At 63.4% G+C, this 57,314-nt stretch carries 52 protein-coding genes (1 of these 52 running past the window's edge); 28 read left to right on the top strand and 24 right to left on the bottom strand.

Annotation, left to right across the window (positions count from 1 at the left end):
• Positions 1–724 (top strand): alpha/beta fold hydrolase (locus tag PQR32_RS32805; protein ID WP_408237068.1); only part of this gene is annotated, 724 nt, incomplete at its 5' end.
• On the opposite strand, the gene PQR32_RS32810 is transcribed toward PQR32_RS32805, so the two are convergent.
• On the bottom strand, positions 699–1,253 hold the full coding sequence (locus PQR32_RS32810; protein WP_408237071.1) for a putative glycolipid-binding domain-containing protein: 555 nt from the start codon (positions 1,251–1,253) through the stop codon (positions 699–701). The genes PQR32_RS32805 and PQR32_RS32810 overlap by 26 nt on opposite strands.
• A gap of 256 nt (positions 1,254–1,509) precedes the next feature.
• Here PQR32_RS32810 and PQR32_RS32815 point away from each other — a divergent pair, with 256 nt between their 5' ends.
• The 4 genes from PQR32_RS32815 to PQR32_RS32830 all read left to right on the top strand — a co-directional run bounded on the left by PQR32_RS32815 (position 1,510) and on the right by PQR32_RS32830 (position 3,917).
• A complete protein-coding gene (locus PQR32_RS32815; RefSeq protein ID WP_408237074.1) occupies positions 1,510–2,460 on the top strand; it encodes an urea transporter in 951 nt (316 codons plus the stop codon).
• Between the two features lie 76 nt (positions 2,461–2,536).
• Positions 2,537–3,313: a class II aldolase/adducin family protein gene (locus PQR32_RS32820; protein ID WP_408237077.1), complete on the top strand. Its 777-nt coding sequence runs from the start codon at positions 2,537–2,539 to the stop codon at positions 3,311–3,313.
• A complete protein-coding gene (locus PQR32_RS32825; protein WP_408237080.1) occupies positions 3,231–3,551 on the top strand; it encodes a 4-oxalocrotonate tautomerase in 321 nt (106 codons plus the stop codon). The genes PQR32_RS32820 and PQR32_RS32825 overlap by 83 nt, the downstream gene beginning before the upstream one ends.
• Positions 3,552–3,602: 51 nt before the next feature.
• A complete protein-coding gene (locus PQR32_RS32830) occupies positions 3,603–3,917 on the top strand; it encodes a hypothetical protein (protein WP_408237083.1) in 315 nt (104 codons plus the stop codon).
• Here the strand turns inward: PQR32_RS32830 and PQR32_RS32835 are convergent.
• From PQR32_RS32835 to garD, 7 genes are all read right to left on the bottom strand, one after another.
• A complete protein-coding gene (locus PQR32_RS32835) occupies positions 3,901–5,100 on the bottom strand; it encodes a porin (RefSeq protein WP_408237086.1) in 1,200 nt (399 codons plus the stop codon). The two genes, PQR32_RS32830 and PQR32_RS32835, sit on opposite strands and share 17 nt — an antisense overlap.
• A gap of 98 nt (positions 5,101–5,198) precedes the next feature.
• Positions 5,199–6,551 (bottom strand): TRAP transporter large permease, encoded by a 1,353-nt coding sequence (locus tag PQR32_RS32840; protein ID WP_095420608.1) that lies wholly within the window; start codon positions 6,549–6,551, stop codon positions 5,199–5,201.
• 7 nt (positions 6,552–6,558) lie between these two features.
• A complete protein-coding gene (locus tag PQR32_RS32845) occupies positions 6,559–7,038 on the bottom strand; it encodes a TRAP transporter small permease (RefSeq protein WP_408237089.1) in 480 nt (159 codons plus the stop codon).
• Positions 7,039–7,185: 147 nt separating this feature from the next.
• A complete protein-coding gene (locus tag PQR32_RS32850) occupies positions 7,186–8,178 on the bottom strand; it encodes a TRAP transporter substrate-binding protein (protein ID WP_408237092.1) in 993 nt (330 codons plus the stop codon).
• A 627-nt stretch (positions 8,179–8,805) separates the two neighbouring features.
• The gene (locus tag PQR32_RS32855) at positions 8,806–9,735 is read right to left on the bottom strand and encodes an SMP-30/gluconolactonase/LRE family protein (RefSeq protein WP_408237095.1); all 930 of its coding nucleotides are present in this window, start codon (positions 9,733–9,735) and stop codon (positions 8,806–8,808) included.
• A complete protein-coding gene (locus PQR32_RS32860; protein ID WP_408237098.1) occupies positions 9,732–10,574 on the bottom strand; it encodes an NAD-dependent epimerase/dehydratase family protein in 843 nt (280 codons plus the stop codon). Before PQR32_RS32860 ends, PQR32_RS32855 begins: the two co-directional genes overlap by 4 nt.
• Positions 10,575–10,624: 50 nt before the next feature.
• Complete coding sequence (garD, locus tag PQR32_RS32865; protein ID WP_408237100.1) at positions 10,625–12,214, bottom strand: galactarate dehydratase; 1,590 nt, start codon at positions 12,212–12,214, stop codon at positions 10,625–10,627.
• 225 nt (positions 12,215–12,439) lie between these two features.
• Between garD and kdgD the strand changes: the two genes are divergently transcribed.
• The 3 genes from kdgD to PQR32_RS32880 all read left to right on the top strand — a co-directional run bounded on the left by kdgD (position 12,440) and on the right by PQR32_RS32880 (position 15,860).
• On the top strand, positions 12,440–13,357 hold the full coding sequence (kdgD, locus tag PQR32_RS32870; protein ID WP_132382848.1) for a 5-dehydro-4-deoxyglucarate dehydratase: 918 nt from the start codon (positions 12,440–12,442) through the stop codon (positions 13,355–13,357).
• 205 nt (positions 13,358–13,562) lie between these two features.
• The gene (locus PQR32_RS32875; protein WP_408237103.1) at positions 13,563–14,915 is read left to right on the top strand and encodes an MFS transporter; all 1,353 of its coding nucleotides are present in this window, start codon (positions 13,563–13,565) and stop codon (positions 14,913–14,915) included.
• A 201-nt stretch (positions 14,916–15,116) separates the two neighbouring features.
• Entirely contained in the window at positions 15,117–15,860 is a 744-nt protein-coding gene (locus PQR32_RS32880) for a FadR/GntR family transcriptional regulator (protein WP_408237106.1), read from the top strand.
• Positions 15,861–15,957: 97 nt separating this feature from the next.
• Here the strand turns inward: PQR32_RS32880 and PQR32_RS32885 are convergent, their stop codons facing one another.
• Positions 15,958–17,541 (bottom strand): aldehyde dehydrogenase (NADP(+)), encoded by a 1,584-nt coding sequence (locus PQR32_RS32885; protein WP_408237109.1) that lies wholly within the window; start codon positions 17,539–17,541, stop codon positions 15,958–15,960.
• 222 nt (positions 17,542–17,763) lie between these two features.
• Here PQR32_RS32885 and garL point away from each other — a divergent pair, with 222 nt between their 5' ends.
• The 3 genes from garL to PQR32_RS32900 all read left to right on the top strand — a co-directional run bounded on the left by garL (position 17,764) and on the right by PQR32_RS32900 (position 21,743).
• The gene (garL, locus tag PQR32_RS32890; RefSeq protein WP_408237112.1) at positions 17,764–18,564 is read left to right on the top strand and encodes a 2-dehydro-3-deoxyglucarate aldolase; all 801 of its coding nucleotides are present in this window, start codon (positions 17,764–17,766) and stop codon (positions 18,562–18,564) included.
• Positions 18,565–18,595: 31 nt separating this feature from the next.
• On the top strand, positions 18,596–19,489 hold the full coding sequence (locus tag PQR32_RS32895) for a 2-hydroxy-3-oxopropionate reductase (RefSeq protein WP_408237115.1): 894 nt from the start codon (positions 18,596–18,598) through the stop codon (positions 19,487–19,489).
• Between the two features lie 283 nt (positions 19,490–19,772).
• The gene (locus tag PQR32_RS32900) at positions 19,773–21,743 is read left to right on the top strand and encodes a glycoside hydrolase family 28 protein (RefSeq protein WP_408237284.1); all 1,971 of its coding nucleotides are present in this window, start codon (positions 19,773–19,775) and stop codon (positions 21,741–21,743) included.
• Between the two features lie 166 nt (positions 21,744–21,909).
• On the opposite strand, the gene PQR32_RS32905 is transcribed toward PQR32_RS32900, so the two are convergent.
• Positions 21,910–23,202: an MFS transporter gene (locus PQR32_RS32905; RefSeq protein WP_408237118.1), complete on the bottom strand. Its 1,293-nt coding sequence runs from the start codon at positions 23,200–23,202 to the stop codon at positions 21,910–21,912.
• 29 nt (positions 23,203–23,231) lie between these two features.
• Positions 23,232–24,068 (bottom strand): NAD-dependent epimerase/dehydratase family protein, encoded by an 837-nt coding sequence (locus PQR32_RS32910; protein WP_408237121.1) that lies wholly within the window; start codon positions 24,066–24,068, stop codon positions 23,232–23,234.
• Positions 24,069–24,460: 392 nt separating this feature from the next.
• Between PQR32_RS32910 and PQR32_RS32915 the strand changes: the two genes are divergently transcribed.
• Positions 24,461–25,003, top strand: a complete 543-nt coding sequence (locus PQR32_RS32915) for a DUF2867 domain-containing protein (RefSeq protein WP_408237124.1) — start codon at positions 24,461–24,463, stop codon at positions 25,001–25,003.
• 148 nt (positions 25,004–25,151) lie between these two features.
• Here the strand turns inward: PQR32_RS32915 and PQR32_RS32920 are convergent, their stop codons facing one another.
• The gene (locus PQR32_RS32920) at positions 25,152–25,973 is read right to left on the bottom strand and encodes an alpha/beta fold hydrolase (protein WP_408237127.1); all 822 of its coding nucleotides are present in this window, start codon (positions 25,971–25,973) and stop codon (positions 25,152–25,154) included.
• A 378-nt stretch (positions 25,974–26,351) separates the two neighbouring features.
• Here PQR32_RS32920 and PQR32_RS32925 point away from each other — a divergent pair, with 378 nt between their 5' ends.
• The 5 genes from PQR32_RS32925 (at position 26,352) to PQR32_RS32945 (ending at position 30,487) form a co-directional block, all read left to right on the top strand.
• A complete protein-coding gene (locus tag PQR32_RS32925) occupies positions 26,352–26,546 on the top strand; it encodes a hypothetical protein (RefSeq protein ID WP_408237130.1) in 195 nt (64 codons plus the stop codon).
• A 197-nt stretch (positions 26,547–26,743) separates the two neighbouring features.
• A complete protein-coding gene (locus tag PQR32_RS32930) occupies positions 26,744–28,168 on the top strand; it encodes a cytochrome ubiquinol oxidase subunit I (protein WP_408237133.1) in 1,425 nt (474 codons plus the stop codon).
• A 41-nt stretch (positions 28,169–28,209) separates the two neighbouring features.
• Complete coding sequence (gene cydB, locus PQR32_RS32935; RefSeq protein WP_408237136.1) at positions 28,210–29,214, top strand: cytochrome d ubiquinol oxidase subunit II; 1,005 nt, start codon at positions 28,210–28,212, stop codon at positions 29,212–29,214.
• The gene (locus PQR32_RS32940; protein WP_408237138.1) at positions 29,189–29,380 is read left to right on the top strand and encodes a hypothetical protein; all 192 of its coding nucleotides are present in this window, start codon (positions 29,189–29,191) and stop codon (positions 29,378–29,380) included. Before cydB ends, PQR32_RS32940 begins: the two co-directional genes overlap by 26 nt.
• A 330-nt stretch (positions 29,381–29,710) precedes the next feature.
• Positions 29,711–30,487: a response regulator gene (locus PQR32_RS32945; RefSeq protein ID WP_408237141.1), complete on the top strand. Its 777-nt coding sequence runs from the start codon at positions 29,711–29,713 to the stop codon at positions 30,485–30,487.
• A gap of 204 nt (positions 30,488–30,691) precedes the next feature.
• On the opposite strand, the gene PQR32_RS32950 is transcribed toward PQR32_RS32945, so the two are convergent.
• The gene (locus PQR32_RS32950) at positions 30,692–32,659 is read right to left on the bottom strand and encodes an ATP-binding response regulator (protein ID WP_408237144.1); all 1,968 of its coding nucleotides are present in this window, start codon (positions 32,657–32,659) and stop codon (positions 30,692–30,694) included.
• A 613-nt stretch (positions 32,660–33,272) separates the two neighbouring features.
• On the opposite strand from PQR32_RS32950, the gene PQR32_RS32955 reads away from it, so the two are divergent.
• From PQR32_RS32955 to PQR32_RS32965, 3 genes are all read left to right on the top strand, one after another.
• On the top strand, positions 33,273–34,064 hold the full coding sequence (locus PQR32_RS32955; protein ID WP_408237147.1) for a hypothetical protein: 792 nt from the start codon (positions 33,273–33,275) through the stop codon (positions 34,062–34,064).
• A gap of 205 nt (positions 34,065–34,269) precedes the next feature.
• The gene (locus PQR32_RS32960) at positions 34,270–37,728 is read left to right on the top strand and encodes an alpha/beta fold hydrolase (RefSeq protein WP_408237150.1); all 3,459 of its coding nucleotides are present in this window, start codon (positions 34,270–34,272) and stop codon (positions 37,726–37,728) included.
• A gap of 179 nt (positions 37,729–37,907) precedes the next feature.
• On the top strand, positions 37,908–38,690 hold the full coding sequence (locus PQR32_RS32965; RefSeq protein WP_408237153.1) for a substrate-binding domain-containing protein: 783 nt from the start codon (positions 37,908–37,910) through the stop codon (positions 38,688–38,690).
• A gap of 22 nt (positions 38,691–38,712) precedes the next feature.
• On the opposite strand, the gene PQR32_RS32970 is transcribed toward PQR32_RS32965, so the two are convergent.
• Together PQR32_RS32970 and PQR32_RS32975 are read right to left on the bottom strand one after the other, a co-directional pair.
• Positions 38,713–40,125 (bottom strand): FAD-binding oxidoreductase, encoded by a 1,413-nt coding sequence (locus tag PQR32_RS32970; RefSeq protein ID WP_408237155.1) that lies wholly within the window; start codon positions 40,123–40,125, stop codon positions 38,713–38,715.
• Positions 40,122–41,111, bottom strand: a complete 990-nt coding sequence (locus PQR32_RS32975) for an isopenicillin N synthase family dioxygenase (protein ID WP_408237158.1) — start codon at positions 41,109–41,111, stop codon at positions 40,122–40,124. The genes PQR32_RS32970 and PQR32_RS32975 overlap by 4 nt, the downstream gene beginning before the upstream one ends.
• Before the next feature lie 288 nt (positions 41,112–41,399).
• Between PQR32_RS32975 and PQR32_RS32980 the strand changes: the two genes are divergently transcribed.
• From PQR32_RS32980 to hutC (PQR32_RS33000), 5 genes are all read left to right on the top strand, one after another.
• Positions 41,400–42,227 carry a transporter substrate-binding domain-containing protein gene (locus tag PQR32_RS32980; protein WP_408237161.1) on the top strand — a complete coding sequence of 276 codons (828 nt, stop codon included), beginning with the start codon at positions 41,400–41,402 and terminating at the stop codon, positions 42,225–42,227.
• Positions 42,228–42,316: 89 nt separating this feature from the next.
• A complete protein-coding gene (locus PQR32_RS32985; protein WP_106280544.1) occupies positions 42,317–42,967 on the top strand; it encodes an amino acid ABC transporter permease in 651 nt (216 codons plus the stop codon).
• Between the two features lie 21 nt (positions 42,968–42,988).
• Positions 42,989–43,651 (top strand): amino acid ABC transporter permease, encoded by a 663-nt coding sequence (locus PQR32_RS32990; protein WP_408237164.1) that lies wholly within the window; start codon positions 42,989–42,991, stop codon positions 43,649–43,651.
• A 20-nt stretch (positions 43,652–43,671) separates the two neighbouring features.
• Positions 43,672–44,541, top strand: coding sequence for an amino acid ABC transporter ATP-binding protein (locus PQR32_RS32995; RefSeq protein ID WP_408237167.1), 870 nt, complete (start codon positions 43,672–43,674; stop codon positions 44,539–44,541).
• A gap of 52 nt (positions 44,542–44,593) precedes the next feature.
• Positions 44,594–45,397, top strand: a complete 804-nt coding sequence (gene hutC / locus PQR32_RS33000; RefSeq protein ID WP_408237170.1) for a histidine utilization transcriptional repressor HutC — start codon at positions 44,594–44,596, stop codon at positions 45,395–45,397.
• Between the two features lie 23 nt (positions 45,398–45,420).
• Here the strand turns inward: hutC (PQR32_RS33000) and hutC (PQR32_RS33005) are convergent, their stop codons facing one another.
• From hutC (PQR32_RS33005) to PQR32_RS33045, 9 genes are all read right to left on the bottom strand, one after another.
• Positions 45,421–46,182 (bottom strand): histidine utilization transcriptional repressor HutC, encoded by a 762-nt coding sequence (hutC, locus tag PQR32_RS33005; RefSeq protein WP_408237173.1) that lies wholly within the window; start codon positions 46,180–46,182, stop codon positions 45,421–45,423.
• Between the two features lie 92 nt (positions 46,183–46,274).
• Complete coding sequence (locus tag PQR32_RS33010) at positions 46,275–47,924, bottom strand: HAL/PAL/TAL family ammonia-lyase (protein WP_408237176.1); 1,650 nt, start codon at positions 47,922–47,924, stop codon at positions 46,275–46,277.
• A gap of 38 nt (positions 47,925–47,962) precedes the next feature.
• Positions 47,963–48,754 carry an ABC transporter ATP-binding protein gene (locus PQR32_RS33015; protein ID WP_012426714.1) on the bottom strand — a complete coding sequence of 264 codons (792 nt, stop codon included), beginning with the start codon at positions 48,752–48,754 and terminating at the stop codon, positions 47,963–47,965.
• Positions 48,755–48,789: 35 nt separating this feature from the next.
• Entirely contained in the window at positions 48,790–49,545 is a 756-nt protein-coding gene (locus PQR32_RS33020; protein ID WP_408237179.1) for an ABC transporter permease, read from the bottom strand.
• A gap of 14 nt (positions 49,546–49,559) precedes the next feature.
• A complete protein-coding gene (locus PQR32_RS33025) occupies positions 49,560–50,282 on the bottom strand; it encodes an ABC transporter permease (protein ID WP_106280532.1) in 723 nt (240 codons plus the stop codon).
• 95 nt (positions 50,283–50,377) lie between these two features.
• Positions 50,378–51,238 carry a transporter substrate-binding domain-containing protein gene (locus PQR32_RS33030; protein WP_408237182.1) on the bottom strand — a complete coding sequence of 287 codons (861 nt, stop codon included), beginning with the start codon at positions 51,236–51,238 and terminating at the stop codon, positions 50,378–50,380.
• Positions 51,239–51,531: 293 nt separating this feature from the next.
• Positions 51,532–52,212, bottom strand: a complete 681-nt coding sequence (locus PQR32_RS33035; RefSeq protein WP_408237185.1) for a methyltransferase family protein — start codon at positions 52,210–52,212, stop codon at positions 51,532–51,534.
• 12 nt (positions 52,213–52,224) lie between these two features.
• Positions 52,225–53,061, bottom strand: coding sequence for an arylamine N-acetyltransferase family protein (locus PQR32_RS33040; protein ID WP_408237188.1), 837 nt, complete (start codon positions 53,059–53,061; stop codon positions 52,225–52,227).
• A gap of 181 nt (positions 53,062–53,242) precedes the next feature.
• Positions 53,243–53,926, bottom strand: a complete 684-nt coding sequence (locus PQR32_RS33045) for a hypothetical protein (RefSeq protein ID WP_408237191.1) — start codon at positions 53,924–53,926, stop codon at positions 53,243–53,245.
• Between the two features lie 336 nt (positions 53,927–54,262).
• Between PQR32_RS33045 and PQR32_RS33050 the strand changes: the two genes are divergently transcribed.
• The 3 genes from PQR32_RS33050 to efeB all read left to right on the top strand — a co-directional run.
• On the top strand, positions 54,263–55,786 hold the full coding sequence (locus PQR32_RS33050) for a carbohydrate porin (protein WP_408237194.1): 1,524 nt from the start codon (positions 54,263–54,265) through the stop codon (positions 55,784–55,786).
• A 101-nt stretch (positions 55,787–55,887) separates the two neighbouring features.
• Entirely contained in the window at positions 55,888–57,039 is a 1,152-nt protein-coding gene (locus tag PQR32_RS33055; protein ID WP_408237197.1) for an NHL repeat-containing protein, read from the top strand.
• Positions 57,040–57,076: 37 nt separating this feature from the next.
• A protein-coding gene (gene efeB, locus PQR32_RS33060; RefSeq protein ID WP_408237200.1) for an iron uptake transporter deferrochelatase/peroxidase subunit crosses the window boundary here: on the top strand, positions 57,077–57,314 show its beginning. Its footprint extends 1,070 nt past the window's final position; the window shows 238 of its 1,308 coding nt (coding positions 1–238); it begins with the start codon at positions 57,077–57,079; the stop codon falls past the right edge of the window.

Here is a 57,314-nt window from a genome sequence, read left to right on the forward strand (position 1 = left end):
CGCCGATCTCGCCGCGGTCGCCGACGCGACCTGCGGCGCGCGGCCGTTTCATCTGGTCGGGCACGACTGGGGCTCGATTCAAAGCTGGGAAGCGGTGACCGACCCGGCGTTCAAAGGCCGCATTGCTTCGTACACGTCGATCTCGGGCCCGTGTCTCGATCACGCGTCTTTCGGCTTGCGCGACGGCGAGAAGACCGAGGGCGACGGCGACGCTCAAACCGCGCACCCAACAACGAAACGCCCCTTCGGCAGCAGCATCCGGCAAACGCTGAAGTCCTGGTACATCTTCTTCTTTCATTTGCCGTGGCTGCCGGAGCTGGTGTGGCGCGCAGGCGGCGCACGCCTGTGGCCGCTGTGGCTGCGCCTGACGGAACGCGTGCGTCCCGCGCCCGATCCGGCGCAGATGCGCAACGCGATCAACGGCCTGAATCTCTACCGCGCCAATTTCATCGACAAGCTGCTGCGCCCGCGCGCGCGTCATGCGCACACGCCGGTGCAATTCATCGTGCCGCTGCGTGACCGCTACGTCGGGCCGGCGCTCTCGCTCGGACTGGAGTGCTGGCTCGGCGCGTATGAGTGCACCGAGATCGATGCGGGCCACTGGGTCGTGTTGCGCGAACCCGAACGGATCGCGGCGAGCATCGAACGCTTCGTGGAACGGCACCGCGCGGACCAGGGCGGCTCGGCGGCGCCGACGCTCAACGCTCGCGAGGCAGGCGTGTAAACAGTGTCGGATAGTCGATCACGAGACCGTCGTCGTCCACCTTCATGTCCGCGGTGAAGTTGCGGAAGATGCCCTCATAGCGATACTCGCGATGCAACTCGATGCACGAGTACGCCTGCTCGACGCGCGTGACCTGTAAATCAGGCGTCGAAATATACGCGACTGAAATCGGCTGACGCTCGCCTTCGGCCAGTTGCAGGCGACGGATCGGCAGCGTGTTGGTGAACGGCGTAGCGGCGATATCGATGTCGATGCAGCCTTCGATCGCGCTCAGCGCGAGACCGTGCCCATCGTGCCAATGGCCGGCGCCGTCGCCCTGCAACTCCAACTCGCCGCCGCCGACGATCTTCAGCCACGCATAGCGCGTGCGCCATTGCGCGTCGCAGCGCACCTTGTAATGCAGCCCGTACGGCTTGCCGTAACGCTGGCCGACCACGACGCTTTCCACCGCGAAGCCGTCTTCATGCGCGTCGAACGCCAGATGTTCGATGCCGTCACCTTCTTCCGATGCCCACCGTAATTCACGCATCTGCCTGCCTCCTCTTGGGACGGCGCAGCCGGTTCTGCCTGGCTTCGCCGGGCTCACATCGTAGCGCGAAAGCTTTCGACTCGCCGGCGCGTTGGGCATTTCGGGGATGTGTCGCAAATAGCCACTATCAATGCACGGCGATGCCCGGCGCGGCCTGGCTGGCCTATGCTCGCGGTTCGCAGTCATCCGATCCAGCGCGCGCCCGACGCTCGCGCGGCGGAATTGCGCATCATCGAAATCACGCCGCCTTCCCATCATGCACGCCGCCGCGACCGAAGCTCGATCCGCCGCCTTGCGCACGCTGCTGCGCAGTCTCGGCCAGATCGTGCTGCAACCGAATGCCTTCACCGGCGCGTGCCTGCTCGCCGCCTGGCTGCTCTCCGACCCGCGCTTCGCCTGCGCGGCGCTAATGGGCGCGGTCGCGGCCAACGTGAGCGCGGTACTGGCCGGCTATGGCGAGGACGATACGCGTGCCGGGTTGCACGGTTTCAACGGCGCGTTGGCGGGGCTCGCCGCCTTCCACTTCATTGCCGACAATGCGACAGCGGGCGCGGTGGCGATTCTCGCCGCCACGTGCACGGCGTGGTTTGTGGAGCCGTGGTCGCGCTGGCTGCGGGCGCGCGGACTTGGCTTTTTCTCGAGCCCGTGCCTGATCGTCACGTGGCTTTGGCTGCCGATGGTCACGGTCAACGCGCCACCCGCTGGCGCGGCCCCGGCGCATGCGCTGAGCGCGACGCAAGTGGGCAGCGGCCTGCTCGCCGGCTTCGCCCAAACCGGCTTTGCATCGGACGCGTTGCCCGGTGTGCTGGTGCTGGTCGGGATTGCGGCGGCGTCGCGCAGGCATGCGCTGTGGGCGTTGATCGGCGCAGCGGTCGCAAGCGCTGCGCATCTGCTGCTCGGCGCAACGGCAAGCTCGTTTGACGCCGGCCTGTTAGGATTCAACGGCGCGCTGACCGCGCTCGCGTTGGCCGACTGCGGCCTCGTCATGATGCTCGGCGGCGTGGCCGTATCGGTCGTGCTGCAAGCGTCGGCGGCACACTTTGGCTGGCCGGCCATGACGGCGCCCTTCGTCCTCGCGACGTGGAGCGTGCAGTGGCTCAAGCAGCGCTCGGCCCACGGCGTGAGCGCGGCCACCGCCGAACCGGCGCAACCTGTCGACGCCGCACGCGCCGCGAGGTCGCCGGTTCACGCCAGACGCGCGAGCTAGTTACGCCGCTTGGTTTCGCGACACGTCCACGCCGCACGCACGCGCTTCGGCGATCAGGCAACTTCAGGAGACAGACATGTCGTTTACTCACACCCCTGCCGGCCGCATCGCCGAGGCGGGGCCATTGTCCGACGCTGAGCGGCAGACCCGCGTAGACCTGGCTGCGGCCTACCGGCTCGCGGCGCTCAACGGCTGGGACGATCTGATCTACACGCATATCTCGGCGAGTGTTCCGGACGAACCCGGCCACTTCCTGATCAACCCATTCGGCCTCGCCTTCGATGAAGTGCGCGCGTCGAATCTCGTGAAGATCGATATCGAGGGCAACATCGTCGGCACGAGCGAACATGCGGTAAATGCGACCGGCTTCGCACTGCACGCGGCGGTCCACGCGGCGCGCACCGATGCCTTCTGCGTGATGCATCTGCACAATACGGCGGGCGTGGCGGTCTCCGCGCAACCGGCCGGCTTGCTGCCCGCCTCGCAACACGCGTTGCGTTTCTACGGCCAACTCGCGTACCACGATTACGAAGGCCTCGCGTTCACGCCGGCGGAAGGCGAGCGCCTCGTCGCGCATCTCGCCGACAAGCCCGCCATGCTGTTGCGCAATCACGGCACACTGACTACCGGCCGCACGGTCGCCGAAGCCTATGTGCTGATGGCAACGCTGCTCAAGGCATGCGAGATCCAGTTGCACTCGCAAGCATGCGGCGCGGAACTCGTCGTGCCAAGCGATGCGGTCGCCGCGCGCACGGCGGAACAACTGTACGATGGCGGCGCCATTGAAGGCGCGCTCGAATGGCCTGCCCTGCTGCGCAAACTCGACCGGCTCGACGCCAGCTATCGCGATTGAATTCGCGCCACGTTCACTTCAATCCCAATCTCAACCCTATCGGAGTTACAGCATGCCCACGTTTCATATCGAACTCTTCGAAGGCCGCTCAGTGGAACAGAAACGCCAGTTCGTCGAAGCCATCACCAAGGCAACCTGCGAATCGCTCGGCGTCGAACCGAACTCGGTGGATATCATTCTCACCGACGTGAAACGCGAAAACTGGGCAACGGCTGGGCGTTTGTGGTCCGACGCCTGAGCGCGTGCAGCGCGCGGCTTGCCTGCCTGCCGCTGCTGCTCGACTGGCCTTTTGTATGCGATCGCGGCCGAACTGAACACGACGGAATTGGTGCGGGAAGCGTCGGAACGCATGCGCCCGGCCACCATTGCGATGCTCGAAACGGCTGCTGACGCGAAGTTCGCCGATTTGCCGATGGTGACGTTTATCTGGCTGAACGCGCTGGTCGGGCCGACACCTGCCATGCTGGAAGGCCGCGCACCGTCGAAGATGCTGCGCGCGTTGCGCGCGCAGCTTGTGATGCTCAGCGAAGCGTATTTAAACGCGTCGCCGTGGCGGCGTAACAACACACCGCCACGAACTTACGCCATCAGAACTTGTGGATGATGCCCACGCCGGCAGCAAACTGGCTGCGTGACGAGGACGGCGCGCCGTTCTGGCCGTCGCCGATATCGGCCGTCGCGTTGATGATGCTCACGCCGTTCGTGCCCAGGGTCTGACCGCCTGCGCGTTGATACGCCTCGAGCGCATACAGCCCGGTGCGCTTGGAGAGGCTGTAGTACTGCGAGAGGTTGAACTGCTGGTAGCTAGCCGAACTCGTGATGCCGTTCGCTTTGGTAGCACGCGTATAGCTGTAGCCCGCAGCCAGGTCCAGTGCCGTCAAAGGCTTGAAGTGCAGCACGGCACCGCCCGTGTTGAAGATCGCCGTGGTGTGGAACGGCGAATTGATACCCGGAATGTATTGCACGTTCGAGTACGAGAACGACACGTCCCATGCCGGGCTGAACGCATAGCCACCCGTCACCGCCACGCGCTGCTGAGCCTGCGCACGCTGATAGCCGTTGTTGATGCCCGACACACCCGCCTGAGCGCCCGCATTCGACGTCGTGGAGTCAGGGCCCCATGCGCCGCCGCCAGGCGTCGAGTTGTTGATGCGCTGGAAGCCCGCCGCGATGCCGAACGGACCGTTCAGGTACTGCAAGGCCGCGCTCCACGTCGAACCGGCGTTGAAGCTGCCCGGCACGCCGCCGAGCGAATACGAGCCGCTAGCCGTCAGGCCATACAGGTTCGGCGACGTGTACACCAGCGAGTTGTTGGCGCGGTAGAGCGTGTCCAGAGAATCGATATCGCCCGGGTGCGCGCCGTACGCGCCCGTCAGCCACGTGGTCGGGCTGTACGGCGAGAGCAGCGTGTAGTACGACGTATATTGGCGGCCTGCCGTGAACGTACCGTAGCTGGCATTCGTCACGCCGACATAAGCCTGGCGGTTGAACGCGAGGCCGGAGACTGACTGCGCGCCGGTTGCGCTGTTAAAGCCCTCTTCCAACTGGAAGATCGCCTTCGTGCCGCCGCCCAGATCCTCGGCGCCCTTCAGGCCGAAGCGGCTGCCGGCCCAGATGCCGTTGATCATCTTCACGACCGAGCGGCCGCCGCTGGTCGAACCGAGCGACGTCTGGCTGCTCTGATAGCCAATCCCGGTATCGACGATCCCGTACAGCGTCACGCTGCTCTGAGCGTGCGCGCCGAGGGCGACCAAGCCAAGCGCCGAAGTTGCCAATGCCTTTTTCATTTCTGCTCCTCTTTAAAAAATTATTCTTTGCGCGCGGCATTGTTCGAATGCCGCTGAGTGTGGAGAGTGTTCGAACGCCGAGGCGTTAATTAAGGACTTCAAAATACGGGGTGACCATTGATCAGGCTAGGCAACCATGTCGAAAACATCGGTACGTAAGTGACGATGTTGATCGCGCTGAAGATAGCCAGGTAATACGGCCACGCCACCTTGGTAGTTTCACCAATCGACACATTGCCAATCGCGCACCCGATAAACTGCACCGAGCCGATCGGCGGGTGGACGAGACCCAATGCGCAATTCAGCAGGATCATGATCCCGAACTGCACCGGACCCACGCCTGCGTGCATCGCCATCGGCAGGAACAGCGGCGTGGTGATCAGGATGTGCGCCGCCATGTCGACGAACGTGCCGAGGAAAATCTGGATCAGGTTGATGTACAGCAGCATCAGCCACGGCAGGCTGGTTGCGCCATCGAGCATGTGTTCGATCGCATCCGGAATCTCCAGATAGGCCATCTGGTAGCGCAGCATGTTCGACACGCCGATCAGCAGCAGCACCACGCCGGTGGTTTTGGCGGCCTTGGACAGTGCGTGGAACAGCTTTTTCATCGTCATCGAGCGATACACGACGATCGTCAGCACCAGCGAATAAAACACGGCAATAGCGGCGGCTTCCGTCGCCGTAGCAATGCCTTTTGCCACGCAAACCAGAATGATCGCAATCACCATCAAGCCGGGCAATGCGCCGAGGAATGTGCGGGCCACTGCGTACCAGCCGGGGAATTTCTGCAGTTCCGTCGAACCGTCGGCACGACGCGGATAGCCGTATTTGACCGCTTGCCAGTACGCGGCGATCAGCACGAAACCCATCACCCACAACACCGGCAGCAGACCGGAAAACAACAGATCGCCGATCGATACACCGCTCATCGGGTGCCCATTCAACGTGCCGGTGATGCCCTGGGCCGCGAATGCATAGATGATCATGTTGGTCGACGTCGGCATCAGCGCGCCGGCCAGCGACGAGTGCGTCGTCACGTTGACCGCGTAGGCCGCGCTATAACCTTCACGCTTCATCAGCGGAATGACCACGCCGCCCATGGCCGACGTATCCGCCGAGGGCGAACCGGAGACCCCGCCGAACAGCGTGCATGCGACCACGTTGGCCATGCCGAGGCCGCCGCGGAAATGCCCGACCGTGGCTTGCGCGAAACGCAGGATGCGGTCCGCGATGCCACCGTGCAACATCAGCTCACCGGACAGAATGAAGAACGGCACCGCGAGGAACGAGAAGCCGTTGATGCCCGAAATCATCGACTGCATGGCGGTGGCCGCCGGCAAGCCTTCGTACAGATAAGTCAGGACACACGAGAGCCCGAGCCCGAAGGACACAGGAACGCCGAGAAGGAGAAAAACAAGAAAACTAACGGAGAGGATGGCAAGTTCCATGATTGCTCTATTTTTGTTTCTGTGCGAAAAGCGCGAGCAGGTTCTCGATCGAGAACATTGCAATGCAGACGCTGGCAATAACCGGGATGCAGTAACGCAACGATTCAGGCAAACCGATAATTGGAATCCGGTCGTCCGTGGTGGCCTCCACCATCTGCAGACAGCCGAAGAAAACCGCCGCTGCAAACACGATCAGGCAAATATGCTGAAACGCCGTGGCGACGAGCTGCCCTTTGGGCGGCAATTTCTTCACAAGCGAATCGAGACCGATATGGCCGCCTTCGCGCACCTTGAGCGCGGCGCCGAACATGGCGATCACGATCACCAGCAGAAGCGCGATGGGCTCGACGAAATCCGGTGCATCGCTGAAGACGTAGCGCATCACGACGCTGTAGATCACCAGCAGGCTCAGCACGGCGAGACTTACCGACGCCACGATAACCAGCGCGCGGAACAGAAAATCATTTGGGCGCTTCATGAATCTCATTGAACCCATCCTTGCATACGACCGACCTGTCCTTAATAGTCAGCAATCCTGTTCGACTTCTCTGATTCAGGAAGCGTGCAGCGGCAGAGCCCGCGAATCTTCTCGCAGGCTCTTTGCGCCGCTGCCGTGCCTCCGCTCAGGCGAACCTTATTTGACTGCCTGAATCTCGTCGACGAGCTGCTTCATTTGCGGGGTCTTTTCGTACTTCGCCCAGACCGGCTGCATGGCCTTGACGAACGCGGCACGATCGATCTGCGTCGAGGCGACGATGGTCGCGCCGCCCTTCGTGACCGTCTTGCTCGCGTCGGCTTCGCGCGCCGTCCACAGCTTCTGGTAGTACGGCACCGAGTCGGCGGCAGCCTTCTTGATGATGTCCTGTTCTTGCGGCGTCAGCGTGTCCCATACTTTCTTCGAGAACACCAGCACTTCCGGCGTCATCGAATGCTGGGTTTCGGAATAGATCGGCGCGACTTCGAAGTGCTTGGTTTCTTCGTACGACGGCAGGTTGTTTTCAGCGGCATCCACCAGGCCCGTCTTCAGACCCGTATAGACTTCGGCGAACGGCATCGGCGTGGGCGTGCCGCCCATTGCGCGGATTTCGTCGACCATCAGATCGGACGGCTGCACGCGAACCTTGAGGCCCTTCATGTCAGCCGGCGTGTGAATCGGCTTCTTGGTGTAGATGGAACGCGCGCCGCTCTCGTAGAACGTCAGCGCAATCATGCCCTTCGCCTTGAAGGCGTCGAGAATCTTCTGGCCTTCCGGGCCGTACATCACTTTGCGGAAATGGTCGATGTCGCGAAACAGGAACGGCAGCGACGGAATCATCGATTCGGGCACGATCTCGTTGAACGCGGCGCCGTTGGCGCGCGCCATGTCCAGTGCGCCAATGCGCACCTGATCGATCGTGTCGTTTTCGGAACCCAGCGCGCTATTGCCAAAGACCTTCACCGAATCCTTGCCGCCGGTTGCCTGTTTGATCTGTTCCCCCATGTATTTCACGGCCATGTTGGTCGGGTAAGTGTCGCCGTGCACGTCGGACACGCGGAATACACGCGCTTGTGCCGACACGGTGCTGAAGGCCAGCACCGAGGCCGCGACGATCATCGAAACACGGGAAGAGGCAAACTTCTTATTCATCGTGAAATTCCTTGAAAAATTGACCATCCAATCGATTGCGGAGGGCCCGCTTGCGGTGGCCGCCCGCGGATGCGACATGGTTTGCTGCGTCTCCCGGCTCGACGCTCGCCACCGTTTGTGGTCACGAACGTTCTGCCGTGCTGGTCTGTGCAACGTCCCCGGCGCAGATGCTCAGCACTCCTGTCAGACAACTCGACTCTTTTACTTTTGCTTCAACTGCTTCGGCTTGCCCTTCGCAGGCGAGTGGTTGCCCACGTGGGAGGCTGCCTTGTTCATACTGAAATCTTGAAATTCGCAGAAAGGAATTTGTTTGGGCTTATATGTTGTACGACGACATATGAAGTCTATAAAACGCAGTTTGAGTTGTACAGACGGTATTTACCCGCACCACGCAGGCCGCCGGCACGTATGGCCGATGTATCACGCAGCGAGCCTTCACGCCAGTTGGCGCGGCGCTGCCGGCAAAAAGCCGCATAGCGCAGGCACCGTTTTTTTCGTCGCAAAATTGTGACGAGACCGTCGCCTTTACGCCACAATGTTGTACGACGACCTATGAATATCGACCAGATAAACAAAGGGCGCCGGACATGCAAGACATGCCCGGCGCCCTTCTCACGCAAACTCCGCTTACAGTTCGCCCGCGAACTCCGGCTCAGGCAGCCCGGTGACGCCAGGACGCACGGCGAACAGATGGCCGTCGTGCTCGCTCGCGTTCGCGGCGGGACGAATCGACGTGACGAACAGCGTATCCAGATCGCGCCCACCGAAGGCGCACATGGCCGGCTTGATGGCCGGCACGGCAATCTGCCGGTCCAGCTTGCCTTCGGGCGTGAAGCGCAGCAACAGGCCCGCGTCGTTCGCGCAGATCCAGTAGCAGCCGTCGGCATCCACCGCGGCGCCGTCGGGACGGCCCGCATGGTCGTTCAGATCGGCGAACACGCGACGGTTGCGCGGCTCGCCGGTCCCGAGGTCGTAATCGAATGCCCAGATCTGCCTGCGCAAGGGATGCGAATCCGAGAGATACATGGTCGTGCCGTCCGGCGACCACGCGAGGCCGTTCTGGGTGATGAGCGCGTCGACGATCGGCCCGGACAACACGCCGCGCTCATCGAAGCGATAAAGCGCACCGGCCGGCTTGGCCGCCGCCATGTCCTGCACCATCGTGCCGGCCCAGAAACGTCCTTGCCGGTCGCAACGGCCGTCGTTGAAACGCATGTCTTCGCATGCGAAATCCGGCGCGGCGAGCTTGCTTCCTGTCACTTGCACGGGTTCGCCGTTCGCCGAGGACTCAGTCAGCGTGACCGCAAATAGCCCGGTCTCGCAGCCGGCCAGCACCGTGCCGCGATGATCGAACGCGATGCACGCGACTCTCTCCGGCAACAGCCATTCAGAGCGTTCGCCCGAATCGACCCGCAGCCGCACGATCTTCTGTGCCGGAATATCCACCCAGTAGAGCGCCTGTTCGGCAACGCGCCATACCGGACTTTCGCCGACCGAAGCCGGCGCCTGCCCCGCTGCCTCGACCCGCTCCACGCGCGGGTTCGCCGCGGCGCTCACCGTTTCGGCTCCATCGGGCCGGCGAGCACAAACGGGCCGCCCTGGAATCGCTGCGTCGGATCGTCGAGCTCGGCAGTCGGCGCCGTGACCGGAAAGAGATGCTCGAATTCAACCGAGCTGTCTTGCGGACGAAAACCGAGGAACGCGGCCTTGGTGTTATCCACCCACTTGGTCCGGTTATCCGACACGCCGTAGACGATTGCGTGGCCGACGCGGTTAGTAAACAGCGAGCAGCGCACCAGCTCGATGAAGTCGCGAAAGCTCAGATAGGTCACGAGCATGCGCGGATTCTTCGGCTGCTCGAACGATGAGCCGATCCGCAGGCACACCGTCTCCAGACCAAAGCGATCGAAGTAGTAACGCGACAACGATTCGCCGAAGCACTTCGTCACGCCGTACAGGCTATCGGGACGCAGCGGCGCGTCGATATCCACCACCTCCGTCACCGGATGAAAACCGACCGCGTGATTCGAGCTCGCATACACGACGCGCTTCACGCCCTGCTTCTGCGCAGCCGAATAGAGGTTGTACAGGCCGCGGATATTCGCTTCGAGCAGATCTTCGAACGGCGCCTCGACGGAAATACCGCCGAGATGAATCACCGCGTCCACGCCTTCGAGCAGCGCGTGAACCGCGGCTTCGTCCGCGAGATCGACCGTCGAGGCTTCTTCATGTGCCGCCACGTCGCCAAGCGGAGCGATATCCGTGACGCGCACGATATCGGCCCACGCGGCGAGCGCGCCGCGCAATTGTTTGCCGAGGTTGCCCGCCGCGCCGGTGAGCAGCAGGCGGCGGAAGGGTTTCTGTGCCGCGCTGCGGTCAAGGTTCGAGTCAGTCATGTTTCTATGTTGGTGTGAGTGCGATCAGATCGAGCAGGGCAGCCGACCAATCAGGTCACCGGCGCCGGATTGAACAGCGTCAACGCATTGTGAAGCTTGAGCTTTTCAGCGCAGGTTTCCTTGCGGCCGCTGGCGACGTCGAGCATCAGGCGAAACAGTTCCCAGCCCACGTCTTCGATAGTCGCCGCGCCGGTCGCGATCGTGCCGGCGTTGATGTCCATCAGGTCATGCCAGCGGCGCGCCAGATCCGAGCGTGTCGCGACCTTGATGACGGGCACTTCGGCGAGGCTATACGGCGTGCCGCGGCCAGTGGTGAAAACGTGCAGGTTGATACCCGCCGCGACTTGCAGCGTACCGCAGATGAAATCGCTCGCCGGCGTGGCCGCGTAAATCAGGCCTTTCTGGCGAACTTTTTCGCCGGGCGACAACACGCCGGAAATCGCCGAGTTACCCGACTTGATGATCGACCCCATCGCCTTCTCGACGATGTTCGACAAGCCGCCCTTCTTGTTGCCCGGCGTGGTGTTGGCGCTGCGATCCGCGCCGCCACGCTTCAGATAATCGTCGTACCACTGCATCTCGCGGATGATCGCCGCGGCGACCTCCGGGTTGGCCGCGCGCGCCGTCAGTTGATCGACGCCGTCGCGCACTTCGGTGACTTCGGAGAACATGACCGTGGCGCCGGCACGCACCAGCAGATCGGTCGCGTAGCCCACTGCGGGATTCGCGGTCAAGCCGGAGAATGCATCGCTGCCGCCGCATTGCACACCGATCACCAGATCGGACGCGGGACAGGTCTCGCGGCGGCGATTGTTCAAACGCTTCAGATGACCGTCGGCCATTCGCATGATCGACTCGATCATCGACTGGAAGCCGACGTGCGATTCGTCCTGCAGCACGACCACGTCGCCATTCAGATCCGCCTCGATATCACCGATGTCCGCGACCTCGGCCACATTCGCGGCCGCGGCGATCGGAATCGTGCCGGGCGGCATGAGGCGCTCGGGTTGCAGTTTCTCGCAACCGAGGCTGACCATCATCACCTCGCCGCCGAAATTCGGATTCAGGCTGATGTTGCGCACGGTGCGGATCGGCACCATCGCGTCGGGCGCGTCGATCGCGACGCCGCAACCGTAGGTGTGGCCGAGGCTCACCACGTCGTCGACATTCGGGTAGTTCGGCAGCAGTTCGGCCTTGATACGGGTGACCGCGTGCTGGACGACATCGGCCACGCATTGCACCGTGGTCGTGATGGCGAGAATGTTGCGCGAGCCGACCGAGCCGTCCGCGTTACGGTAGCCCTCGAACGTGTAGCCCTCGAGCGGTGGCATCTCCGGCGCCTTGATCGTGGCGATCGGCAGATCTTCCAGTCCGGGCGGGCTCGGCATGCGGATCACGTGTTCGTTGATCCAGCTGCCCTTGGGCAACGCCTTGAGCGCATAGCCGATCACCACGTTATAGCGGATGACCTCGTCGCCTTCTGCCAGATCGGCCAACGCGACCTTGTGGCCTTGCGGCACACGCTCGCGCAGCGCCAGACCATCGGGAAATACCGCGCCCTCACCCAGACCGCCGTCGTTGACGACGATCGCGACATTGTCATTGGGGTGAACGCGAATGTAGAGCGGAGATTGTTCCATTGCATCGATCCTTATGGCGTTGTACGCCTGCTGCGCCAGCTATTCATACGTCATCCTACAACATGAAAGATTGCGCAGACGTTCCGTATTTACCCTAGGGCAAGCATTATGCCGTGAAATGACCGTTGAGTTAGCCGATTTGTTGTTGTACGATGACGTATAAGAAATATCAATTTCTACTGAATCGAACCTCCGCGAACCATTCCGACGCTCTGGATACTCATCATGACAACACCGCAGGAACTGAAGCAGATCGTTTCCGAAGGCCTCCTGTCCTTCCCGGTCACCGACTTCGACGAACAAGGCGATTTCCGCGCCGATACCTATGCTGAGCGCCTCGAATGGCTCGCTCCTTATGGCGCTTCGGCGCTGTTCGTCGCCGGCGGCACGGGCGAGTTCTTCTCGCTCACGCACAACGACTATTCGAACGTCGTGAAAACGGCTGCCGAAGTCTGCAAAGGCAAGGTGCCGATTCTCGCCGGCGCGGGCGGCCCGACGCGCGTCGCGATCGCCTACGCCCAGGAAGCCGAGCGCCACGGCGCGAACGGCATTCTGCTGATGCCGCACTACCTGACGGAAGCTTGCCAGGAAGGCATCGCCGCGCACGCAGAAGAAGTGTGCAAGTCCGTGCCGAACATGGGCGTGATCATCTACAACCGCGCGAACTCCAAGCTTAACGCCGATATGCTCGAAGGTCTGGCCGAGCGCTGCCCGAACCTGATCGGCTTCAAGGACGGCGTGGGCGAGATCGAGAACATGGTGTCGATCCGCCGCCGTCTCGGCGACCGCTTCTCGTATCTCGGCGGCCTGCCGACCGCGGAAGTGTATGCGGCGGCGTACAAGGCACTGGGCGTGCCGGTGTATTCGTCGGCGGTGTTCAACTTCATTCCGAAGACCGCGATGGACTTTTACCGCGCCATTGCCGCGGACGACCACGCCACCGTCGGCAAGCTGATCGACGAATTCTTCCTGCCGTATCTGGCGATCCGCAACCGTCGCGCGGGCTACGCGGTCAGCATCGTCAAGGCGGGCGCGAAGCTGGTCGGCCACAGCGCCGGTCCGGTGCGCGCGCCGTTGACCGATCTGACGGAAGAAGAAATGAGCAAGCTGGACGCGCTCATCAAGACGCTCGGCCCGCAGTAATCGCGCTGGCTGTACCAGAAGCAGTCAACACCCGGCGGCCACGCGAACGATGGCCGCGTAGACGGCACCACCAAGAGCGCCCGGGACGGCAACGTCGCCGGGCGTTTTTGTGCCGCGCGAATGTATCGAAAAGGCTCGTGGCGTGTGTTGCGCCATACGTCTGGGGCAGCCCCGCTCCCCTGTATAAAAGATTCAGGAGATGACCATGGAAATGAGCCGCACGGCGAGTGCCGCCCACGTCGCAAAGCGCACCCGAGTCCGCTACGGAATCCTGCTGCTGATCTTTCTGATCACGACCTTCAACTATGCGGACCGCGCCACGCTCTCAGTGACCGGCTCGGCCATGCGCGCCGAGTTCGGCTTCGACGCGATCCGCATGGGCTACATTTTCTCCGCGTTCAGTTGGGCCTACGTGCTGTCGCAACTGCCGGCCGGCTGGCTGCTGGACCGCTTCGGCGCGCGGCGCGTCTACGCGGCGAGCATTTTCTTCTGGTCGCTCTTCACGCTGCTGCAAAGCTCCATCGGCCTGCTGGGCAGCGCGGCGACCGCCGTCACCGCGCTGTTCGTGCTGCGCTTCGCGATGGGTGCGGCCGAATCGCCTGCCTTTCCGGCCAATGCGAAGGTCGTGGCGAGCTGGTTCCCGACCAACGAACGCGGCACGGCGTCGGCTATTTTCAATTCGGCGCAATACTTCGCGGCGGTCGTGTTCACGCCGCTGATGGCGTGGCTCACCCACGCGTTCGGCTGGCACATGGTCTATGTCGTGATGGGCGTGATGGGGCTTCTGCTCGCGCTCACGTGGCTGAAGGTGATGAAGAATCCCGCCGACCATCCGCGTGTTTCGCGCGCTGAGTTGGAGTACATCGAACAGGGCGGCGGCGTGGTCAACGGGCAGAAGAAAGCCCGATCCACCGACAAGATCGAACATACCGGCGGCTGGTCCCTGGTTCGCCAACTGCTCAGCAATCGCATGCTGGTCGGCGTCTATCTCGCGCAGTACTGCATCAACGTGCTGACCTACTTCTTCCTGACGTGGTTTCCGATCTACCTGGTGCAGGCGCGCGGCATGACGATTCTGCAAGCGGGTCTGGTCGCCTCGCTGCCGGCGATCTGCGGATTCTCCGGCGGCGTGCTCGGCGGCATTCTCTCCGATGGGCTGATCCGTCGCGGCCATTCGCTGACGATCGCGCGCAAGGTGCCGATTGTCGGCGGCATGCTGCTGTCGGTGTGCATCATCGGCTGCAACTATGTGTCGACCGACTGGGTCGTCGTCGCGCTCATGTCGCTTGCGTTCTTCGGCAAAGGCATCGGCGCGCTCGGCTGGGCTGTCGTCGCCGATACATCGCCGAAAGAAGCGCTCGGCCTGTCGGGTGCGATCTTCAATATGTTCGGCAACGTCGCCGGTATCGTGACGCCGATCGTGATCGGCTATCTCGTGGCGAAGACCGGATCGTTCAACGGCGCACTGGTGTTCGTGGGCATCAACGCCCTGCTCACGGTGTTCAGCTATCTCGTGATCGTGAAAGACATCAAGCGGGTCGAGTTGCGCCCGCGCTGATCACGCGGCGGTTATCGTACTTCCCTGCGGACGGCGAAATGAGCACCGTCGCAGCGTGAAATGCAGGCTAGAAAGGGACTTCGGCGTCACATCAGACGCCGGCCCGCAAAATGATATGGCGTGGTTATAATCAGTTGTCAGACGACGGTATAATGAAACGCATGAAGTGTCTGCAACTATCTGATTCAAGGGGCGTTTTCGATGGCTACACCACTGGCATCCGCGGCACCGCCACGACGCGCGCGTAATCTTGCCGAGTTCGTCGTCAGCTACGTCACCGAGCAAATTGCGTCCGGCGCGTTGAAGCCCGGCGACAAACTGCCGACCGAATCGCAACTCATGGTCACGCTGAGCGTGAGCCGCACCGTGATTCGCGAGGCGATTTCGCGTTTGCAGGCGGGCAAGATCATCGAGACGCGGCACGGCATCGGCAGCTTCGTGCTCGAGCCGCAGCGCGAAAAGCTGGGCATCGACATGGTTCCCGCCACCACCCTGCGCGACGTGTTGTCGATCCTGGAACTGCGCATCAGTCTGGAAACGGAATGCGCGGGTCTCGCGGCCCAGCGCGCCAAGCCGGACGACCTCGCGCGCATGCGCGCCGCGCTCGACGCGATCGAAGCCACGCGCCATAACGGGCTGGACAGCGTCGACGCCGATCTGCAGTTTCATATCTCGGTGGCGCGCGCCACCGGCAACCGCTATTTCGTCGACATCCTCACGCAGATGGGCAGCGCGCTGATTCCGCGCAACCGGCTCGACTCGGCGGGCATTGCGCGTGCGGAACCGGACGCGTATCTGTCGCTCGTCAATCTCGAACACGAAAGCATTCTTGAAGCGATTACGCGGCACGACGCTGAAGGCGCGCGCGCGGCGATGCGCATGCATCTGTCCAACAGTCGCGAGCGCTTGCGGCGGGCCAACGAAGCCGCTGAGGCGAATAGCTAAGTCGGCTCGCTTCTGATTCGATTCGCCAAGGTGGGCGCAATAGAAAAATGGCCGGGATATCCCGGCCATTCTTTTATCTCACTCGAGCACCCGCCACTTAGCCGCGCGTGATCTCGCCATCGCGACGGCGCCACAGGTCCAGCGGGTTACCGTCGGTCAGCGCTTGCGGCAGCAGATCGGCCGGGAAATCCTGATAGCACACCGGACGCAGGAAACGCTCGATCGACGTCGTACCGACCGAAGTCGCGCGGCTATCGGACGTCGCCGGGAACGGGCCACCATGCACCATCGCGTGCGACACCTCGACGCCCGTCGGAAAACCGTTCACCAGAATCCGACCGGCCTTGCGCTCGAGAATCGGCACCAGCTTCTTCGCCGTCGGCAGATCGGCGCTGTCCATCTGCACCGTGGCGGTCAACTGGCCGGCAAAGTGCTCGGCAACCGCGAGCAGTTCCTGCTCGTCCTTGCAACGGACGATGGTCGACGCCGGGCCGAACACCTCGTCTTCCAGCGCCGGCGTGGCGAGGAACGTCTGCGCATCGGTCACGAACAACGCCGCACGCGCCTGGGTCGGGCCGTTTGTCTCGACACCGCGAGCCACGGCCTCGACGCCCTTCGTCGCCGCCAGCTTGCCCTCGCCTTCTTCGTAAGCGGCGCAGATGCCGGACGTCAGCATGGTTTGCGCGGGCTTGCCACTCAGCGCGTCCGACGCCGTGGCGACAAAACGCTTGAGCGCGTCGCTGTCGACGGCAATCGCGAGGCCCGGATTGGTACAGAACTGACCAGCGCCGAGCACCAGCGAATCGACGAAACCACGCGCGATGCCCTCGCCGCGCTCAGCCAGCGCATCTGACAACAGGAACACGGGATTGATGCTGCTCATTTCCGCGTAGACCGGAATCGGCTCAGCACGCGCCGCCGCCACGCGCATCAGCGACGTGCCGCCCGCGCGCGAACCGGTGAAGCCGACCGCCTTGATCGCCGGATGCGCGACCAGCGCCTCGCCGACGGAATTCCCCGCGCCGACGATCATCGAGAACACGCCTTCAGGCAAGTCCATTTCCTGCGCGACCCGCTGGATCACGCGGCCGACCATCTCGGACGTGCCGAGGTGAGCGCGGTGCGCCTTCACCACGACCGGGCAGCCGGCCGCGAGCGCCGCCGCCGTGTCGCCACCCGCCACCGAAAACGCGAGCGGGAAATTGCTGGCGCCGAATACCGCGACCGGGCCGAGTGGAATCTTTTGCATGCGCAGGTCGGAGCGCGGCAGCGGCTTGCGCTCCGGCAGCGGCGAATCGAGCGTGGCGGCGAGCCACTGGCCGGCGCGCACGACTTGCGCGAACAGCTTGAGCTGGCCGGTCGTGCGGCCGCGTTCACCTTCGAGACGCGCCTTCGGCAGACCCGATTCCTGATGCGCCCGCTCGATCAGTGCATCGCCCAACGCCGTAATGCCGTCGGCGATACGTTCGAGGAACTCGGCGCGCACAGTCAGCGGCAGATGGCGGTACGGATCGAACGCCTGCTGCGCCAGTTCACACGCCTGCCCGACGAGGGCCACCGAGCCGCTGCCGAAAACCGGCTCCGCGATATCGGATCCCGTGGCAGGATTGAACGCATGCAATGGTTTTTCCTCGCCGCGTACCGCTTTGCGGCCGATCAGCATTTCGCCGGTAATAGACATTTGCTTTCCTTGAGTGAAGGCCTGAGATATAAGTCATCCTACAACATTGTGAGGCATGCGCGCAACCTGAAACGCTTGCCTGGCGAGGAGTCCGGGTTAACGTGACCATTACAACCGGTGAGACCGGTGCTAATCTGCAATCAAGACATACGACGACCTATAACTCGTGTTAAGCCGTCGTCGGAGCTTGCCCGATCCATTGCCGTTCGAGGAAAACAGCCCATGCCAGCCGCCACGCCTTACCAGCCCTTACCCAATAGTTTCCGCCGAGCAGTGTGCGGCGGTGAAACCCTGATCGGCTGCTGGGCGTCGCTCGCCAGCCCGATCGTCACTGAACTGCTCGGCATTGTCGGCTTCGACTGGATGCTGCTGGACGCCGAGCACGCGCCGAACGACGTCCTCACGCTGATCCCGCAGTTGATGGCACTCAAGGATAGCGCCAGCGCGCCGGTCGTGCGGCCGCCCGCTAACGACAGCGTGTTCATCAAGCGGCTCCTCGACAGCGGCTTTTCGAATTTCCTGGTGCCGTTCGTGGAAAGCGCTGACGACGCGGCCCGCGCCGTCGCCGCCACGCGTTACCCGCCGCAGGGCATTCGCGGCGTCTCGGTGAGCCACCGCGGCAATCGTTACGCGACGGTGCCCGACTACTTCGACGTCGCCAACGACAACGTCTGCGTCATCGTGCAGATCGAGAGCCGCAAGGCCGTCGACGCGATCGACGACATTCTCGTTGTTGACGGCGTGGACGCCGTGTTCGTCGGACCGTCCGACCTCGCGGCCGCGTACGGCCATCTCGGCAACCCGAATCATCCCGACGTGCAGGCGGCGATCGCGCGCGTGTTTGAACGCGCACAGGCCGCGGGCAAGCCGAGCGGCATCCTTGCCCCGGTGCAGGCCGACGCGGAGCGCTACATCTCCATGGGCTGCCGCGTCGTCGCGGTCTGCGCGGATATGGGGCTGCTGAAAGCCGCCGCGCAAACGGTTCAAAAACACTTCATGCAGAAACAGGCTGGCCAGCAATAACCCCGCCGCCATGACATCTTCGGAGCATTCCATGCAAAAAGCAGGCTTTATCGGACTCGGCATCATGGGCAAGCCCATGGCCGCCAACCTTCTCAAGAACGGCGTCGCGCTGGCAGCGTTCACGCGCAGCGGCGTGCCCGGCGATCTCATCCGGGCGGGCGCCGTCGCGTGCGACAGCCCGGCCGCCGTGGCCGCGCAGGCCGACGTGATTTTCATCATGGTGCCGGACACGCCCGACGTCGAGCGCGTGCTGTTCGGCGAGCAGGGTCTTGCGAGCGTATTGCGCGCGGGACAAACCGTGGTCGACATGAGCTCGATTTCGCCGATGGCCACCCGCGAGTTCGCCGCCCGCGTGCGCGAGAGCGGCGCGGAGTATCTGGATGCGCCGGTTTCCGGCGGCGAAGTCGGCGCCAAGGCGGGCTCGCTGACCATCATGGTGGGCGGCGAAACCGCGACGTTCGATGCCGTCAAGCCGCTCTTCGACATGATGGGCAAGAACGTCACGCTGATTGGTGGCGTCGGCGCCGGCCAGGTGTGCAAGGTGGCCAACCAGGTGATCGTCGCTGCGACGATCGAGGCTGTGGGCGAAGCGCTGCTACTCGCGTCCAAGGCCGGCGTCGATCCGGCGCGCGTGCGTGAAGCGCTGATGGGCGGCTTCGCGTCGTCGCGCATTCTCGAAGTGCACGGCGAACGCATGACCAAACGCACCTTCGATCCGGGCTTCCGCATCGAACTGCACCAGAAGGATCTGAACCTCGCGCTCTCGACCGCGCAATCGCTCGGTGTATCCCTGCCGAATACGGCCACCTGCCAGGCACTGTTCAACGCCTGCGTCGCGCACGGCGGCAAAGCGTGGGATCACTCGGCGATGGTGCGTGCGCTCGAATTCCTCGCCGATCACGAGATCGGCCAGAAGACCGCTTAAGCCGCACGCCGCTTGTCGATGCGCCGCCCGCTTGCCTGATGCAGATAGGCAGGACGGAGCGGCGCATACGTGCGTTCGCGGGCTTCGCAGCGAGTTAACTGAAGTTGCGCCACTTCCATCGGCAAAGTTTTTTACAAACATTAAGGATACCTTACGTTAAGGAAACAGATTCGACGAGCTGCATTTCCCCAAGTAGCAACGATTATTGACAACGCCCGCAAAGGGCAAGGAGACATCCGTGGCAACCATAGATAAAACCAACGGCAAGCGGGTAGCATCGAAAATGCCCGGCCAGGCTGAACCGAATTCACCCGCTCGCCGCGCCTTTATCGTGCTGGCGGGTACGTCGGCGGGCGCGACCCTGCTTGGCGGCTTGTCCGCCTGCGGCGGCTCCGTCAATGGCGGTACCCCCACCCCGCCCGTGGTACAGGACCCGATCTGGGGCACCTCGGGCGCCGCGACGCAGATCATCGCGTCCTTGCAAGGCATCACCCAGTCGATGTTCGCCGCACGCGACTTCGTGGTCACGCAGTACGGTGCCGCGCCGTGCACCGTCGTTGCCGCGGCCAATCCGTACACGGGCTCGGCATCGGTCGCGAGTCCCGGTTCGAACCTGACCAACGCCGCCGCCTCGTTCGACTCTCGCCCCGCGTTCCTCGCCGCCATCCAGGCCTGCAACGCCGCGGGCGGCGGCCGCGTGGTCGTGCCGGCCGGCACGTGGTACTGCGCCGGGCCGATCGTCCTGCTGAGCAACGTGAACTTCCACCTCAGCGCGAATTGCACGATCTATTTCAGCCCGAACCCCGCCGACTATGCGAAGGACGGTCCGGTCGCCTGCGGCGCCAACGGCAATCTGTTCTATAGCCGCTGGCAGGCGAACGATTGCCTGAACTACGGCTCGCCGGTCTATGCACGCAACCAGACCAACATCGCCCTGACCGGCGAAGACGCGACCTCGGTGCTCAACGGGCAAGCCATGACGCCGTTCGCCGGCAGCGGCAACACCGCGACGTGCTGGTGGACCTTCAAGGGATCGAATGGCGCATACGGCTGCGTAAATTCGTCCACGCCGTCGCAGGCGTACCTCAATCCGAAGAACGTCGATCTGAAAATCGCCGCTCCCGGCATTTCCGACGCGCTCTACGCGCAACTGACCAGTCCCACGACTCCGTGGCAGGAGGATCAGAACTACCTGCCCGCTCTCTCCGAAGCAGGCGTGCCGATTGCGCAGCGCGTCTTCGGCGTCGGCCACTATCTGCGCCCGTGCATGGTCGAGTTCATCGGCTGCACGAATGTGTTGATGGAGGACTACAGCACCAACAACACGCCGTTCTGGCAGCATCATCCGACCGATTGCAAGAACGTCGTGATTCGTGGCGTCACGACCAACAGCATCGGCCCGAATAACGACGGCTTCGATCCGGACGCGTGCGACAACGTGCTCTGTGACGGCGTGACGTTCAACACGGGCGACGACTGCATCGCGATCAAGTCGGGCAAGGATCTGGATACGCAATACGGCCCCGCGCAGAATCACGTGATCCAGAACTGCACGATGAATAGCGGCCACGGCGGCATCACGCTCGGCAGCGAAATGGGCGGCGGCGTGCAGAACATCTACGCCCGCAAGCTGCAGATGCTGAATCAGAACTGGGCGACCAATCCGCTGAACATCGCGATTCGCATCAAGACGAATATGAATCGCGGCGGCTTCGTGAAGAACTTCTACGTCGATACCGTCACGCTGCCCAACGGCGTCGCCCTGAAAGGCGGGGGTTACGGTAGCGCGTTGCTGAGCGGCAGCCCGATCAACGCCACGGTGCCGCTCGGCGTCGTGACGGCGACGGCGGCCAATCCATCGGCAGCACAAGGCGGCCTGATCACGTTCGACTGCGACTATCAACCGGCGAACGACGCGATTCGAATCCGGCCAGCAGTCGTGCAGAACGTGAACATTTCGAACGTGACGGCGAGCAACGTGACGCTCAACGGCGTGACCGGCTCGTGCTTTCAGGCAATCGTCGCCCAAGGGCCCGTCGCGTTCGACTACAACGGCGCGGCCCCGACGCCGACCATTCCGCCGATCAGCGGCGTGACGATCTCGAACTGCAATCTGGGCACGGCGGTTTCGGCCGGACCCGCGAGCGCGACCACGCCTGGACCGATCTACGCGTACAACGTCAACGGTATTACGTTGAACAATGTGGTAATCGGCGCGACGACTTACAACACGACGGTCGTCGACAAGCGTTAAGCAGTTAGCGGTTGAACGGCTGGGCGAAGTGCGAGCTTCGTCCCAGCCGTGAAGTTGGAAGCAACGCAGTGAACAAGGCAAAAAAATGGCGGCGCCCGAAAGCGCCGCCATGTCCATTTCCGGCTCGACTGATCAGCGTCCGGAATTCATCATGACCTGGCCAGACTCACTTGGCCACGACACTCGCCGGCGTCCAGCGCGGCTCGGGCGTCTTGTCGGCGCTCTTCGCCAGCAGACACACCACAGCAGCCGCAATGATGTCGAACACCGCCAGCACCACGAACAGTGGGCTGTAGCCGATCTGCGTAACCAGCACGCCGAACAGCGCCGTGAATGCAGCAGCGCCCAGATAACCCGCCATGCCGCCCATGCCAGTCGCGGTAGCGACTTCGTTCTTGCCGAACATATCGGACGTGATCGCGTACAACGCACCCGACAAGGTCTGATGCGCAAAACCGCCGACGCACAGCAGCGCCACCGCCACGTAAGGACTCGCCACCAGGCCGACGCAGGCCGGTCCGATCATGAACAGCGCGCCGACCACGAACACCATCTTGCGCGACGTGAACAGCGACACCTTGGCGTACTTGTGAAACAGCGGACTGAGATAACCGCCCAGCACGCAGCCGATGTCGGCGGCCAGAAACGGCATCCATGCATACAACGCGACTTCCTTCAGGTTCATGTGACGCTCGGTCATCATGTACAACGGAATCCACGCGTTGAAGGTCTGCCAGGCCGGCTCGGACAGCATGCGCGGAATCCCGATCGCCCAGAAGTCGCGGCTGCCGAGCATGGCGATCCAACTGCGCTTGGCGGCGCCGGCGTCGCTGTGCTTCGCTTCCTGGCCGCTGAGAATGTAGTCGCGTTCAGCGTCGCCCAACAGCTTCTGGTTGCGCGGATGTTTGTAGAGCACCATCCATAGCAGACTCCAGACAATCCCGGCCACGCCGACGATCACGAAGGCCAACTGCCACTCGCCGCGCAACAGCGCCCACACCACCAGCGGCGGCGCCAGCAACGCGCCGATCGACGAGCCAATGTTGAACCAGCCGATCGCCACCGAGCGCTCCTTGGCGGGGAACCACTCGCTCGTCGCCTTGACGCCGGCCGGAATGCCGGCCGCTTCCGCAATGCCGAGCAGGCCGCGGAAGAACGCGAGGCTGCGCCAGCCCATCGACCACGCCGCCGCGGCGCACGCCAGCGACCATGCCAGCGCGAACGCCGCAAAGCCGATCTTGGTGCCGACGGTGTCGAGCAGATAGCCGGCAACCGGCTGCATGAATGCATAGCAAAGCTGCCACGCCACGACCACGTGCGAATACTGCTCCGTGGTGATGTGGAGGTCTTTCATCAGCGTCGGCGCCGCGACTGACAGCGTATTGCGCGCGAGGTAATTGATAATGAGCCCGGCCGCGACCAGACTGACCATCCACCAGCGGATGCCCTTGATTTTCATTGCTGCGTCTCCTCGTAATCCTGAACGGCTCAAACAGGCCGCGTGGCGGAAGCGGCCGAGCCGTCCGGAGCGGCATCATCGCGCGAATAATCGATACCTACAAAGCCGCCGCCCTGGAAGCGCTGGCCCAGCGCGTCGAGCGGATTCGGTCGCGCGAGAATTTCTTCGGCGTAGACCTCGGCGTCCTGCGTCGGCTGATAGCCCAGACGTTCGGCGCCGCTGTTGTCCCACCAGCTACGTGTGTTAGCCGACACGCCCCAGATGGTCAGGAAGCCCACGTTCTCCGCTTCGACGCAGCGGTCGAGAAAATGCAGCAGATCGCGATGACCGAACCAGGTGCTCAGGTGCCGGGGCTCGGTCGGCCGCTCGAGGCAACTGCCGATGCGCACGCACACGCTCTCGATGCCGTGCTTGTCCCAGTACATTCTTGCGAGCGCTTCGCCCCACACTTTGCTCAGGCCGTAGAAACCGTCCGGGCGCAGTTCGCAGTCGAGGCTGAGATGCTCGGTGACCGGATACATGCCGATCGCGTGATTGGAGCTGGCGAACACGATGCGCTTCACGCCTTGCCGACGCGCGCCTTCGTACACTTCGACCAGCCCGCGCAGATTGTTTTCGATGATCTCCGGCAGCGGACGCTCCACGCTCGTACCCGCGAAATGGATCAGGACGTCGACGCCTTCCAGCAGACGATCCACGATCGCGGGATCGCGCAAGTCGCCGTGCATCACGTCCTCGCCTTCCACGAGCGGCACGAGGGCCTTCGAGCCCGCGGCCGAACGCAACGGCGTGCCGCGTGCGATCAACGCCGCGCGTACCACCGAGCCAAGCTGGCCACCGGCTCCACTCAGAGCAATCTTTTTCATAAGGTTCCTTTCCTGCGCCGCGCGCAATCGAACTTGGGTACAGCCGTCGCTTCTGTCGTGACGGCAGTCTCTGCTGATTTGGCTATAGTTGTACGATAACGTACTATCAGCGATGCCAGACCGGATTTCAATTAGGCACTTACCCTTATCTCAGCGATGCGTCGATCAAATTTCCCTTAATAAACAAACTAATACGCTAGTTGTATTTATGTGACATCGTATAACTAGAACCGAGTTTTTTACCCTGAATCTGTGCTGAAGAACCGCGTCGGCCAGCTCCGCGCAGACGCCCACAAGCGCGTAGACTTGATGCGCTCACGCGCAAGCCGAACTGCCGCCATCTCCCGGCGCAGCGCCTCTCTTCGATTCATTTTTTCGCGCCGCACGCCACCATGCTCACTGCCCACTGTTCCGTGCAATCCGTCGCCCTGCCGGCTGAGTCGGGCGTCGCCCGTTTGTATGACGCGCCGGACCTCGCCGACGCGTACGCGGTCCGCCTGCCCGAGAACGCCATCGACGATCCGGAGTTGCTGGCGCGCTTCGTGTTTGCGCATCAGGCAGGATGGGTCGCCACGCTGATGAGCTTGCGCGATGCGATCGTCGCCCGTTTTGGCCTGAAGACCGCGACGCAGTTGCGCAGCACCAGGGATCCCGCCGCCGCAAGGGAGCGCATCGACATCTTCAGGATCTACACGCGTAGCGCGCACGAGATCATCCTCGGCGAAAACGACCGCCATCTCGACTTCCGGGTTTCAGTGCTGCAGCAAACCCACGGCACGCGCGAAAGCCGCTCGCGCTATCTGATCCTGTCCACTGTCGTGCACTGCCACAATCGACTCGGCCGTTTCTATATTCTCGCGATCGCGCCGTTCCACCGGATGGTGGTCCGCTCGTCATTGCGGCGAGCGGCGCGCGTCGGCTGGCCGACCGCCTGAGTGGTTTGAAACGCGGGCGCGTGAACGATCACGGCCCGCGGTTCGGGTCGAGTGCAACTGGGGCACGCTTGCTTACCCGCAGCGCGCCGCACTCGCGACATCAACGCATCAACGCATCAACGCGTCACCGCGTCACCGCGTCACCGCGTTACGACCCGATGAACTCCAGCAGATCACCGTTCACCTTGGCGGCCTCGACGGTGCACATGCCGTGCTGGCCGCCGGGATAGACCTTCAGCGTGGCGTCCTTCACTATTTTCGCGGTCAGACGGCCGGCCGCATCGATCGGCACGATCTGGTCGTCGTCGCCGTGCAGCACCAGGGTCGGCACGTCGATCTTCTTCAGATCTTCCGTGTAGTCGACTTCGGAAAACTGTTTGATGCAGTCGTACAGCCCCTTGATCGAGCCGGCCATGCCCTGGACCCAGAACGAATCGATCACGCCTTGCGACACCTTCGCGCCCGGGCGGTTGTAGCCGTAGAACGGCAGCGCGAGATCCTTGAAAAACTGCGAGCGGTCGTCTTCCACACCTTTGCGGATGCCGTCGAACACATCGATCGGCGTGCCGTTCGGATTGCTCTCAGTCTTCAGCATCAACGGCGGCACCGCGCCGATCAGCACGGCCTTCGCGACGCGTTGCGTGCCATGCCGGCCGATGTAATGCGCGACCTCCCCGCCGCCCGTCGAATGACCGACGAGCGTGGCGTCCTTCAGGTCGAGTTGTTCGATTAGCGCGGCGAGATCGTCGGCGTAGGTATCCATGTCATTGCCGTCCCACGTCTGCTCTGACCGGCCATGCCCGCGCCGGTCATGCGCGATCACGCGAAAGCCTTTGCTGCCGAGGAACAGCATCTGCGCGTCCCAGGCGTCCGCGCTCAATGGCCAGCCGTGCGAGAAGACGACCGGGCGACCGTTGCCCCAGTCCTTGTAGAAAATCTGCGTGCCGTCTTTCGTCTTGATCGTGCTCATCTTCTGACTCCTTGTGGATGAAGTCTGCCGTCGCCGGCAGGTGGATGAAGCGTGCCCTCTCGAACCATTCGCGCAGCACGCGACACGACGCCCGTTCAGGCACGGCATGCCTCGCGCACCCCACGTTGATGACGGATTCGCGACGCACCCGGGCCGTTCGGCCGGCGCGTCGGCTATGACTATTCGAAGCGAATAACGGGAAAAAAGTACTGGAATGCCTACACGGCGTGCACGCGTAAGTAGCATGCGCTCATTTGAAAAACGCTGCCGTTTGGCTGCCTGCATGGTATGAGCAATCGAGCTCGTTGGCTAGCCGCCGGGCGCATGGAAAGTCGGATTGAATGGAGAGATTGTCGGTTGATGACAAGCCGATCCCAATTGCCGAACATCGGCTCGCGGATCAAATCCGCGGGCGGCGACCTGAGCTTGCCCCAGGGAGATGCCGAGAGCAGATCAAACGCGTTCGAACTCGCCCATGCGACGATGCTGCAGCGCGGTCGATTGCCGCAGTCGCGCCGTCGGCGCACCGAAACCGTGCCCGACGCGCGCACCGAGGCGATCAGGAAAACTTGATATCCATCAACGACTTGTCGTCTAAAAATAAAAAAACGCCGCAAAACAACGCGGTTTTTTGACGCACGTCGCGTCGCAGCAAAAAAATCGACCATCCCCTACTCTTGCGCCATCTGCCCAGCGCAGTGCGCACCGACAACGGTCGACGCGCGTAGTCCGCCCTCGCGGACCCAACGCACTTCAAGCACTTCACGCTCATGAACTCCGCTCTATCGGCATTCGATCTCGCGCGCATCCAGTTTGCGTTCACCGTCTCGTTCCACATCGTTTTTCCGGCGCTCAGCATCGGCCTCGCCAGCTTCATCGCCGTCCTCGAATGGCGCTGGCTGAAAACCCGCAAGGCGTACTACAAAGACCTTTGCCTGTTCTGGTCGAAGATCTTCGCAGTGGCCTTCGGGATGGGCGTGGTCTCCGGCGTGGTGATGAGCTATCAGTTCGGCACCAACTGGTCGGGTTTCTCCAGTTTCGCCGGCCCTGTGACCGGCCCTCTGTTGATGTACGAAGTGATGACCGCGTTCTTCCTCGAAGCGGGCTTCCTCGGCATCATGCTGTTCGGCTGGCAGCGCGTGAGTCCGCGCGCGCACTTCGGCGCCACGCTGATGGTGGCGATCGGCACGCTGATCTCGACCTTCTGGATTCTCGCCTCCAATAGCTGGATGCAAACGCCGCAAGGCTTCGAAGTCGTCAACGGCCGCGTCGTGCCGCTCGACTGGTTCAAGATCGTGTTCAATCCGTCGTTCCCGTACCGGCTCGCGCATATGGCGCTCGCGGCGTTCATCGTCGCGGCGCTGGTGGTGTCGGCGGTGGGCGCGTGGCATCTGTTGCGCGGACGGCGCGATCCGGCCGTCAAGAAGATGTTCTCGATGGCGCTCTGGCTCCTGCTGATCCTCACGCCGATCCAGGCGTTCGTCGGTGATCAGCATGGTTTGAACACGCGCAAATATCAGCCCGCCAAGATCGCGGCGATCGAAGGTCTGTGGGACACCGAGAAAGGCGGCACCGCGCTGAACCTGTTCGGCATTCCCGACATGCAGGCGGAAACCACGCGCTACGCCGTGTCGATTCCGCACTTGGGCAGCCTGATCCTCACGCATAGTTGGGACGGCGAAATTCGCGGCCTCAAGGAATTTCCGCCGCAAGACCGGCCGAACTCGACGGTGGTGTTCTGGAGCTTTCGCGTCATGGCCGGCCTCGGCGTGCTGATGATCGTGATGTCGGTGGCCGCCTGGGTGCTGCGCCGCCGTGGACGCCTGTTCGAATCGAAGTGGTTCCAGCGCGTCGCCGTGGCGATGGGGCCGACGGGTTTCATCACGCTGCTGGCCGGCTGGGTCACCACCGAAGCGGGTCGTCAGCCGTGGGTCGTGTACGGCGTGATGCGCACCTCGCAGGCCGTGTCGCCGCTCACCACGCAGCAGGTCGGCATCTCGCTGATGACCTTCGTGGTCGTGTACTTCCTCGTGTTCGGCACCGGCGTCTACTACATGCTCAAGCTGATGCGCGCGGGTCCGGCGCTGCCTGGACACACGCCGCACGAAGCGCCGGCGCGCTTGCCAGAGCGCTTGCCAAACGAGACCGCGCGCCGCCCGCTTTCCGCCGCCGATCACATGATCGACGCCGCCTGAACCCACCCTGCTTCACCCGTTACTTGCGATAGAGAAAGAACATGGACGTAACCGTAGTGTGGGCCGCGATCATCGCGCTGGGCCTTTTCATGTATGTGGTGCTGGACGGCTTCGATCTGGGCATCGGCATCATCTTCCCGTTCTTCCCCGATGAGAAGGAACGCGACCTGATGATGAACACCGTCGCGCCGGTGTGGGACGGCAACGAAACCTGGCTGGTGCTCGGCGGCGCGGGTCTCTTTGCCGTGTTTCCCGCGGTCTACTCGACCGTGTTGTCCGCGCTGTATCTGCCGCTGATCTTCATGCTCGTGTGTCTGATCTTTCGCGGCGTGTCGTTCGAGATTCGCGCCAAGGCCAATCGGACGAAGCATCTGTGGGACCTCGCGTTCATCGGCGGCTCGGCGGGCGCGACGTTCTTTCAGGGCATTGCGCTGGGCGCGTTCCTGCAAGGCATTCCTGTGATCGACGGCGCGTATGCCGGCGACGCCTTCGGCTGGCTCACGCCGTTCAGCCTGCTCACGGGCCTCGGCCTCGTCGTTACCTATGCGCTGCTCGGCTGCTGCTGGCTGGTGGCGAAGACCGAAGGCGATCTGCAACGCCGCCTGCATCGCGTGGTCTGGCCGTTGACCGTCGTGCTGCTCGGCTTCGTCGCGATGGTCAGCCTGTGGACACCGCTGCAGGATCCGAATATCGCGCAACGCTGGTTCCACGACGGCATCTTCTACCGTCTGCTGCCGGTGCCCTTCCTCGTGGCGGTCTCTGCATTCTTCATGCATCGCGCGGTGCGTGAGCGGCATCACAACACGCCGTTCGCGCTTGCACTGCTGCTGGTGCTGCTCGGCTACGCGGGGCTGCTGGTGAGCTTGTGGCCGTATGCGATTCCGTCGAGCATGACGCTCTGGGAAGCGGCCGCGCCGCGCTCGAGCCAGATGTTCACGCTGGCCGGCGCAGCGGTGATTCTGCCGATCATCATCGCCTATACGACGATGGGTTATTGGGTATTTCGCGGCAAGGTGCGTCATGGCGACCAACATCACTATCACTAAGCAGACGAACCCGGACGCAACGCTCGGCGCATCGACCGCGCCGGCGCGCAAACTGCCGGGCTGGCTCTGGTTCATCGCGCTGTGGTGCTTCGGCGTGGGCTCGGCGATGTCACTCGGATTCGCATTCAAGCTTCTGATGAATGCGACGTTATTTGCAGTCAAATAGAGACTGCTTCAGCGCGCTTCGATCCGGCGCGCATAACCTTCGGAATCCTGCATGGACGCCTTCAAAAAAGGACCGTTCGGCTCGTCTACCAAGCAAGCCGGAACCTATGCGCGAGAGACCTGCCTTAGACATCATGCGGTGCATCGGAGCAGACGGCGATTTAACAAATAAACGGTCACCTAAGCGGTTCGCCGGAAGGTGCGCCGCGCCACCGATCAGGCATATGATCGCGGGGTGGGCGGCAATGATGCGATTCACGAGGCTAGAAGTAAAACGAGACCCTATAACGGCGGTAGCCCACATCGGGCAGGCCCGACTCGCGGAGACATCATGAAGTTTCTTGTAGCCGACGACCATGAACTGATCCGGCAAGGCGTCAAAGGCATGCTGCGCGGCCTCGATCCCGACGCCCAGTTCGACGAAGCCGACAACTGGGAGACGCTTGCGCTGCTCGCGCGTCCCGACGCCGATCACGATCTTGCCATCGTCGATCTGCATATGCCCGGCATGAGCGGCGCTTCGTCGCTCGAAGTGCTGTTGAAGGCGAATCCCGCGCTGCCGCTCGTCGTCCTCTCCGCCGAAGAATCGCCCGACGAAATGCGCGCGGTGCTGGCCGCCGGCGCGCTCGGCTTCGTGCCGAAGCGCCAGCCCGCCAGCGTCATGCTCAAGGCGATCGAACTGGTGCTCTCAGGCGGCGCGTATGTGCCGATGGAAGCCCTCAGCCTGCTGGGCTCGCGCGACGCGCAGGCCGCGCCCGCGCCGGCGCGTGCCGAAGCGCACACTGATCCGTCGCTGCAACATGCGACTCCGGGCGGCGCGCACGCACCCAGCCAGGGCGGCGCCACGCTCACGGAACCGCTCACGCAGATCCAGGCATTGCAGCCGCACCAGCAGCATCTGCTGGAGAATCTGTCGCCACGTCAGCAGGACATCATGCGGCTCGTGCATCGCGGCTGGACCAACAAGATGATCGCGCGCGACCTGGGCGTCGCGGAAGGCACGGTGAAGGTGCATCTGTCGGTGATCTTCCGGGCGCTCGGCGTGCATAACCGGTCGACGGCGATCGCCGTCATCAACGGCTGGCTGGAAGCCGGGAAAACCCTGTAGCACGAGGCCAGGAACGGCGGCGTTCGCGCCGCCCTGTCGACCAGGTGCGCCTTTACTTTTGCGGTTCGCCTTTACTTTTGCGGTTCGCCTTTACTTTTGCGGTTCGCCTTTACTTTTGCGGTTCGCCTTTACTTTTGCGGTGCGCCTTTACTTTTGCGGTGCGCCTTTACTTTTGCGGTGCGCCTTTACTTTTCCGGTGCGCTTCTACTTTTGCGGTTCGCTTTGCGACTGGGTGCTTTGCGTTTGAGTGCCTTGCGGATGGCTCTTCGATCCTATTCTCGCGTCCCCCTGCGCCGCGCTCCCAACAGCCGGCATCGCGCCATTCATTACCCGACCGCCCGCTTCATTTCCCACTTCATTTCCCGCTTGATCCGCGCGCAATGCCACTGCGGCGGCCGCTCGCCCCTTGTCCTGCTCGGCCTGCTGCCACAGCATCTCCAGCGTGCGCCGCAAACGCGCCGGCGTGACCGGTTTATGGAGCACCGGAATCCCCTGCAAGGCGAGCGCCGCCAGTTCCGCCGACGCCATGTCGCCCGTGATCAGCAGCGTCACCACGTTGTCGTGCCCCGCGCGCGCGAGCACATTGCGCACGGCCGTGAGCGCCTGCGCGCCGGTGCGGTGATTGGCCAACTGGTAATCGCACAGCACGGCATCCGGCACGAAGCCGCCTTCGAGCGCCGCGAGCGCATCGACCTCGTCGCGCGCGCCTAGCACGCTGCAACCCCAGCGTCCAAGCAGACTGACGAGGCCTTCAAGAATCGACGGATCGTCGTCGATGCACAGCACGCGCCGCCCTTGCGCCGACGGACCGCCGGCCACCGCTTCGTTCAGGCTCGCCACGATGCCGCCGGGGTCGCCCGCCTGCACCGGAAAGCGGAACACCGACCCGCGGCCCGGCGCCGAGCGCAGTTGCAACTCGCCGCCGAGCATGCCGACCAGCCGCTTCACCGTCGGCAAGCCGAGGCCGTGACCCTGGCGCGCGTCGCGTTGCGGATTGGCGACCTGATAGAACTCCTCGAAGATACGCGCGTGCTCCTCGACGGGAATGCCGATGCCGGAGTCGCGCACTTCGATATAACCGCCCGTCTGCCGCCCGGCGCGGCGCAAGCCCAGCCAGATTGCGCCGTCTTCGGTGTAACGCACCGCGTTCGACAGCAGATTGCTCAGCACGCGTTCGAGCAGCACCGGGTCGTCATGCACGACCATCGCGGTCGGCGCGATGCGCAGCGCCAGCCCTTTGGCGGCCGCCTGCGGACGATACTGGCTGCCGACTCGCTCGAACAGTTCAGACAGCCGGAAATGCAGCCGGATCACCTGGGTCACACCGCTTTCGAGCCGCGCCAGATCGAGCACCTGGTTGAACAACTGGTTCAGCGCCTCGACGTTGTAGACGATGTGCTCGGCGGTCTTCGCGTGCTGCACGGGCGTCGCCGCCGTGTCGTTCAGCGAGGCCGCGAGCAGGCCGATCGCATGCAGCGGCTGGCGCAAGTCGTGACTGGCGGCCGCGAAAAAGCGCGTCTTGGCAAGGCTCGCCTCTTCGGCCACGCGTTTTTGCGCGGCCAGCGACTCCGCCAGATACTGCTGATCGACGCGCGCCTGCACGACCTGCTGGAACAGCTTGCGATAACTCAACGCGTAGACGTTGATCGCGCAGAAGAAAAACGCGAGGACGATGGCGAGAATCGTACGGTCGAATGTGTGCGTGCCGAAGTGCATGACGATCGACGGAAACAGCAGAAACGGAATCGAGGTCGAGAAATTCAGCAGGTCGAAGCCATTCGACATGAACACGCCGGCGGCCAGCGTGACGAGCATGACCGTGTGCAGCAGCGGCAGGTCGGACTGCGGGCTCTGGAACGCGAACCACACGGCGATGCCCGGCCCACTGTAAAGCAGCATGCCGCGCACCGCGTGAAGAATGATCCAGCCGCGCGGCGAGACGAGCTTCGGGTAACGGCGGTTGCAGAGCCAGAGCGCGAGGCCGGCGCAATTGGCCGCGGCATAGAAACCGAAGCACGCGATGAACAGCGGCGGCGACGGAATTTTCGGCCAGTAAATCGCCACCAGCACCGCGATCGAAAACCAGTGCGAAAAGAAAGCAATCGGATCTTGCGCGTACAACACGCGCACCAGGTCTTCGTCGATGGCACGCTGGATCGGGTCGGCCCGCATCGCGCGGTCTCCTTTTGTCGACCGGAGTTAGCGCTTTAGCGCTTACTCCGGTCCCATGCACCGCATCGACCGGAGCCAGCCCTTCGGCGCTTACTCCGGTCCCATGCACCGCATCGACCGGAGTCAGCCCTTTGGCGCTTACTCCGGTCCCATGCACCGCATCGACCGGAGTCAGCCCTTTGGCGCTTACTCCGGTCCCATGCACCGCATCGACCGGAGCCAGCCCTTCGGCGCTTTCTCCGGTCCCATGCGCAGCATTGGGCACGGCAAATTCGGTTATGTGGATCGGAAGCGCGGCGACGCAAGCGGCGCGAACCGCATCGGACGCTTCGGATACGGCGTGGCGCTACGTCTGCGATGCAACTGCGAAGCCGCAGTGCGATGCAATGGTCCAGTGCAGCCCGTTTCTCTTCAGACGAATAAGGTGCACTTTGTCGGATGGTTTACCCGGCAGTTTACCCATCAGCTACCACTTAATCCATATAGGCGAAGCCGCCGCTGGAAACCATACTGGGTTCACATTCCAGCGCGGCCTTAAATCTTCAACATCCACACCCCGCCTGCATTTCAGGCTCACCGCGCTCCCTGGCCTTTCCCCTTATGGAGGTTTTTCATGGGCGCAGTTCCGAGCCACGAGTTCGTCCGCAATCTCGACGATGCAATCCTGCCGGATTTGTGGCGCCGGCGTACCCGGTTGTCCGGCGACGAAATGGTGTCGATGGTCGAACTGGTCAAGCGGGCCTTGCGGACCTATCACCCGCTGGAGTTGCAGGCGCTCGGCGAGGACAAGGAAGAACTGGTCGCCCAGTTCATCTACGCGAAAGTGCTGCGCCTCGCGCCCGGCCATACCGAAACCCACGCCTGCGCCGACAGCGCGCCGTCCAACGGCTACGCACTGTGCGCGTATTTCCGCCGCTACCTGATCGACTGTCTGCGCAGCGCCGGCCATCAGCGCAACGTATCGATGGAAAACGACGGCATGGCGCAGGAAATCGATCTGCGCGCGCAAGCGCTGGAAGATCCGGTGGAAAGCGTGCTGCTGCAATACGGCCTCGACGAACAGCGCGTGCGGCTCTCGGCGCGCGCCTTTATCGAAAGCCTCGACGAACCGGAGCGGATCGTGCTGGCGGGCAGCCTCGGCTGGTGCTCGGAAGGTAAAGGCGGTCTGTCGGCAGTCGCAGCGCAGCATCGTGTGCCCTCGTATCACTATCGCGCCGTCAAGCTCGGCGTCACCATGAAGAAGACGGCCGGCGCCGAAGATTTTTCCAATACCAAGATCGGCCGCTGGCTCACGGACGTGCTCGGCATCGAGATCGACATCGACAATCGCCCGGCGATTCTGCTCGCGCTGAACCTGCTCGCCGCCGAATCGAGCGACAGCGAAATGAATGAAGCGGCCGCCTAATAGCCCGCAGCCGGGCGCCCTCCCGGGCCTCGGCACCCTCTCGCGACGCCGCGGACGCGGCCCGGCCGGCCCGCGCGCCACATACGATGCGTCTTTTTTTGTGAGCGCGCACCGCCTAGGATAAAAAAGCCGTCGCCGCACGCCGTCTTGCTTCCGAAGTCCTGGTTGTCTTTCCCCGCATTCCATTCCAGACGAGGTGGTCGTGATGAACCGCTTATCGAGCGCCGTGACTGCAATCCAGGCGCATTACGACGTGGTTGTGGTGGGTTCCGGCTACGGCGGTGCGATCGCCGCGAGCCGTATGGCGCGCGCCGGGCGCCGGGTGTGCGTGCTCGAACGCGGGCGCGAATTCATGGCCGGTGAATTTCCCCGCACGCCGTTTCAGGGCACCGAGGAGGTGCAATACAACACGGCGCTGAAGCATATCGGCTCGCCGCTGGCGTTGCTCGAAGTGCATGTGAACGACGATGTGAACGCGGTAGTCGGCTGCGGTCTTGGCGGCACTTCGCTGATCAACGCGAACGTCGCGCTCGAAGCCGATCCGCGCCTGTGGGACGACCCGCGCTGGCCAGCCGCGTTGCGCGGCGACAAGGCGGGCCGGGACAAAGGCTATGCGCTCGCCCGTGCGATGCTGCAACCGTCGCCGGTGCCCGAGAGCTATCCGACACTGCCAAAACTGCAGGCACTCGAACTGTCGGCGCAGGCGCTCGGCATGAAAGACCAGTTCTCGCGTCCGGACATCACCGTCACCTTCGAGGACCGCACGAATGCCGCGGGCGTCGAGCAGAAGGCGTGCGTCGGCTGCGGCGACTGCAATTCCGGCTGCAATTACGACGCGAAGAATTCGACGCACATGAACTATCTGCCCGACGCCGTTGCGCACGGCGCGCAGATTTTCACGGGCACCGCCGTCCATTCGGTGCTGCGCGACGCCGCCACGCAGAAATGGATCGTCGGTTACCAGCTGGTGAGCCTCGGTCGCGAAAGCTTTGGCGCCCCCGATCTGTTCGTGAGCGCCGATATCGTCATCGTGTCAGCCGGTACGATCGGCTCGACCGCGTTGCTGTTGCGCTCGCGCAAGCAGGGGTTGAGCGTCTCCGGCATGCTCGGCAAGCACTTCACCGGTAATGGCGACGTGCTCGCCTTCGCCTACAACACCGAGCCGGTGATCAACGGCGTCGGCTGGGGCGCGCACGAGAAGGGCGAGATTCCTCCGGTCGGGCCGACCATTACCGGCCTCATCGATCATCGCAACACCGCCAACGTCAGAGACGGCTACGTGATCGAAGAAGGCTCGCTCGCCGGACCGGTGGGCGCGGCGCTGGTCGGCCTGCTCGGCGCCGTCGCGCCGATCGAAGGCGTGGATGTCGCGCCGCGCTCTTTCGAGGAACAACTTGCTTACGACGCCCGCGTGGTCACGAGTTTTCTGCGCGGTCCCTATCACGGCGCGCTCAATCACACGCAAAGCTACCTCGTCATGGCGCATGACGACGAAAGCGGCGAGATCGACGTGGACGACAAAGGCCAGCCGCGCATCGTGTGGGAAAAGGCCGGCAAGCAGCCGATCTTCCAGGCGGTCGAAGCGGTGCTCAAGCAGGCAACCGTGCCGATCGGCGGCAAATACATGCGCAATCCGATTTCCACCGACATTCTAAAAAACCGCACCGTCACCGTGCATCCGCTCGGTGGCTGCGGCATGGGCGAGGACGCCGAGCATGGTGTGGTCGATCATATGGGCCGCGTGTTCAGCGGTGCCACGGGCAACGCGGTGCACGAGGGCCTGTACGTGATAGACGGCGCCGTCATGCCGATGTCGCTCGGCGTCAATCCGCTCCTGACGATTTCCGCGCTGGCCGAACGCAATTGCGAGCTGCTGGTGGCCACGCATCCGCTGACCGCCGCGCCGGCTGATGGCGCGCCCGCCACGCCGACCTTGCCGCCTCCGCCGACGCCGCAGGCCGCGTCCTCGTCCCTGACGCCGTCCTCGCCGCAGAAGATCGGCCTGCACTTCACCGAAACGATGATCGGCACCTACACGCCGATCGTGGCGGGCGAAGCGGCCACGAGTCCGATGAAGTTCACGCTGACCGTCGAATCGGAAGATCTCGCCGACATGATCAGCAACCCGCAGCATCTCGCGCAAACGGCCGGCACGCTGACCTGCCCCGCGCTCTCCGCGCAGCCGATGACGATCTCCGACGGCACCTTCAATCTGTTCGTGGTCAACGAGTCGGATGTGGACGAGCGCAACATGAATTACCGCATGACGCTCAACGCCACCGAAGGCAAGACGTACTACCTGAGCGGCAAGAAAATCATCACGCGCACGTCGCCGATCAACCTGTGGGAACAGACCAACACGCTCTTTGCGGAGGTTCGCGAGTCGGCGCAAGCCGATGCGCCGCTGCTCGGCAAGGCGACGCTGATCATCACGCCAGAGAATTTCCTCAAGCAGCAACGCACGCTCGAAGTCACCCACGCGCCCGATCTCAAGACGCGTCTCGAATGGACCCTGAAGTTTGGCAAGTTTTTCGCGGGCGTGCTGTTCACCGAATATGGCGGCGTGGCCGCGCCCTTGCAGTATTTCGACCCGAAAGCGGAGCCACGTCTGAAGCGCGCGTTGCGCGCGCCGGCGCCGCAAATCGTCTTCTTCGATACGCCCGACGGCACGAAGCTCAGGCTCACGCGCTATCACGACCCCGCGCGCAAAGCGGCGCGTCCGGTGCTGCTGATTCACGGCTCGGGCGTATCGAGCCGCATCTACTCCACCGACCTGATCGCGACCAACATGGTCGAGTATCTTTTCGCCGCCGGCTACGACGTGTGGCTCGTGGATCTGCGCGTCAGCATCGAAATGCCGAGCGTGTTCGTGCCGACCAATGTCGACAAGGTGGCGCGCGAGGACATTCCGTCGGCGGTCGCCAAAATCCGCGAATTGACCGGCGTGCCGGAGATTCAGGCGCTCGGGCACTGCATGGGCGGCGTGGCGCTGACCATGTCGCTGCTCTATGGACTCCAGGGCGTGCGCTCGGTGTTCATTTCACAGGTGTCGGCGCATCCGGTGCCGGGCACGCTGGAGAAGATCAAGGCCGGCCTGCATATTCCCGACTTCATGGAACATCTCGGCCTGCTCGACGTGACCGCCTATACGGAACACAAGTCGTGGCCGCAGAACCTGCTCGACGAAGCGCTCAAGTTCTACCCGCTCAATCACAAGGAGGGTTGCGGCAATCCGATCTGCCATCGCGCGACCTTCCTGTATGGCCTGCTCTACGAACATGAGCAGTTGAACCAGACGCTGCATGCGAATCTGCAGGAATTGCTCGGCGTGCACGACGTCGGGATATTCAAGCATCTGGCCGCGATGGTGCGGGCAGGCAAAGTGGTTGATGCCGCCGGCAAGGATGTCTATCTGACGGGCGCGGACGGTATGAAAGGACTGGAGGGTATGCGCCGGCCGATCGGGTTCATCCACGGCGACAAGAATGAAACCTATCTGCCGATCAGCACGCAGCTCACGTACGAGATGCTGGTCAGGCATTTCCCCGAACAGCCATACGAGCGGACCATTATTCCCGGCTATGGGCACATCGACTGTATCTTCGGGAAGGACGCCGCCGTGGATGTCTATCCGGTGATCGTGAAGTATCTGGACGCGCATTGACGACGCGCGTCGGCCGTACCTGACAGGCGCGCGCGAGCCTCGCGCGCGCCTGCATTCCTTTTGTCCCGATCACACGCCGAACCTTGAGAGCACTCGGCGGGTTCTCGTTTGCCTCGCGTTCATGTATGGTCTGTAACCTGCAAGACGTTCATGCACGTTAGACCTTCATGCTTACGCCAATGAAAACCTTCCTTCTGTCCGTGTTGACTGCCGGCTTGCTGGGCAGCACGGTTGCCGCCTCGCATGTGCAGGCGGCGGAGCTTCATGTCATGAGTTCGGGCGGCTTCACCGCCGCCTATAAACTGCTCGGTCCCAAGTTCGCAGTGTCGACGGGCAATACGCTCGACACCATACTCGGACCGTCGATGGGCCAATCGCCGGAAGCCATTCCGAAGCGCCTCGAACGCGGCGAACACGCGGACGTGGTCATCATGGTCGGCTACGCGCTCGACGATCTGATCAAGCAAGGCAAGGTGGTGCCCGGCTCGCGCGTCGAGCTGGCGGACTCGCGCATCGGCATGGCCGTGCGCGACGGTGCGCCGAAGCCGGACATCAGCTCGGTGGATGCACTGAAAGCGACGTTGCTGCACGCGAAATCCATTGCTTACTCGGACAGCGCCAGCGGCGTCTATATCGAGCGCGAGCTCTTCAAGCGGCTCGGCATCGAAGATCAGGTGAAGGCCAAGGCGAAGATGGTGCCGAAAATCCCGGTCGCGTCGGTCGTCGCCAATGGCGATTACGAAGTGGGATTCCAGCAGGTCAGTGAATTGCTGCCCGTCGCGGGCGCTACTTTCGTCGGCAAGATTCCGGAGTCGGTGCAATCGGTCACGCGCTATGCCGCGGGGATTCCGGTCGGCGCGCAGCATCCGAAAGAAGCGAAAGCGCTGCTCGACTACCTCGCCTCTCCCGACGCTCAAGCCGCGGTCAGATCGACTGGCATGGATTCCGTCGCCACGCATTGAAGCTTGTGGCGGTGTAGCGCAATCAGAACAGCTTGCCCGGATTCAGAATGCCGTGCGGGTCCAGCGCGTGTTTGATCGCGGCCATCGCCGCCAATTCCGCCGGCGAGCGCGAAATCGGCAAGAACTCGCGCTTGAGCAAACCAATGCCGTGTTCCGCCGACACCGAACCGTGCAATGGCCCGAGCATGTCATAGACGAACGCGTACACCGCATGATGATCGACGCCAGGAATCGAATGGCCGTCCACGGTGACATGCAGATTCGAATCGCCGATATGCCCGAAGAAATACGACGCGTTGCCCGGCCAGCGCTGATCGAGCGCCGCGCGGCAGCGGTCCACGAAGACGCCGATCTCGCCGATCGGCAGGCTCACGTCGAAGTTGATCGCGTCGAGCCGCACCGGAAACTCCGCGGTGCATTCGCGAATCGCCCATAGCGCGCGCACGTCGGCCACCGACTGCGCGATCACGGCGTCGCGGATCGCGCCCGCGTCGAGCGCTTCGGTCAGCGCGGCGGAGAAACGCTCGCCGTCGTCGGCAGAATCGAAGCTGGCGTGTTCGATCAGTGCATAGAGCGGCTGCGCGTCGGCGAACGGCGAGCGCGTGCCGGTCAGCTTCACGCCGAAGTCGTAGAAGTCCGGCCACATGATTTCGAACGCACCGATATCGTTGCCGAAGCACGTCGACAACCGGCGCAGCAGATTCACGGCGGCGTCGTAGCCGTCGAGCGCGACCAGCGCCGTATGGCGCGCGGCGCGCTGCGGATGCAGTCGCAGTACCGCGCGCGTGATCACGCCGAGCGTGCCCTCCGAGCCGATGAACCAGTGCTTCAGGTCATAGCCGGTGTTGTTCTTGACCATCTTGCCGAGCGACGTGAGCACGTCGCCATTGGCCAGCACGACCTCCAGACCGAGTACCTGGTCGCGCGCGGTGCCCGACTGGATCACCCGGTTGCCGCCCGCGTTGGTCGCGAGATTGCCGCCGATCTGGCAGGAACCGCGCGCGCCGAGATCGAGCGCAAGTTCGAAGCCGGCTTCCGCGGCGGCTTCCTGCGCGGCTTGCAACGTAGTGCCGGAGCGTACGGTCAACGTGGCCGACGCACTATCGACCTCCTCGACGCCGTCCAGCCGTTCGAGCGACAACGCAATATCCGTGGCGCGCGCAATCGCGCCGCCCGCGAGACCGGTCATGCCGCCCTGCGGCACCACCGGCTGATGAGCCGCGTGGCAGATAGCGAGCGCGCGCGAGACCTCTTCCGTGGTGCGCGGCAGCAGCAGGGCGGCGGGTCGAGTCGGTTCGTGACGCGTCCAGTCGGTCATGGCGCGTTCGCCGATCTGCTCGCCCACGCGTACGCTGTCTTCACCGAGCGCGGCGCGCAGCGCGTCGAGTGTCGCGGAAAGCGGCGCTGCGTGATTCGCCGTCGTGTTGTCTGTCATGCAGTGGTTCCCTTCGCGCCTTCAACGGCGTGTTTCTTCCGATAGCCCATCGAGTCGTTGATACGCCCGAGAATATAGTCGCCCGCGGCGACCGGCTGATACTTGAGATCGGCATCGCTCGTGCCGAGATCACGCGGATCGACAAGCGCGCCGTAGGTCGGATCATAAAACGTCGCGATCGAATAACGCTCGCGCCCCGACGCATTGATCACACGATGCAAGGTGGAGCGGAAGCGGTCGTTGGTCCAGCGCGCCAGCAGATCGCCGACGTTGACCACGAAGCTGCCATCGACCGGCGGCGCATCCACCCACGTATCGTTGGCGATTTCGCGCACCTGCAGGCCGCCCACCTGATCCTGCCACAACAGCGTGATGCATCCGTAATCGGTATGCGGCGCGACGCCGAACTGATCGTCATCCGATTGGGGCGGTTGCGGCGGATAGTAGACCATCTGCGTGCGCTGCATCCGTTTGGTGTAACGCGGCGCGAAGAAGTGTTCGTCGACGCCGAGGCTCATCGCCACCGCGCGCAGTAAATCGGCGCCGCATGCAGCGACCGCCTCGTAGTAGCCATACAGCGCTGGACGCAACTCCGGCATGAAGTCCGGCCAGTTGTTCGGCCCGCGCAGCGCCTGGCCGGCGAGCACGTCCGGGTCGTCCTCCGGCAATTCGAGGCCGATGCTGAAGAACTCCTTGTAGTCGGGACGTTTGGCCTGATACATGGTCGCGTCGCCGAGCGCATTGAAACCGCGATGCCGCTGATTGACTGCCGCGCGCCGCTTGGTCTCCACCGGAAACGCGAAGAAGCGTCGCGCGGCTTGCGCGGCGGCATCGATCGAGTCTTCCGGCACGCCGTGATTGACGATGTAGAAGAAGCCGATCGTCGTGCACGCTTCACGGATTTCCTGCGCCACGCGTTGCAAAGCGTGCGGATCGCCCGCGCGAACGCCGGCGAGATCGATGATCGGAATGCGGGTCACGGGCATCGCGCTGCTCCTGAAGGTGCGGCTTAATCGGCTGATGAAAACGGCGGTTCAATCGTCTGCGGGAAGACGCGTTCCTGTCTCGTACATTGCAGTTGTATATACCGCCAAAAGCACATCCGCAAGTTGCTGCGCAGCGCTTCGCATAAGGGCTTTTCTCTACTCGCGTGTTTATTTATTTCGCGCGAAAACTGCGGTATATACTGCCTCGCATGACTCGCGCCGAGTTCGCACCGGACTCGTTTCATGCACCACTTTCGCGCGACACCGCTTTGCCAACCGGAGAATCTCATGAGCATCCTTGCAGGCTGGAAGTGTCGTTTGGTCATGCTGGCGTTGTGCGCAACAAGCGTCGCCGCCCACGCGGAAGACCAGCTCGCCAAAGTGAAGAAAGCCGGCGAACTGGTGGTCGGCACCGAGATGCAGTTCGCGCCCTTCGACTTCCTCGAAAACGGTCAGCAGGCCGGCTTCAACAAGGACCTGTTCGCCGAAGTCGGCAAGGAAATGGGCGTGAAGGTGCGCTTCATCGACTTGCCGTGGCCGAGCGTGCTACCGGGTCTCGAAGCCGGCAAGTTCGACATGGTAGGCGGCCCGCTCACCGTCACCAAGGCGCGCATGGAGCGCTACACGTACACGCTGCCGATCGCGGACGCCACCGACGCGCTGCTTAAACGCGCGAACGATTCAGCCGTCAAGCAATCGTCGGATATCGCGGGCAAGACGGTCGGCGCGGGCAAGGGTTCAGCGCAGCTCGACCAGTTGAAGGCCTATGTCGCCACGTTGCCGAAGCCGCCTGAAATCCGCGAATACGTCGACAACAATCAGGCTTACGCCGATCTCGCCGCCGGCCGGATCGCGGCGGTCGCAAACTCCATGACGAACATCGCGTATGTGGCCAAGCAGCGCCCGGAAACGTTCGCCGTGGTGCAGCCGCCGTTCGGCGCGAAGGTGTACTTCGCCTACTGCCTGCGTAAAGATGCGGACAGCAAACCGCTCGCCGATGCCTTCAACGCGGCGCTCGTAAAAATGCATAACGACGGACGTCTCGCCACGTTGCAGAAAAAATGGTTCGGCGTCGCAATGGACGCGCCGACAACCATGCCCGCGCCGAACTATTGATCGACCGATGTTGCACGTATCTTGATGCACGCGATGCGGCCTTTGCAACGAGCCGCATCGCCCTCCCCGTTCCAGCGAGTGCGACGCTTATGTTTAGCACGACCGTCTTCCTCCAGGGCTTGCCGCTGCTGCTGCATGCGGCGCTCGCCACCATCGGCATTTCGCTGACGGGTCTCCTGATCGGTTTCTTCGTCGCGATCGGCGTGTGCGCGGCGCGGCTCTCGCCGAACCGCGCGGCGCGCATGTTCGGCGGCGCGTATGTGTTCTTTTTTCGCGGCGTGCCGATGCTGGTGCAACTGCTGCTGGTCTATTACCTGCTGCCGTTCGCGGGCATCAACGTGTCGCCGATCGTGGCGGCGCTCAGCGCTGTGTCGCTGTGCTCCGCGTCGTATATCGCCGAAATATTGCGCGGCGGTTTTCTCAGCGTTCCGCCGGGCCATCTCGAGGCCGCGCGCATGCTCGGGCTCTCACCGTTCGACATGCTGCGCCGCATTCTCGTGCCGCAAGCGTTCCGTTTGACGCTGCCCTCGCTCGTCAATGAAATGGTGCTGCTCATCAAGGCTTCGTCGCTGATCTCGGTAGTGGGCGTGGCCGAGTTGACGCGCACCGCGCAGAACATCGCGGCCAGCACCTATCGGCCGCTCGAAGCGTACGTCGCGGCCGGGCTGATCTACTTTGTGATCTGCGGCGCGCTCGCGCTCGTCGCGCACGCCGCCGAATACCGCCTGCAGCACGCCTGAGCTCGACATCGACACCACGCCATGCAAAAGCTCGATCCCACCGTCATCACGCACAACCTGCAGCCGATCGCCGCGGGCCTCGCCACGACGCTCGGCACATGGGCCGCGGGCGTTGCGATCGGCATCCTGATCGGTTTTCTGATTGCCGTGCTGCAACTCTTTTGCGGACGCTGGGTGCGCGGCATATTGCGCTTCTATATCGAACTGTTTCGCGGCACGCCGTTTCTCGTGCAACTCTTTTTGCTGTATTACGGCGGCCCGTCTTTCGGCCTCACGCTCGAACCGATGACCGCCGGCGTGCTCGGCCTCGGTCTCTACGGCAGCGCGTATTTCGCCGAAGCCTTTCGCTCCGGCTTTCAATCCGTGCCGCCGGGTCATCTGGAAGCGGCGTCGTGCCTTGGCCTCACGCGCTGGCAAGCGGTCCTGCGCATTCAGGTGCCGCAAATGCTCGTGCTGATCGTGCCCGCGCTGACCAATCTGATCATCGTGCTGAGCAAGGAAACGGCCGTGTTGTCCATCGTCACCGTGCCCGAACTCACGTTCGTGCTGACCGGCATCGGCTCGGCCACCTTTGCTTTCGTCGAAACGCTGCTGGTGCTGTGCGTGTGCTATCTCGCGCTGGTCGAGCTGACGTCGCGCGCCGGCATGTGGGCCGAAGCCCGCATCGCGCGCTTCATGGCATGAACGCAAACGGATCCTCTCTTATGAACGCCATCGCCGACATGCCCTCCTCCGCGTCTTCCGCCACCGTCGGACCCTCGGCCGGCGCACCGCTGATCGAAGTGCGCGATTTGCGCAAGCGCTTCGGTGAAGTCGACGTGCTGCGCGGCGTCGATCTCGAGATCGCGCGCTCGGAAGTGGTCTGCATCATCGGGCCGTCGGGATCGGGCAAAAGTACGCTGCTGCGATGTCTCGCCGCGCTCGAAACCTACGATCAGGGCGACGTGCGCATCGAAGGCGAACTGCTCGGCTACAGCGAGCGCAACGGCAAACGCGTGCGCGCGTCGCAAAGCGAGATCAATCGCGTGCGGCGCAACGTCGGCATGGTATTTCAGCAGTTCAATCTGTGGCCGCACATGACGGCGCTCGGCAACGTGATGGAATCGCTGCTGCGCGTGCGGCATCTGTCGCGCGATGAAGCGCGCCGCCGCGCCAACGCGATGCTCGAAACGGTCGGACTCGCGCACAAGGGCGACGCGTATCCGGCCAGGCTCTCGGGCGGCCAGCAGCAGCGTGTGGCGATTGCGCGAGCGCTCGCCATGGAGCCGCACATCATGCTGTTCGACGAGCCGACCTCCGCGCTCGATCCGGAACTGGTCGGCGAAGTGCTGCAGGTGATGAAGCAACTCGCGCGCGACGGCATGACAATGGCCGTGGTCACGCACGAAATGGGTTTTGCCGCGCAGGTCGCGGACAAAGTCATGTTCATCGATCAAGGCCGGATCGCCGTGCAAGGCAACCCGCGCGATGTCTTTCACGATGCCGGACAGCCGCGCTTGCGGCAGTTCCTGCAGAACTACTTCGACCGCAACGCGTTCTGGACGCGCGGTCCCGACGACGCGCATCCGGTATGAACGCGCGCCGGTTTCAGCCTGCCTCACGCGGACGCTGACGCAAAGGCCGCCGATGTCCTCCACCGTTCGCAGCCGCACTCACGACAAGCCGCTTTCCGCGTCGGCGATGAAAGCCGCGCGCACCGCGGCCGACGCGCCGGCCGCGCGCTACGAACAGGTCAAGAGCCATATCCGCCACATCATCGAATCGGGCGAGCGCCGCGCGGGCGACCGTCTGCCGTCCGAACTCGATCTGGTCGCGACGCTCGGCGTGTCGCGCATGACGGTCAATCGCGCGCTGCGTGAACTCGCCGAAGAGGGACTGGTGACGCGCGTCTCGGGCGTCGGCACCTTCGTCGCGCAAAGCAAGCCGCAATCGACGCTGCTGATGATCGCCCATATCGGCGACGAGATCCGCTCGCGGGGCCATGAATACCGCTGCGACACGGTCCTGTCGCAACGCGAGACGGCGTCCGTGATGGTGTCGAACGCGTTAGGGCTCGCGCCGGGTGCTTCGGTATTTCATGTGATCTGCGTGCATCGCGAGAACGGCTTGCCGGTGCAGCTCGAGGATCGCTTTGTGAATCCGGCCGTCGCGCCGGATTTTCTGCTGCAGGATTTTTCCGCGGTAAGGCCGTCGGAATATCTGTTCGAGATCGTACCGGCGCACGACGTCGAGCATGTGGTCGACGCCGGCCTGCCCACGCGCGTCGAAGCCGAACTGCTCGAAATCCGCGCGGAGGAACCGTGCCTGACGCTGATGCGCCGCACGTGGACAAGCGGCGTGGCGGTCACGTTCGCGCGTTTCGTGCACCCTGGCTCGCGTTACCGGCTAGGTTGCCGCTTCTCCCCGGAACTGTCGCAACGCCAGGGGTAAAACGCGCTACGTATCGAACTGCTTTAGACGTTCCCCGCCAAATGAAAACGCGACGCCGGATGCCACAACTGCACCGACGTCGCCACGTCGTCGCCCACCCATGTACGGCGCCAGAGTTGCAGGCACGGCTCGCCGATATCCATCAATAGATGCCGGCGCACATACGCGTCAGGCTTCTGCGCATAGATGCGAAACTCGGCGCGCTGAATCGGCGCGAGCCGCACCATGTAGTGATTCGGCGTCTCGATCGTGAAGTCCTGCTCCAGATAATCCGGGAACACCTTCGGATTGACGTAACGGTCCTCGTACTGGATCGGTTCGCCCTCCTCGCTATGCACGATGCACGAATGAAACGCCGGTCCGCTGGCGAGGCCGAGCGCTTCGAGCGCCTGCGGGTCGTCGCTCGGCTCGAGCGTCAGCACACGCGCCGAATGGCGGTGACCGCGCGCGGCGATTTCGTCGGCGATATTGCGGATTTCCAGCACCGTTGATTCATAACGCTGCGGCGCGACGAACGTGCCGGAGCCTTGCACGCGCGTGAGCACGCGTTCGGTGGTCAATTCGCGCAGCGCGCGCGACACCGTCATGCGCGCGACGCCGAATTCCTTCACCAGTTCCGTCTCCGACGGGATCAATCCGCCGGGCTTCCAGTCCCCTTCGCTGATGCGCCTGATCACGTAGCGTTTGATCTGCTCATAGGCAGGCATCGCTTTCGCGGGTGTCTCCTGGCCGCGTTCAGGGCGGTCCTGCGTCTCTGCGGTTCGCGCGTTTGTAGTTGTGTTCACTCCGACCTCGTGGGTGGTACGCGGGTTGTACTTGGTGGGTACACCTTGGCCGGCTCGCCGGCGGGTAAGCCCGCTCACCGGCATTGTCCGGGTCATGCGATGTGCGCGGCGGCCTGCCCGTCATTGACGGCGATGCCCGCGGCTGCGCGGACGTGGCCCGCGGCCGCCAGGTTCGTGAGCGTTGCAGGTGCCACCAGGTCCGCGCCGTCAACGGACGTGAGCGGCCGAGGGCCAATGTTACCAGGGTTCGGCAACGGTGGCGGCGCTTCGTCGGCGATCATGCGAAAAGCGACGCTCATGTCGTCCGCGAGCGGACGGTCATCGCGGTAGGTCGGCACGACGCGGCGCACGCGCTGCCACAGCGCTCCAGTGTGCGGTGCGCGTGGCGCGTCGATACTTTGCAGGTCGTAGGCTTGCGCGGCCGCCAGCAATTCGATCGCGACAATGCGCCCGGCGTTGTCGATGATTTCCAGCGCCTTCAGCGCGGCGGGCGTCGCGTGGCACAGATGATCTTCCTGCAAGGCCGAGGTGATGCCGCCATCGAGACTGGCGGGCAGCGCGAGCCGCCGGTTCTGCGCGACCAGCGACGCCGCCGTGTACTGCGCGATCATGAAGCCGGAACAGGTGCCGCCCGGCTCGGCGAGAAATGCCGGCAAGCCGCTCACCAGCGGATTGACGAGACGGTCGAGGCGCCGCTCGGCCATTGCGGCGACTTGTGCGATCGCGGTAGCGAGGCTGTCCATCGCCAGCGCAATCGAGGCGCCCACCGCGTGCGCCTGCGAATACACGCGTGGCTCTTCCGGCGTGCCGGCGACGATCGGGTTATCGGTGATCGAGGCGAGCTCGCGATTGACCACGTCGGCGGTCGCGGCGAGCACGTCGCGCGCGGCGCCGTGCACGTGCGGAATGGTCCGCATGCTCAGCGGGTCTTGCGTGCGTTGACCGACCACCGCCGCGAGAATGCCGCTGTCGGCCAGCGCGGCGCGCATCCGTCCGCCGACCAGGTTCAGGCCCGGCGAAATGCGCAAGGCCAGCGAATCTTCGTCGAAAGCCGCAAGCTGACCGCGCAGATTCTCGAAGCTCATCGAGGCGACCATATCGGTCCAGTCGAGCAGGCGTTCGGCACGCGCGAGCGCCAACGCGGCGAGGCCCGTGACACACGGCGTACCGTTGACCAGGCTCAGCCCTTCCTTGGCTTCGAGCACGAGCGGTTCGAGCCCGAGGCGTTGCAGCGCGTCGCGTCCTTTGAGCCGCTCGCCGCGAAAGCGCACGTAGCCCTCACCGATGCAGACGAGCGCGATATGCGCCATATGGCTCAGATAACCGACCGAGCCGAACGCCGGCACTTCCGGCAGGCAATCCGCGTTGAGCAGCGCCACCAGTTGGTCCGCGACTTCGAGGCGAATTCCCGAGTGTCCATGCGCGAAGTTATTGATGGCCGCGGCCATGACCGCGCGCGTTTCGGCGGCACCGAGCGGCGCGCCGACGCCGACCGCGTGGCTCATCAGAATGTTGCGCGACAACGTGCGCTGTTCGCCCGGCGAGACGATTACGTCGCATAGCGCGCCTACGCCAGTATTCACGCCATAGGCGCGAATCCCTCGCTCGACGATCTGTTCGACGAGCACGCGCGCCGCCGCGATGCGCGCGCGGGCGTCGGCGGAAAGTTCGAGCGGCTCGCCGGCGGCAACCGCTGCCACCTGAGCCCAGTCGAGAGGACGATTGGAACGGATCACGGCCATGTCGGTGCTCTGCTTGATAGATTATCTGGTGATGCTGATCAGTTGGTGGTGCGGTCCTGATGGCTCGAAACGAATTGCCGGAAGCGATCCGACTTGCATTCGACGAACACCTCGTCGGGCGTGCCGTCGGCTTCCACTTGCCCCTGATGCAGGAACATCACGCGATTCGATACATGGCGCGCGAAACCCATCTCGTGCGTGACCACCAGCATGGTGCGGCCCTCTTCGGCCAGCGAACGCATCACGCGCAACACTTCGCCCACCAGTTCGGGATCGAGCGCCGAGGTCGGCTCGTCGAATAGCATGACTTTCGGATGCATCGCCAATGCGCGCGCAATCGCCACGCGTTGTTGCTGACCGCCTGAAAGATGCGCCGGATAGTGGCCGCGCTTTTCCGCGAGACCGACTTTCGCCAGCAGCGCTTCCGCCTCTTCGACCGATTCGGCGCGGCTGCGTTTTTGCACGCGCATCGGCCCTTCGATCAGATTCTCCAGCACCGTCATATGCGACCAGAGATTGAAGTTCTGGAACACCATGCCGAGTTGCGAGCGCACCCGGTCCACCTGGCGGCGGTCGCTCGGTTGCAGCTTGCCGTCGCCGCGGCGCTTCATTTTCAACTCTTCGCCGGCCAGCGAGACCGAGCCGTCATCGGGCGTTTCGAGCAGGTTCAGGCAGCGCAGGAACGTGCTCTTGCCCGAACCGCTCGCGCCGAGGATCGAGATCACGTCGCCTTGATGGGCGTCGAGCGAAATGCCTTTGAGCACGTGGTGATCGCCGAACGATTTGTGAATGTTCTTGACCGACAGTGCAACGGGTGCCGTAGCGTTCATGGGATTCTCCAGATTCATCCAGGATGGGCGGCCGTTCAAGGCGCGGCGCGGCGTGCTTCGGTGGTGGCGGAAACCGGGCGGTTTGCCGCGGCCTGCGGGCGCGCCGCGCGCAGATGGCGCGACAGACGCGTTTCGAGCATGCCGAGCAGCCGCACGATGACGAAATTCAGGAACAGATAGATCAGCGCGGCGCAGATGAAGACTTCCGTCGTGCGATAGGTTTGCTGAATGATCTGTTGCGCGACGCCGGTGACTTCCCACACGGTGACGAGGCTCGCGAGCGCCGTCGATTTGACGAGCAGCACCGCTTCAGTCGAATACGACGGCAAACACTGGCGCAAGGCGATCGGGCCGATCACGCGGCGCAGCAGCGCGAAGCCCGACAGGCCGATCGAATAACCTGCTTCGATCTGACCGACCGGTACGGCCATCAACCCGCCGCGAATGATCTCAGCGGTATAGCCGGCCGTGCAGAGCGCGAGCGACAACACCGCGCACATGTAGGGCTCGCGCAGCACCGGCCACAGGAAGCTCTCGCGAATCACGCCGAACTGGCCCATGCCGTAGTACACGAGGAACATCTGGATCAGCAGCGGCGAGCCGCGAAACACGAGGATATAAGCGCGTGCGAAGCGATTCGGCAGCCAGTGCGGCGACACGCGCATCGTCACGATCACGAGCGAGAGCAGGCCGCCGAGAATCAACGAGCAGAAGAACAGGCCAAGCGTGGTCGGCACGGCGCCGAGCAGTTGCTTGATCGTGTCGAACAGAAAGTCGAAGTCGAAATGCATGATGGCCGCCCTCGTCAGTTGCGCGCGAAGTTGCGCTTGAAGGACCGGCCCACGTGCGCTTCGGCACGGTTGAAGACGCGGTTCGAGATGCTGGTCATGAGCAGATAGAGCGCGCCGCCCACTACGAAGAACGTGAAGTACTGATGCGTGGAACCCGCCGCCACCTGACTCGTGCGCAGCAATTCGGCGAGCCCCGTCACGGAGATCAACGCCGAATCCTTCAGGCTCAATTGCCACACGTTGCCGATGCCGGGCAGCGCGAAACGCAGCACTTGCGGAATCAGGATGCGGCGCGCCATGGTCAGCGTCGGCATGCCGATCGAGCGCGCGGCTTCGAGTTCGCCGCGCGACACCGCCAGCACCGCCGAGCGGTACACCTCGGCCTGATAGGCGCCTGAAATCATGCCCACGGCCAGCGCGCCCACCACGAACGGCGGCACGCCGACGAAGCCCTCCGCGCCGAACCACTGGCCGACGGTCGTGACGAGCGTCGAGCCGCCGAAATAGAACAGATAGATGACAAGCAGTTCCGGCACGCCGCGAAACACCGTGGTGTAGATATCGCCGATCACGCGCAGCGTACGAAAACGCGACAGCTTGGCGGCCGCCACCAGCGCGCCGAACACGGCGCCGACCGCGAGCGCCGCGAGCGTGAGCGCCACCGTCATCAACGCCGCGAGCAGCAATACGCCGCCCCAGCCTTCCGGCCCGAAGCCGAGCATCTGTATCAGAGCCATTTCCTACCTCTTATCCGTTACGGCGGATCGAACCGGCCGGCGCGTGCGGGTTTTCGCCACGCACGCCTGCCGTTACCTCTTAACGTGAAGGCGAATCAAGGCGTGACGTCGGTCTTGAACCACTTGTCGGAGAGCTTCTTGACGGTGCCGTCGGCGAGCGCGGCGCTGATCGCGGTGTCGAACTTCGCTTTCAGGTCGGCGTCCTGCTTGCGGAACGCGAGGCCTTCGCCCGGGCCCCAGATCGGGCCGCCGATCTTCGGGCCGGCCATCACGATCGACGCGGTTTCTTTCTTGTCGATGTTGGCGGCGTAGTACGTCACGTCGTCGAACGAGGCGTCGATGCGGCCGTTGGCCAGATCCAGATCGCGCTCGGGCGATGTCTTGTAGACACGGATCGTGGCAATGTCCTTGAAGCCTTCATTGATGAACTTGGTGTAGACCGTGCCCGACTGGATGCCGATGGTCTTGCCCTTCAACTGCTTGCGCAAAGCGTCGACGGTCGGCTGGTCGGCCTTCGGGTCGCCGGACAGCTTGACGACACCGGCGCCCGGCGCGGCCTTGGGCAGCACCTTCGCATCGGCCACGGCGAACGTGGCGGGCGTGGCGGCGTACGGCTTCGAGAAGGCGATGATTTTTTCACGCTCCGGCGTGATCGAGATTGCATCCATCAGGACATCGAACTTGCCCGCTTGCAAACCGGGAATCATGCCGTCCCAGTCTTGCGCCACGAGATTGCATTGCAGCTTGATGCGCTCGCACAGGTTGGCGACCAGTTCGGGTTCGAAGCCGCCCAGCTTGCCGCCCGGCAAGGTCAGATTCCACGGGGCATAGCCGCCTTCGAGCGCGATCGTCACAGTCTTCCAGTCTTTGGCCTGCACCGGTGCCGCGAAAATCGCCGCGGCGCCGAGAACGGCGCCGATCAATGCTTTTGTTGCCGTCGTGCGCTTCACTTTCACGTCGAAACTCCTTTGATTGAGGAAACCGTCGAGCCGAATGTTTAACCGCCGCTTAATTTGTATAGACAAGTCTGCATGAGTCAAAAAGCGGTCGCAAGAGAATTTGCGAGAAATTAACGGAATCATCGGGTAAGCCCCTAGACGCTGCCGTGCAGCAGGGCTTTGCGGGGAGTTCTTAATGCGTGAACGACGCATGGCCTGCGCCGCCCGACGTGCAGGCGCAATTCGTTTTGTCTAGACAGGTTGATGCAAGCTGAGCAAACAGCGCGGAGGAGACGGCGGTGCGATGCGCGCTACCAGACGAACGGCACGAAGCGATAACGCACGCGCGCCATGTAGTCCGTGTAACCGTCGAGTTGCTCGGCCAGTACACGCTCTTCGCGCACCGCGCGCCAGCCAATACCGATCACCATGACCGGCACGAAGGCCAGCCCCCACCACGATCCGAGCAGCAAGGGCGTGCCGACAAACAGCAGCAGCGCGGCGGAATACATGGGATGACGGACATGCGCGTAAAGGCCGGTGTCGATTACTTTATGCCCGCGGCTCGCCTGGATCTTCACGACCGGCGCGGCGTAGCTATTGGCCTGGAACACGAAGCGGCACATGAAGAGGCAGAGCGCCACGCAGAGCGAGCCGACGCTGACCAGCGCGACCGGTAATGGCGCGGTCCAGTGAAAGCGCATTGCGTCGAACGCCATCAGGACGAGCCAGCCGCACCACGCCACTGAAACGCTCACCATGAAAATGCGGTCCCAGCGGCTTTGCTGCTCCTGCACGAATGGCGACAGTCGCTCGGCGAGCAGGCCGGGATCATGGCGCGCCAGCCACAACCCGATCCACAGGCTCAGCACGCCCAACTCGATCACATACCACCACCCGGCCGGCCATGCAAAGGTGCCCGCCGCGCCGAACAGCAGCGCGCCCATGCCCACCAGCCAGACCACCGTTTGAAAGATGAGGCGCGCGACCATGGTGGTTCGTTGCTACGCGGTTTTCGCCGGCGTGCGCACGCGGTCGAATATTTCAGCGATGTCGATCTCGCCGGTGTTCAAGCCGAACTGATCGCGCAGACACGCCGCGAGTTCGCCGGCGCTCCTGAGTTGCCGCTCGCTGACGAGTCGGCCATCGGCTGCGCGTTCGCTCAGTTGATCGTTGAGCAGCGCGAGCCGCGCTTCGGGCAACACGCGGCACACGATCAGCGTGCTCGCAAAAATCGCTTCCGGCGAGGTCGACGTGTACCAGTTCGAGGTTTCGTAATCGATCCACTCGACCGGCTGCAGATCGAAGCGGTAGACCCGCGCCCAGCTTTCGTCGCGCGCCTGCACTTCGAGGCAAAGCGCGTCGCGTGATGCGTCGGCGAGACGGAACGTGCCGAGTTCGGTGGGCTGCGCGAGGCCCATGGCCAGGCGCAGCGGCGCGGTCAGCGTCACGCTGCCGAAACCGACGTCGGCGATCCAGGCCTCGTTATCGATGTCGAGGCGCAACACCATATGCGTGCGCGGCGGAGGGCTGTCCGAATCGCGGCCCCAGAGCACGCGCCCGAGCAAGGGCGTGACCGTGAAGCCCAACTGCATCAGCACGTTGGCGAACAGCGCGTTCTGTTCGAAACAGTAGCCGCCACGATGTTCGGTGACCAGCTTGCGCTCGACCGATTCGAGATCCAGTTTCACCGGACGCCGCGTGAGCGGATTCAGGTTCTCGAACGGAATCGCGCGCGGGTGCAACCTGTGAAGCGCCTGAAGGACCTCCAGCGTTGCAGCGCGCGGACCTTCGTAGCCTATGCGGGCGAAGTAGTTGTCCAGATTCACTGTGTGAGACATCGGCAGGGTTCCGGTATGGTTTTGGGAGCTGGACGCTTATGGGGTGCGTGCGGCCGTGCGGCTTTGGAAATCGATCATAGCCGCTTTTGTGATCCACTCACTCTGGCGGCCTTTACCTGTTTTCGTAGTCGCCGGACGACGCCGCCCGTGCGAAGACGGCGTTCATCTATCAAGCCGCTTGTTATTGACCGCCCTTCAGCGCCGAGGTCGCGATCGACGGCACGCTGATGCCGTGGCTCGACGCGAACTGCACGGCCGAACTCAGCGTCGACATCAACGATTGCAACTGCCCCGGCGCCGATTGCGCGATGTATGACACGCTTTGCGCCGTCTGCGGATTCATGCCGGCCTGCAGCAGCGAGGACGGATTCATCTGCCCGATGCTGCCGAGCCCCGATTGCAGGCTCGAATACTGGCTCACGCCTTTACCCAGCGACGACAGGCCGTCCGCAAAGGCCTCCTTGTTGATCGGCGTAGCCGACGCACTGCCGCTCGCGCCGCTCGCGAAGGCTTGGGTCAGCGTTTGCGACAGCGACTGCTGCGTGCTGCCCGCCTGCGTCAGTTGACTCACCGAGGGCGTGCCGCCGCTCAGCAAACCCGCCGCCTGCTGCGCCTGCCCCGCCGCGCTGCTCATTCCCATCGCCGAGGCCAGACTCGACTGGCCGCTGAGCACCTGCTGGTTGGCGCCCACGTAGTTCTGCAACAACTGCGACACGCCGCCGGACGACCCCGTCGCCCCAGCGCCCGCGGAACTGTCACCGCCGCCTATGCCGAACTGCTTGAGATTCAGCTGCGCATTCGAGACGCCACTCACCAGCAAACCACCGCTCGCCAGCAACGAAATCAACACTCTGCGTTTGTTCATATCCATCTCCTGAATGGCTGTTTCGGGGTATTCGCGCGAGTTCGACACCCCGCCTCCGAACGCGTTCATATGACCACCACCATACATTTTCATTACGCTCACATTCGCTGCGAATTACGTGCAAATGCCGTTTAGTAACAGTACGTAAAGAGCAAAGTTATATGTCAGTAATATTGATGCGAATCGTTCTCATTTGTGTTGACGCACCAATTCCGCATGCGTACGATCTCGCCATCTGCTGCAGCTGGCGTCGCGAACCGATGCAGCAAATCGCGCGCATGCGGCGACGCGCCGCGATGGTTCAAATCAGTCGATACAACACCAATAAGGATTTCGATGAAGTTCGCCCATTTCAACGGACCTGGCGCAAAAGCGCGTCCGTTTCGCGATTCCGCGCCGCGCGCCAACACCACGCGCCGTGCGCGCTTGCCCTCCATGCGACGTGCCGCGCTTTGCACGGCGTTCGCGTGGGCGTCGCTGACAGCCGGCGCCGCCATGGCCGAAGCCAATCCCGACGCCACGCCGGAAGCGCCCGAGGCCGACCTGAATATTCAGGCGACCCAGACGAACCAGTGGACCGGCTTCTGGAATCGACAGCAGATGCTCGGCGACATCGGCGGACTGCGCCCCTGGCTCGGCAAATACGGCGTGACCTTCACGCTCACCGAGACCAGCGAAGTGCTCGCCAACCTGCGCGGCGGTCTCGCGCGCGGCGCCGACTACGACGGCCTGACGACGGGCACCGTGCAATTGGACACGCAGAAAGCGTTCGGCCTGCCGGGCGGCCTGTTCAACGTCAGCGCGTTGCAGATCCACGGCGCCAATCTCAGCGCCAACAAGCTCGGCACGCTGAATACGGCGAGCGGCATCGAAGCGGATGACACGACCCGTCTGTGGGAATTGTGGTATCAGCAGTCGTTCCTGAACAAGCGCATCGACGTGAAGATCGGTCAGCAAAGTATCGACCAGGAATTCATCACGAGCCAGTACTCGGCGCTGTTCGTCAACACGATGTTCGGCTGGCCTGCCCTGCCCTCGTACGACATGCCGTCCGGCGGCCCGGCGTATCCGCTGTCCGACCTCGGCGTGCGCGTGCGCGGCCAGATCACGCCTGCGTTGACGGCGTTGGCCGGTGTGTACGACGGCGACCCGCTCGGCAACAACCCGGACAACAAAAGCGGCACCAACTTCAACCTGCACAACGGCACGCTGTTCATCGGCGAGTTGCAGTATGCGATCAACCAGCCGGCCGACGGCGAAATGGTCGGCGCGGGCGGCGGCGGTTTGCCCGGCACCTACAAGCTCGGTGTCTGGTACAACAACGGCAGCTTCGCGGATCAGCGCTACGACAACACCGGCTTGTCGCTCGCGAATCCGGCCACCAGCGGCATCGCCCAGAATCATCACGGCGACTACAGCTTCTACGCCGTGGCCGACCAGATGATCTGGCGTCCGGACCCGGACGAGCCGCGCAGCATCGGCGTCTTCGCGCGCGTGATGGGCGCGCCGGGCGACCGCAACCTGGTGAGCCTCGCCGCCAACCTCGGCGTCGTGATGAAAGCGCCGTTCGCCGGCCGCGACAACGACAGCGTCGGCCTCGCGCTCACCTACATCAAGGTCGGCAATCACGTGAACGGCCTCGATACGGATGCGCGGGCATTCAGCAACAGCCCGTACGGCATACGCACCAGCGAAACCACGCTCGAGGCGACCTACCAGTACCAGGTCAATCCGTGGTGGCAGCTGCAGGCGGACGCGCAGTACACGTTCAACGCCGGCGCGGGCCAGAATCCCAACGATCCGACGCAGCCGCTGCGCAACACGTTCGTCATCGGCGTGCGGACCAACATCAACTTCTGATGACGTCCGCGCCCAACTCACACGCTACCGACCCAATCGAATCCCATGCTTTCGATCATGACCGCAATCACCGCTTTGTGCGCAGGCACGGAGGCTCAATCGTGAACAATCCCACGCGCCAGTTTTTGCCGCGCGCCGCGCGGGCCCTGATCGCCGCCGCTGTCGGCGCGGCCGCATTCGCGACGGCCGGCAGCGCGCAAGCCGAACCGCAAGGTTTCCTTGAAACCGTCAAGCACCACACCACGTTGATCAACACCGTGCCGGGCAACGGCGACCAGAATCCGTACGCCGTAGTGGTCGCGCCGGTCACGGCCGGCACGGTCAAGCAAGGCGACGTGCTGGTCGGCAACTTCAACAACTCGACCAATCTGCAGGGCACCGGCAGCACGATCATCAACTATCACCCGGATACCAGGGAGATGACGGTGTTCGCGACGGTGCCGCGCGATCTGAAGGAATGCCCGGGCGGCATCGGCCTGTCGACCGCGATGACGATGCTCAAGTCCGGCTACGTGATCGTCGGCAGCACGCCGAGCAACGACGGCACCACCGGCACCAAGGGCGCCGGCTGCCTGATCGTGATCGATCCGCAAGGCAAGGTCGCCTCGACCATCAGCAGCCCGAACATCAACGATCCGTGGGGCAACATGGCGGTCGTCGACAACGGCAACAGCGCGACGCTGTTCGTCAGCAACGCCGGCTTCGGCGTGGGCGGCGCGGACGGCAATCCGCCGGTGTTCAAGCAGGCCACCGTGCTGCGTCTGGACCTCGACGTCCCGCCCGGCAAGCCGCCGGTCGTGAAGAAAGAAACGGTGGTGGGCAGCGGCTTTGGCGCGCAGGCGGACAAGGGCGTGTTCCTCGTCGGCCCGACTGGACTCGCGCTCTCGCCCGATCAGAAATTGCTGTACGTGTCCGACGCGATCGGCAATCGCATTACCGAAATCGACGACCCGATGACGCGCGACACGAGCGCGGGCGTCGGCCGTCAACTGACCGCCGACGGCCTGCTGCACCGGCCGCTCGCGATGGTGACCGCTCCCAACGGCCACCTGCTCGTCACCAACGCACTGAACGGCCAGATCGTCGAAATCGATCCGGCCAGCGGCAAGCAGATCTACGCGCGCTGGATCGACACCGACAAGGCGCAATCGCCCCCGGGCAACGGCGACCTGTTCGGCCTCGCGATGACGCCTGAAGGCGACGGTTTCTACTACGTGCAGGACGACGTGAACACGCTGGTGCTCGCGAAGTAAGTTGCATATTCCAAAGCCGAACGAAGGTGAAGTAACCATGGCAAACGATCAACCCCCGCGCCCGTCACGGCGCGGGTTTCTCAAGGCGGGCGGCGCCGCGGTCGCGGCGGGCGCGAGCCTCGGCGCGGGTCTGGCGACATCGCAGAACGCGCTCGGCAAAACGCAGGCGCATGCCCTCGCCGATCCGCAGACGGCCGTCGAGCCGTTCTACGGCGTGCATCAGGGCGGCATCGTCACCCCGCAGCAAAGTCACACCTACGTCGCCGCGCTCGATC

This window comes from Paraburkholderia dipogonis (genome assembly GCF_046027395.1).
GTDB lineage: Bacteria > Pseudomonadota > Gammaproteobacteria > Burkholderiales > Burkholderiaceae > Paraburkholderia > Paraburkholderia dipogonis_A.

What these genes read in the sequence shown, in the direction of transcription:
- PQR32_RS32810 (WP_408237071.1), bottom strand. Translation starts at nt 1,253, where the DNA reads ATGCGTGAATTACGGTGGGCATCGGAAGAAGGTGACGGCATCGAACAT.
- PQR32_RS32815 (WP_408237074.1), top strand. Translation starts at nt 1,510, where the DNA reads ATGCACGCCGCCGCGACCGAAGCTCGATCCGCCGCCTTGCGCACGCTG.
- PQR32_RS32820 (WP_408237077.1), top strand. Translation starts at nt 2,537, where the DNA reads ATGTCGTTTACTCACACCCCTGCCGGCCGCATCGCCGAGGCGGGGCCA.
- PQR32_RS32825 (WP_408237080.1), top strand. Translation starts at nt 3,231, where the DNA reads ATGGCGGCGCCATTGAAGGCGCGCTCGAATGGCCTGCCCTGCTGCGCA.
- PQR32_RS32835 (WP_408237086.1), bottom strand. Translation starts at nt 5,100, where the DNA reads ATGAAAAAGGCATTGGCAACTTCGGCGCTTGGCTTGGTCGCCCTCGGC.
- PQR32_RS32840 (WP_095420608.1), bottom strand. Translation starts at nt 6,551, where the DNA reads ATGGAACTTGCCATCCTCTCCGTTAGTTTTCTTGTTTTTCTCCTTCTC.
- PQR32_RS32845 (WP_408237089.1), bottom strand. Translation starts at nt 7,038, where the DNA reads ATGAGATTCATGAAGCGCCCAAATGATTTTCTGTTCCGCGCGCTGGTT.
- PQR32_RS32850 (WP_408237092.1), bottom strand. Translation starts at nt 8,178, where the DNA reads ATGAATAAGAAGTTTGCCTCTTCCCGTGTTTCGATGATCGTCGCGGCC.
- PQR32_RS32860 (WP_408237098.1), bottom strand. Translation starts at nt 10,574, where the DNA reads ATGACTGACTCGAACCTTGACCGCAGCGCGGCACAGAAACCCTTCCGC.
- garD (WP_408237100.1), bottom strand. Translation starts at nt 12,214, where the DNA reads ATGGAACAATCTCCGCTCTACATTCGCGTTCACCCCAATGACAATGTC.
- kdgD (WP_132382848.1), top strand. Translation starts at nt 12,440, where the DNA reads ATGACAACACCGCAGGAACTGAAGCAGATCGTTTCCGAAGGCCTCCTG.
- PQR32_RS32875 (WP_408237103.1), top strand. Translation starts at nt 13,563, where the DNA reads ATGGAAATGAGCCGCACGGCGAGTGCCGCCCACGTCGCAAAGCGCACC.
- PQR32_RS32880 (WP_408237106.1), top strand. Translation starts at nt 15,117, where the DNA reads ATGGCTACACCACTGGCATCCGCGGCACCGCCACGACGCGCGCGTAAT.
- PQR32_RS32885 (WP_408237109.1), bottom strand. Translation starts at nt 17,541, where the DNA reads ATGTCTATTACCGGCGAAATGCTGATCGGCCGCAAAGCGGTACGCGGC.
- garL (WP_408237112.1), top strand. Translation starts at nt 17,764, where the DNA reads ATGCCAGCCGCCACGCCTTACCAGCCCTTACCCAATAGTTTCCGCCGA.
- PQR32_RS32895 (WP_408237115.1), top strand. Translation starts at nt 18,596, where the DNA reads ATGCAAAAAGCAGGCTTTATCGGACTCGGCATCATGGGCAAGCCCATG.
- PQR32_RS32900 (WP_408237284.1), top strand. Translation starts at nt 19,773, where the DNA reads ATGCCCGGCCAGGCTGAACCGAATTCACCCGCTCGCCGCGCCTTTATC.
- PQR32_RS32905 (WP_408237118.1), bottom strand. Translation starts at nt 23,202, where the DNA reads ATGAAAATCAAGGGCATCCGCTGGTGGATGGTCAGTCTGGTCGCGGCC.
- PQR32_RS32910 (WP_408237121.1), bottom strand. Translation starts at nt 24,068, where the DNA reads ATGAAAAAGATTGCTCTGAGTGGAGCCGGTGGCCAGCTTGGCTCGGTG.
- PQR32_RS32915 (WP_408237124.1), top strand. Translation starts at nt 24,461, where the DNA reads ATGCTCACTGCCCACTGTTCCGTGCAATCCGTCGCCCTGCCGGCTGAG.
- PQR32_RS32920 (WP_408237127.1), bottom strand. Translation starts at nt 25,973, where the DNA reads ATGAGCACGATCAAGACGAAAGACGGCACGCAGATTTTCTACAAGGAC.
- PQR32_RS32930 (WP_408237133.1), top strand. Translation starts at nt 26,744, where the DNA reads ATGAACTCCGCTCTATCGGCATTCGATCTCGCGCGCATCCAGTTTGCG.
- cydB (WP_408237136.1), top strand. Translation starts at nt 28,210, where the DNA reads ATGGACGTAACCGTAGTGTGGGCCGCGATCATCGCGCTGGGCCTTTTC.
- PQR32_RS32940 (WP_408237138.1), top strand. Translation starts at nt 29,189, where the DNA reads ATGGCGACCAACATCACTATCACTAAGCAGACGAACCCGGACGCAACG.
- PQR32_RS32945 (WP_408237141.1), top strand. Translation starts at nt 29,711, where the DNA reads ATGAAGTTTCTTGTAGCCGACGACCATGAACTGATCCGGCAAGGCGTC.
- PQR32_RS32950 (WP_408237144.1), bottom strand. Translation starts at nt 32,659, where the DNA reads ATGCGGGCCGACCCGATCCAGCGTGCCATCGACGAAGACCTGGTGCGC.
- PQR32_RS32955 (WP_408237147.1), top strand. Translation starts at nt 33,273, where the DNA reads ATGGGCGCAGTTCCGAGCCACGAGTTCGTCCGCAATCTCGACGATGCA.
- PQR32_RS32960 (WP_408237150.1), top strand. Translation starts at nt 34,270, where the DNA reads ATGAACCGCTTATCGAGCGCCGTGACTGCAATCCAGGCGCATTACGAC.
- PQR32_RS32965 (WP_408237153.1), top strand. Translation starts at nt 37,908, where the DNA reads ATGAAAACCTTCCTTCTGTCCGTGTTGACTGCCGGCTTGCTGGGCAGC.
- PQR32_RS32970 (WP_408237155.1), bottom strand. Translation starts at nt 40,125, where the DNA reads ATGACAGACAACACGACGGCGAATCACGCAGCGCCGCTTTCCGCGACA.
- PQR32_RS32975 (WP_408237158.1), bottom strand. Translation starts at nt 41,111, where the DNA reads ATGCCCGTGACCCGCATTCCGATCATCGATCTCGCCGGCGTTCGCGCG.
- PQR32_RS32980 (WP_408237161.1), top strand. Translation starts at nt 41,400, where the DNA reads ATGAGCATCCTTGCAGGCTGGAAGTGTCGTTTGGTCATGCTGGCGTTG.
- PQR32_RS32985 (WP_106280544.1), top strand. Translation starts at nt 42,317, where the DNA reads ATGTTTAGCACGACCGTCTTCCTCCAGGGCTTGCCGCTGCTGCTGCAT.
- PQR32_RS32990 (WP_408237164.1), top strand. Translation starts at nt 42,989, where the DNA reads ATGCAAAAGCTCGATCCCACCGTCATCACGCACAACCTGCAGCCGATC.
- PQR32_RS32995 (WP_408237167.1), top strand. Translation starts at nt 43,672, where the DNA reads ATGAACGCCATCGCCGACATGCCCTCCTCCGCGTCTTCCGCCACCGTC.
- hutC (WP_408237170.1), top strand. Translation starts at nt 44,594, where the DNA reads ATGTCCTCCACCGTTCGCAGCCGCACTCACGACAAGCCGCTTTCCGCG.
- PQR32_RS33010 (WP_408237176.1), bottom strand. Translation starts at nt 47,924, where the DNA reads ATGGCCGTGATCCGTTCCAATCGTCCTCTCGACTGGGCTCAGGTGGCA.
- PQR32_RS33015 (WP_012426714.1), bottom strand. Translation starts at nt 48,754, where the DNA reads ATGAACGCTACGGCACCCGTTGCACTGTCGGTCAAGAACATTCACAAA.
- PQR32_RS33020 (WP_408237179.1), bottom strand. Translation starts at nt 49,545, where the DNA reads ATGCATTTCGACTTCGACTTTCTGTTCGACACGATCAAGCAACTGCTC.
- PQR32_RS33025 (WP_106280532.1), bottom strand. Translation starts at nt 50,282, where the DNA reads ATGGCTCTGATACAGATGCTCGGCTTCGGGCCGGAAGGCTGGGGCGGC.
- PQR32_RS33035 (WP_408237185.1), bottom strand. Translation starts at nt 52,212, where the DNA reads ATGGTCGCGCGCCTCATCTTTCAAACGGTGGTCTGGCTGGTGGGCATG.
- PQR32_RS33040 (WP_408237188.1), bottom strand. Translation starts at nt 53,061, where the DNA reads ATGTCTCACACAGTGAATCTGGACAACTACTTCGCCCGCATAGGCTAC.
- PQR32_RS33045 (WP_408237191.1), bottom strand. Translation starts at nt 53,926, where the DNA reads ATGAACAAACGCAGAGTGTTGATTTCGTTGCTGGCGAGCGGTGGTTTG.
- PQR32_RS33050 (WP_408237194.1), top strand. Translation starts at nt 54,263, where the DNA reads ATGAAGTTCGCCCATTTCAACGGACCTGGCGCAAAAGCGCGTCCGTTT.